A 57,671-nucleotide genomic window follows, 5' to 3' on the forward strand; every position below is an offset into this window, starting at 1 on the left:
CTCCTCCCGTCAACGTAGGTTGACAGCATGACCGAAGCCACCGACCTGGCCGCCGCCGCCGGCAGTGCTGACCCCCGGGTCGGCCTGCGCGCCGTGGTCGCCCTCCGCCGCCTGCTCGAGGGCCTGGAGCACGTGCAGGTCGCCAACGCCCGCCGTAAGGGGTGGAGCTGGCAGGAGATCGCCGACGCGCTCGAGGTGACCCGCCAGGGAGTGCACAAGAAGCACGCCCGCCTGATGCCGATGAACGACCCACGGGAGGACTGAACGATGTTCGAACGATTCACCCACGCCGCACGCGAGGCCGTGGTCGGCGCCCAGCACGAGGCGCGCGAGCTGGGGCAGGCCCCGATCGGCACCCAGCACGTGCTGCTGTCGCTGCTGGCCGACCGCGACTCGGCCCTGGCCCGGGCGCTGGCCGCGGACGGCGTCGACCACGCGTTCGTCCGGGCCGAGATCGTGCGCCGGGTGCCCGCCGACGCCGCACCGGACAACGCCGCCGTCGCCGACCGCGACGCCGAGGACCGCGAGGCGCTCAAGGCCATCGGCATCGATCTCGACAAGGTACGCAAGGCGATCGAGGAGAGCTTCGGCCCCGGCGCGCTGCACCTGCCCCGGTCGACGACACCGAAGCGGCGGGGGCTGTTCGGGCGGTTCTACGCGTCCGGGCACATCCCGTTCACCCCGCGGAACAAGAAGGTGCTCGAACTCAGCCTGCGCGAGGCGATCCGGTTGAAGCACGACCACATCGCTCCCGAGCACATCGCGCTCGGCATGATCCGCGAGGGCGAGGGGCTGGCCGTGCAGATCCTGACCGAGCGCGGCGTCGACCTGGTGCGGCTGCGCGAGACACTCACCCGGTCACTCAGCTTCCAGATCCCGGGGGCCTGAAGGTTGCCGGGCGCCCGGGACGGGTACTGGGGCGCCCATGAATTACCGGGTGGAGTACAACGGCGCCGACCTCGAGGTGACGACGCTGGACGCCGCGCTGGACAACGCGAAGAACGCGATCGCCGCCGACCTGGGCCCGGTCAGCGGCTGGAGTGTCGAGCACGACGAGACCATCAACGACTGGTTCGTGCAGGGCGTCCGGCACGGCGAACCGGTTGGCCCCACCGCGGTGATCTCCGGCCCGGAGCCGATGGTGTCCTCGGTGGCGGCGCCGCAGCATCCCGCCCGGGACACCGACGGCTGGGTCCGCGCGGTGTCGTTCACCGGCCCGACCGCGGCCGAGGTGTTCGCGGCCGCCACCAGCTGGCTGAGCTCCCGCGCGTCGGTGATCCGGGTGACCGACGTGTCGCTGTCCCACGAACGGTTGAGGCTTTACTACACGGACGCCTCCTGAGGGCCGACCGAAGATCAAGATCTGGACGGCGTCCGGGTCGAGCAGGAAACGCCCGTCACGAGGACATGGACCTGCACTTCGCCGTGCGCGACCGGCGACGACCGGGCCGCTGAGGTCCGGCGGTGACCGTCACGCGGAGCGCACCTCGAAGATGTGGGTGGCGGTGAAGGCGAGCAGGTCGCGGGCGAGGGTCAGGTCGATGGGCGCCATGCGGCCGGGGAAGGACGGGCGCGGCGTGCCGGGGTGGAAGCGGGCCAGCAGGTCGTCGGTCGGGTACGGGGCCAGGGTCTCGGGAGCGGCCACGTAGACCACGTGGCGGCCGGGCTCGGCCGGGCTCAGCGCCGCCACCATGGCCCGGCCGGCGTCCCGGGCGTCCAGATAGGACCAGACGTCGTTGGCGCCGGCCTCCGGCTCGGTGCGGAAACGCTCGGCGGCCGCGGTGAGGCGGCCGGTATCGCCGACGAACGGCAGGCGCATCGCCACCACGGTCATGCCGTAGCGGCGGTGCGCCATCGCGGCCGTCTCCTCGTCGACGCGTTTCGACAGGGCGTACGCGTCGTGGATCTGCAACGGCAGCGCCGGGTCGACCGGGAGGTAGGGCATGGACAGCCGGTGCGGCGCGAACGGCAGCCCGCAGATCGCGTAGCTGCTGGCCAGGGCCACCCGCCGCACCCCGGCCCGGCCGGCCTGGTCGAGCACGGTGAACGTGGCCTGCGTGTTCAGCGCGAAGACGACCTCGGGCGGGTCGGCCAGCGGGGACGGGATCGCGGCCAGGTGGATCACGGCGTCCACGTCATCGAGCGCGCCGGCCACCACGGCGGGGTCGCGCGCGTCCCCGATGACCACTCGCGCCCCAACAGGGGCGGCGAAAGGCACGTTCGACAAGCCGGTCACGGGTACGCCCCGAGCGAGCAGATGATCGACGGTGGCGCGCCCGATCATCCCGCCGGCCCCGGTGACCAGGGTCCGGGGCATCAGCGGGCCACCCCGGACGGAAGGCGGGCGGTACGGATGGGGTCCACGACGACGCACGCTAACGGAGGCGTACCCCACAGGTCTGGTTTTTCAAATTTGAAAGAGTTATCGTCGACGGTGTGACCGCCCCGTTGAGCCCCGACCAGCAGACGTCGTGGCGCGCCTTCGTCGAGTCGTCGTGGGCGCTGCACACCCGGCTCGAGGACGACCTGCGCGCGGCCACCGGCCTCAGCATGGCCGACTACCACGTGCTCGTGGTGCTCTCCGAGGCGCCCGGGCGACGGCTGCGGATGGGCGAGCTGGCCGGCCGGCTGGTGTTCTCGCCCAGCCGGGTCACCTACCAGATCACCACCATGGTCAAGCGCGGCCTGGTCCGCAAGCAGCCCTGCGCCGACGACGGCCGCGGCAGCGAGGCCGTGCTCACCGACGCCGGCCTGGCCCAGCTCGAGGCGGCCGCGCCACTGCACCTCAAGACCGTTCGTGACAGCTTCATCGACCTCCTCGACGACGAGGAACTCGCCGTCGTCGGCCGCGTGTTCGCCCGGATCAGGAAGGCTTGACCCATGCCCGCCATCACCGTCGACGACGTCCTCGTCCTGCCCCGCCTCCCCCAGCTCGACGCCTCCGTGCGGCAGCGGCCGGTCCGCCGGCTCACCACCGCGCCGAGCGGCTACGAGGGCGAGGGCTTCCCGGTGCGGCGGGCCTTCGCCGGCGTACCCGTCGACGAACTCGACCCGTTCATCCACCTCGACCAGATGGGTGAGGTCGACTACGCGCCGGGCGAGCCCAAGGGCACACCGTGGCACCCGCACCGCGGGTTCGAAACCGTCACCTACATGATCGACGGCGTCATGGACCACCAGGACTCCAACGGTGGCGGCGGCACGATCACCGACGGCGACACGCAGTGGATGACCGCCGGTGGTGGCATCCTGCACATCGAGGCGCCGCCGGAGCACCTGGTGATGAGCGGCGGCCTCTTCCACGGCATGCAGCTGTGGGTGAACCTGCCGCGGGTCGCCAAGATGATCTCACCCAAGTACCAGGACATCCGCGGCCGCGAGTCGGTGCTGCTGACCACCCCCGACGGCGGCGGCCTGATCCGGGTGATCGCCGGCGGGGTGGCCGGCCACGAGGGTCCCGGCTCCACGCACACGCCGATCACGCTGGCCCACGTGACGCTGCAGCCCGGCGCGCGGCTCGACCTGCCCTGGCCGGTCGACTACAACGCGCTGGTCTACGTGATGGCCGGCCACGGCACGGTCGGCGCCGAGGCCCGGCCGATCTCCGTCGGGCAGCTGGCCACCTACGGCGCCGGCGACGCGATCCGGGTCGGCGCCGCCTCGTCGTCGGAGGTCGACCTGTTCATCATGGGCGGGCGCCCGCTGCGTGAGCCGGTGGCCCACTACGGGCCGTTCGTGATGAACACGCGCGAGGAACTCAAGCAGGCGTTCGAGGACTTCCAGAAGGGACGCCTGGGCGTCATCCCGCACACTGACTGAGCGCGCCCGGCCAACCGTTCAGACCCGTGGGTTGGCCAGCGACACCGACCGCCTGTCGTACGTCGACCGCATGCGCCTGCCTCCGCATCACGTCGACCATGCTCGCCTGGGCGTCGAAGGCCCCTCGCAGACGCCCGGGCGCCGTCACCGTCCCCGTTCCCGCGCCGGCATCCGGGCCCCCGCGGTCACGCCGACCGCGTCGAGAATCGCCGGCCCGAGATGCCCGCACAGGGCGGCGTTCCCGGCCCGGAACGCCTCCGCGGGCCCGCTGCTCCCGTTCGTACTCGTCGAACGCGGTCACCACACCCAGCCCCCTTCCACCTGCCCCTCAATCCAGAGCCGGGGAATCTGGTTGCCGGGCCGAGGGCCGGCGCATAGCTTTCCCGGGTGACCGCCGAGGTGCCGTTCCGTCCGCTCGTCGTCGACCAGACTGACGTCCGCTACGTCCACGGTCCCGACTCCCGCCGCCGGGCGGGCGTGCCGGTGGGCCGGACGGTCGAGTTCAGCTGGAACGACAGCGCTGCTTATCCGGGTACGTCGCGCCGGTTCTGGGTGCATGTGCCGGCCCGGCACGACCCGTCGCACCCCGCGTCGCTGATCGTCTTCCTCGACGGCCAGTGGTACCTCGATCCCTCCGGCGAGGTCCGCGGTTCGACAGTGCTCGACAACCTGATCCACAGCGGCGACATCCCGGCCACCATCGGCGTTTTCGTCGACCCCGGCCTCCTCGCCGACACGCGGAACCCGAAGAACCGCAACATCGAGTACGACGCCTTCGACGACCGCCTGGCCACCTTCCTGCTGACCGAGATCATCCCGCGGGTCACCCAGCGCTACGCGATCACTGACGACCCCACGCGGTGGGCCATCTGCGGCGGGAGCAGCGGCGGGAACGGCGCCTTCACCGCCGCGTGGCTCCGCCCCGACCGGTTCGGGCGGGCGATCTGTTTCCTGTCCAGCTTCGTGCAGATGCCCGCCGGAAACCCCTACCCGGAGCTGATCCCCAGCGTCCCCCGCAAGCCGCTACGCATCTTCATGCAGGCCGGCCACCGCGACCTGGGCTGGAACGAGCCCGACCGCAACTGGCTCGCCGCCAACCTGCGCGTCGCCGCCGCCCTGGCCGAAGCCGGCTACGACTTCCGCCTCGTCCTCGGCGACGGCGGCCACAGCCCCAACCACACCGGTGTCCTGCTCCCCGACGCACTTCGCTGGTCGTTCGCGCCGCCCCGGACATCGGTGTGACTCGAGTTCGTTGAGGTCAGTGTGGTCCCACGACGGCGGTCGGCAACCCACAAGTCCCGCGTGAGGTCGCGGCGATGGGCGTCGACCCGGACATCACCCAGCGGCGAGCCGGTGATCTGCTCGCCCGCCGGCCTACTTCTGCCTGCCGTCTCGACGGGCCGCGATGTCGGCTTCGAGTCGCCGGGCGGCACGTCGTCGCCCGAGTTCGCGGAGTGTCTTGGCCAGGTTCTCGGCCGACCGGATGGTGTCGGGATGATTGCGGCCGAGGACGCGCTCGAAGTCGGCCAGGGCCAGGGCGTGCAGCCTCCGGGACTCGGTCAGACGGCCCAGGGCCTGAAGGTCCAGGGCGACGTTCATGGCGGAGCTCAGGGTGTCCGGATGATCCGGGCCCAGGGTTCGCTGGTAGCCCGAGTAGGTTTGCCGGTGCAGTTCATGAGCGGCCTCTCGTTCGCCCAGGTCCCGCAGGGTGCTGGCCAGCTCACTGGCCGAGACCAGGACTCCTTCGTAGTCTTCGCCGAAGGTCTCCCGGCGGCGCCGGAGGATGTCCTCGTGCTGTTCGCGGGCGACCTCCAGGTGTCCGAGCCGGTGCATGTCCTGGGCCAGGTTGCAGGCCGAGGTGAGCGTGCGCCGGTCGTTCTCGCCGAAGAGTCGCCGGAAACGCTGATGGGCGCTTTCGTCGTAGCGTCGCGCCCGCACGTAGTCTCCCCGAATCCGGGACAGCTGGCCGAGATGATTGGTGCAGTGCAGCACCGCTTCGTCGTCCGGCCCAAAACTTGGCGTCCATGCGGCCAGCCATTGCAGGGCGAGCGATTCCGCGGTGCGGTTGTCTCCACGGGCCAGGAAGTACCAGATCATGTCGGTCGCGAGGATCCGCAGCTCGAGGTCGGGCGAGTTCTCGGGATCCTGGGCCAGGATGTGGGGTGCCAGCATCGCCCACTCGGTCCACTTACGAGGGTCGCGACCGTCGTCCGGGCGGGCGTCGTGGAGCAGATCGGCGATCATCCGCCGGGCCGCGATGTGATCGTCCGGGTGGCTGGCGTCGCGTTGGATGGCCTGCACCAGACGGTGCAGTTGCAGGGTGTCGCCGTCCATCTTGATGAGGCCGAACCTGGACAGTTTCCTGAAGAGGCGGTGCTGGCCGAGGGGCGTCCGCAGAGAGTCCCGCAGTTCCTGGGGCAGGCTCGGGTCCGGCGTGAAGAGCGTGACCGGGATCAGTTCCGGTCCGAGCCAGCAGCACAGGTGGAACAGTTGGACCGCGGCGAGGTCCTCGGTCAGCAGGCGGTCGCGGGATATGTGCAGGGTGGCGGCCAACGGCACCGGGTAGGACGGCGACGGCGATTCGGCCATCAGGATGTGCGCCCGTCCCGCCAGTTCGGCGAGATAGGTTTCGGCCGGCATTCCGGTCTCGGCGAGCATTCCGCCGGCTTGCGCGATGGCCAGGGGCAGGTCACCGAGTACGCCGGCCATCTGGTCGGCCGCCGAGTCGGACAGGGCCGGCACCTGCTTCTTGAGTAGTGCCGTCGACTCGGCTCGGTCGAAGACGTCGATGGGCACCGGCGCCGCGACCTGACTCCATGCCGGGTTGCGTGACGTGATGATCGTGTGACCGGGGCCGGCCGGAACCGCGGGCCACAACGCACCGGGGTCCTCCGCGTTGTCGAAGACCACCAGCCAGTGGCCGTGCCGTCGCAGGTAGGCGCGGGCTTCGCGTTCGGCGTCGCTGGCATCGCTGTCGTCACTGACCAGCCCGAGAGCGGCGGCCAGCGCGGCGAACTGCTCGCCGAGAAGCTCTGTCTGCTCTGCGGCGATCCACCACACCAGCTCGTAGTCCGCGGAATACCGGTGGGCGTACTCGGCCGCGAGTTGCGTCTTGCCGACTCCGCCCCATCCGTGCAGGGCCATGACCACCGCGGCACCGTCGGAGGCCAGGCGTTTCCTCAGATCGGTCAGGATCGTCTCGCGACCGACGAAGGAGATGTTACGGCCGGGGGCGTTCCACAGTGGTGGCAGCGATCCCGGCTCCCGCTCGGACTTGGGCGGGGCCGGCGGCTCGGGCGCACGAAGGGGCCCGGCGGTTCTTCGGGCCGACAGTACGGCTATGAGCACGGCCAGCAGTCCGGCTACCCAGCTGGCCCGCTCCAGCCAGTCCCAGACCAGCGAGTCGAAACCATCGAGACGGTCGGCCAGGCCACATCGGGCCAGCAAGATCACCCCGGCCGCCGCCAGCGCCGCGACCGCGGCGATGACCGCGACTCGACCACGTCGCCGGGACCACCTCAACTTCACAACGTGATTCTGTCAGCACTCCGCGTGACAAAGGAAGATGATGTCAGGCCACGGACTCGCGGTGCGCTTCACATTGTGGAATTACGTGAATTGACGGACGGTGTGTGTGGCAATTCGTCTACGGCAAGGAGCGCGAGGGCTTCCATGACCAAGGACGGCTTTCCGGCCCCGCTGCTATGGGCGTTGCGCGGACGCCCAATGTCTCGCCACAGCCGACGCCAGTCGTCGCTGAACCGCAGCCTTGCGCGGCTGCTCTACCTGGCTGTCACCGAACGACGCATGAGGGAAGAGTTCCATCAAGGCAGCGACAGCATGGCATCTGTTGCCACCGAGCGGGAACGACTACAGCCGAGCGACTACAGCGTGGGCCCAGACAGCGTCTACCCCCTGAACGGCGCCCCGAACTGGATCACGGAGTCTGCCACCTGCGCGGCTGAGGAAGGCCTCGACGGCGAGATCGTGCTGAAGGACGAGCTGGCCGGCAAGCAATTACATCTTCCTCACGACTCGGCCGATCGGGGTTGCGCCGGAGAATCCACACGGAGACATTCGCGCCGATCCGCGGTCAGGGCCGGGTTCGGTTCAATCGAGCAGCAGCACCGATTTCGCGCCCGTACCCAGTAAAGGCCAATGCAAAAGAGCTACCCGCTGGGCCCGGAATGCCATCGCGCTCAGCCCGGGATCGACGGTCGAGTATTGCATTCGCCTGGCGCTGTCGGGGTACTCGCCAGAGTGGCTCTGGCAAGATTTTCGTGGCCAGAGATCACTTGAACGAGGAATTGAGGCGAGTACGGCTTTTAGGCGATCCTTTCGATATGTGGTGTTGAAGTTTCCGAGCTCCTGCCTCACCCGGCGACCGTAGTGGTCACCTCGGTCGATACGGCTGGGCCTGTCGTGGTCTTGCAGGCCCGTACACGATTCGAGGAGTCGTCAGCCTGTACCGGATGCCGCGAACTGAGCAACCGGGTCCACAGTCGATACACGCGCCGCCTGGCCGACACCGCGATCGGCGGTCGCCCGGTTCGCATCGAACTGCAGGTCCGGCGCCTGTACTGCGAAAACCCGGTGTGCCCGAAGGCAACCTTCGCCGAACAGGTCGACGGGCTGACCGTCCGGTATCAACGCCGCACCCCGCTGCTACAGCGCCTGGTCGAGATCGCCGGTGTCCTACTCGCCGGACGCGGCGGTGCCCGGCTGCTACGCCTGCTGAACGCCGGCCTGTCACGCACCAGCGTCCTGGCACAACTGATGAAGATGCCACCCAAGCCCACCGCACCCCGGGTCCTGGGCGTCGACGACTTCGCTCTCTACGGCCGTATCTACGGCACGCTGCTGGTTGACGAGGAAACCCGGCTCCCGATCACTTTGCGGGAAGGCCGCGACGCCGAAACGCTTCGGGACTGGCTGCTCGAGCACCCGGGCGTGCAGATCGCCTGCCGGGACGGCTCACCGATCTACCGTCAAGGTCTCACCAACGGCGCCCCGGACGCCATCCAGGTCAGCGACAGATCCCACCTCTGGCAGGGCCTATCACGGCGAATACAGCAGATCGCCGCCGCGCACCGCGACTGTCTGACCGCCGCGGCCCACGATCCCGATCCTGGGCCGCCCGCTGACACCGAGCCTCAGGACATCGACAGTCCCGCCAACAGCCCCGCGGCCGATCACGCTCAGCGTTTGTTCGAGGCCGTCCACGCGCTGACCGACACCGGCCGCTCCTACAACTCCGTCGCCCGCGAACTGGGCCTCAACTGGCGCACCGTCCGCAGATACGCGACCGCCACCAGATGGCAGGACTGCGTACGCCGACGACCGAGGATCCCGTCCCCGCTCGACCGTCACCTGGAATATCTGCGGCAACGCTGGGGCGAGGGCGAGCACAACGCGAAGGTGCTGCACGAGGAGATCAAAGCCAAGGGCTACCTCGGCCACTACCAGCGGGTGAAGCTGGCCGTCGCGCCACTGCGCCGCGGCCTGCCGATCAACCAGCCCACCAGCGTCGCCTATCACCCCGCGAAGTCGCCCGCTGGATCACCACCGGCCCGCCGAACCGGACCCTCGACACGGTCGAACGCTTGCAGCGGCTACTCATGCACTGCCCCGAACTCGACCTAGCCCACACCCTGGTCCGCGCCTTCGCCGCCATGTTCGACACCGCCGATTCCGAACCCCTAGCGGCCCCCCCTACGCCGGCAAGCCGGTGGATGAAACAAACGATCTGAGCCTCAGGCGGGCACCATAACGTTGTGCCAGCGCAGCGAGTCATTGTTACCGCTGATCGCTGAGCGTAGCCACCCCTCCCGCTTGGTCGGCGGCGGTGTCCACCGACCGCACGCTATCTGCGGCTACCAATGAGTGAACGGGTGCCTAACTTTGCTCCTTTCCCTCTGTGCTCGAACGAGACGCCGGCTGATCAGAGGCGAGCAAATCGGGTGGACAAGTTCTTGAGGCACCGGACACCATGATCGGCGTGGGTTCGACAGACAACGGCCCCGGCACGGTCCGGACAAAGCACATGCCCCCTACAGACCAGTAACGGCAAGCGCCTCCTGGGCTAACCCGGTGAAGTCTTCAACTTGGCATGTGCGTGCACCGTGACTCGATCGGCCGGAGAAGCGAGGTACTCACCCGCCGTGACCTGATGCACCGAGCCGAGTCTCTGCGCCGCCGTCACCCCGCGATCACGACATGAGGGCTTGAGCGGACTTGTTCATCCCTCGCCACACCGCAGGTCGCTCAGAGATCTCAGAGGGCTATAAGTCTGAACACGCCCTCTCGACCGCAGATAACGCACCTGTCAATAGGAGTACTTTCAATGCTGGGCCAATACCGCCAACTGTTCTCGGCGAAAGGCAGTGCGGCATTCACCCTCGCCGGAATTGTCGCCCGGTACCCCATGGGTATGTACGGGGTAAGCATTCTGCTTCTCATTGTTCATACCAACGGGTCCTATTCCACAGCCGGCCGGGTGGCGGCGGTCGGCCTCATCGCTATGGCCGTCTGCACACCTCTCGTGGGACGGCTCGTGGACCGTTACGGGCAGGCACGGGTCGCCGTGCCGGCCACGGTGATATCGGTCGCCGCGTGCACCGGCACCGTGCTCTGCGCTCAGTACGAAGCACCGGCATGGGCGATCTACGTCACCTACGCCTTCTCGGCCACCTGCCCGTTCGTGTCGACCATGGCGCGGGCCCGGTGGCTTCGCATCTACCGCGATCAACCGGACATGATGCACACCGCGAACTCGTTCGAGCGCATCGTGGACGAGGTCGTCTTCGTCTCCGGGCCCGCTGCGGCCGGACTGCTGTGCGGGGCGATTGGCCCGGCCGCAGGGATGTACGCCGCGAACGCCCTGCTCCTGATCGGAACCCTGCTGTTCGCCGCGCAGCGCACGACCGAACCAGTCCCGGTCGCGATCAAGGAGGGCCAGAAGCGCGGCCGGCTGATGGTGCCCCACATCGCTTCCACCATGGCCTTTTTCCCCATCGTGGGCCTCGGTGTAGGCGCCATGGAACTGGCCACGGTTACCTACGTCTCCATGCACAGTTCCCGGTCGTACTCCGGCATCTTCCTGGCCCTGATTGCGTTCGGCTCCTGCCTATCCGGCCTGTTCTACGGCACGCTCAAGCTCAAGGGCGACATCCGCCGTCGCACCCTCACGGTCACGGCCATCCAGTGCGCCTGCCTGTTGCCCGCCCCCCTGCTCATCGGCGGCAACCTGGTGCTGTTCGGAATGTGGACGATCCTCGTCGGCGCGGCCAGCGCGCCGACCGTGATCACGACTCTGGGTCTGTTGCAGGAGCTGACCCCGGAGGAACGCATGAACGAAGGCATGTCCGTCGTGGACGGCAGCCTCATGGGCGGTCAGGCCATCGGGTTGTCCGCCGCTGGCGCGCTCGCCACCTACCGGGGCGGAACAGTCGGCTTCTTGATCGTGTCCGCCGCGGGGCTACTGACGCTGGTCATCGCGGCAGTCGGCGCACGTTGGTGGCCGGCCGGCAAGACCGCGCCGGTCCTGGTGCCCATTGAAAAGTCGGCCGCCGACTGATGGACCGGAACTCCACAACCCATGCTACGAAAATCTTGCCAGAGCCACTCTTAACCGTACGCCGACAGGCGGCCTCAAAGCCGATGAAATACTTCAAGCTGCTCGTGGCGGTGGACAGCTCGAACGTCGCGACGCTGAGATTTCGGAAGCCTGACGAGATCCGGCTCCGGCCTCATGGAGCTCGGCCTGTACAAACACGCCGCGACGTGCGAGCAGCGCTGGTTTCAGGTGATCATCATGCTGCACATGATCGAGGAGACCGCTCGCCATGCCGGGCACGCCGACATCATCCGCGAGACCCTCGACGGCTCGCGCGGACTCCGACGTCGCGTAGCGCCTGGAGGGTGACCACTTACGCAGAGTGAAGGGTGCGCGGCTCTGTTCTGGCCGCCCCGCGGCCTTGGAGCCGCGCGCCCGGCCCGGCGGGAGCTGCGGTCAGCACCACTCACCCAGCTACGACATCATGCTCTTGATCGTGAAGTCGAAGATCGGGCCAGCGGGATGGCGTGGGCTGCGACATCATGCTGGGACACGACGAGGGGGCGGCATGGACGTGGCGTTGCGGGAGATCACCGACGCGGATGAGGATGCGTTCTTCGCGCACAAGCGGGATCCCGAGGCGGTGTGGATGGCGGCGTTCACCGCGGCCGATCCGGATGATCGGGAGGCGTTCGACGCGCATCGGCGGCGGGTGCGGGCGCGCCCCGATGTGGTCGAGCGGGCGATCACGCTGGACGGCGAGCTGGTCGGGAGCATTGCCACGTTCGAGATCGAAGGCGACACCGAGATCACCTACTGGGTCGATCGGGCCTACTGGGGGCGGGGGATCGCGGGGCGCGCCGTGCGGCTGATGCTGGACGAGGTGACGACGCGGCCGATCGTCGCGCGGGCCGCCGCCGACAATGTGGCGTCGCTGCGGGTGCTGGCCAAGGCCGGATTCGAGGATGTAGGGGCGGGCCGGGGCTACGCCAACGCGCGCCGCGCCGAGATCGACGAACGAGTGCTCCGGCTGGAGTGACAGGATGGGCGGCATGGGGTTGTTCACGGTTGACGAGGCGCGGCACGAGCTCGCCCGGTTGAGGCCAGTGCTCGACGAGATCGTCACGGTGCGTGCCGACATGGTGGAACTGGCCTCGGGGACGCCGACGCCGCTGGGCGGGCTGCCGGAGCGGAAGGCGGCCGAGGCGCGGCTCAACGAGCTGATGACCGAGGTCCAGCAGACCGGCGCCGAGCTCAAGGGCGTCGCCCCGCTGCTGGTCGACTTCCCCGCCGACCGCGACGGCGTGCCGATCCTGCTGTGCTGGCTGGAGGGCGACACCGAGCTGGGCTGGTACCACCGCGCCGACCTGGGCTTCGCCGGCCGCCGCCGACTTTAGGGGAGGCGTCCGGAGACTTAGTTTGGGGAACCCGGTCGGCTGAGGGTTCAGCGGAACCGGTCGATGGTGACGGGAATCAGCCCCTGCTGCCGCATCTGCGTCGTCAGGCCGCGCAGCAGCACACCGATCGCCTCGGCGCGCTCGCCGGCCAGGTCGCAGGTCACGTCCAGACCCCAGGCGGCACCGGCGGCGACCCGGCGCAGATCCCACCGGAAGGCGTCACCGGACACCTGCCGGCGTACCGCGCCCAAGACCCGAACGTCGGGATCGGCAAGGTCACCGGTGATCGGCATCTGCCACGCATCGCTGAGCGCATCGAGGCCGTCCTGGGTCAACTCGTCGACAAACAAGATCCGGTAGACCCGCGTCTCACGGAATCCCGGAGTGGCCTCGGGCCGGCCCAGACGCAGCAGGGGCGCAGGCGGGTCGGGAAGGGCACCGAAGCCCGCCCGCAGCGCGGCCTCATCCGGCAGTTCGACACCACACAGGTCGCGATAGAACTCCGCTGCCCCCGCCCGGCCGGTCGGGACCACCCGGGCCCGCAAACCGGCATCGAGGCGCAGTCGCCGACTGGTGTCCGCGCCGTCGCGCCAGCGTCCCTCGCGCCGGCTCCAGAAGGCGCTCAACAGCCCCGCGGAGGAGTAGTCCACCGCCAGCAGAAACTCCTCCACCAGCAACCCGTCCGGTTCGCCACCACGGTCGCCGACCAGGTAGTAGTGCAGCGAGGGTGAGGCATCGACCGCTTGCCAAGCGAGAGGTGTCGTCGTCACGGGCCGATTTTCCGGCACCGCGGCGCGTCACGCTGGGCAGGCTCGCCGCCCGGGGACATGAAGCGGCACAGGCGTGGGCGCGGTGCGGCCGTCGGTGATGTGGTGGGCCGCGGCGGCAGCGTCGAGGCCAGCCTGTCGGTCATCGAGCCGCCAGCGGGACCCTTCGAATGGGGGCTCGCTGTCACAGGGCGACCACGGTGCCTTGCCCGGAGGAGCCTGAGCATTCGCACCCGTTCGAGCGCCTGGCTGATCCGTCCTCCCGAGCGCGGCACGCCACCCGACCCGCGATCTCAGCCCGTAACCGACGAGGAATCACTCGGACGTCGTAGGCGATCCAGGGCCAGCCATCGCGGCCTCGGCCAGCCTTGCGGCGGAGACGGAAGCCCATAGCAGGTCTTCGCTGGGGGCATCCCGCTCCGCGAGGCTGCGACGCAGCGTCTCGAGCAGCGAATGGAAGGTCAACGCCCGATGGTCTTCGCACAGCCGGTCGGCCGTGGTCTCGTCGACGCCCCACGTGGATAGGGCATCGTGGAGCCGGCCGTGAGCCGCGTGCTGCGCGCCCCGCTCGAAGGATGGCTTCACTCTGGCGAAGTCCTCGACGAGCGTGGACGGCGACCGGCACTGCAGGGTGTCCAGCACCTCGATCGTGCGTAGGTATTCAGCCGGCTGCGAGGTCTGTACGGCCGGGTCGACGGCGAATCGGTGCGCGTCGAACGTGTGAAGTCTGACGCCGCATCGGTGGCGGTTAGAAGGTTGCCCAGAAACATCCGGGCCAGGTTCTGCTCCTGTTCGCCGCTGTGGCCGAGGATCAGGGCCGCTCTGGTTCTCGCGGGTGGATGGCTGTGCCCGAGGCGGACGAACTGCGCTCGTTCGGTGCGATGCACGGCGAGTATGGCGGCAGGCTGCCCAGGAGTGTGAGCGCCCCGATGGACGCCGCTGCGGGGGTCTGGGCGAGCTCATGCTCCGGCGACCGGGTGACGGCCCGATAGGCGAGCCGGTCTGCGTCGAGTTCCTGCCGTTGATCGTCTGAGTAAACCGGCGGCGTCCACCAGGCGGTCCGAGGTGGTGGTGCCCAGCAATCCTTGGATGCGCTGGTGATGACGATCCGTCTCACCCTGGCCGGCCAACCGCCCCAGTACGCGCTGAAGGACGAGACCTGCGAGCACCTGACGTGGCTGGAGTCGTACCTGACCACCGACACCTACGCATAGAAGGCGTGGCGGGCGCCACCGAGCGTGCGCTGTTGGCCGACCTGGTCCGGCGATCTGCGGCCTTCGAGACCACTACGTAGCTCAACAGGCTGGCGCCGAGCGACGCTTCATGGCCTTGCCGAGTCCGTTCGCGTCGTCGAAAGTCCTGTCCGTCGCGTCAACTGAGCGTGACAGCGGCGCGCACTTGGCGCGGCAGATGAGGATGCCGGAGATGCCGCAGGCGGCCCGGGGCCATTTGTGCCGCGCTGCTCGATACCGCCGTCTGCGACTTACTACAGTGCCGACATGCTTGTATGGGTCGCATCGTTCCCTCGCTCCGGCAACACCTTTCTGCGCATCATCCTTCACCGCCTATACGGCATCCGTGCCTCGACTGTCTATGACGTTGACGGTGTCGCCGAACGCCTTGGTGAAGAGCTGATCGGGTACACCGACCGACCGGGAAGCGTCGCGGACGTGCGGGCGTCCGACGCGATCCACTTCATCAAGACTCACCGGCAGCGAGACGCCGACATCGACGAGCACGACCCGGCGATCTGCCTAGTCCGCGACGGCCGAGACGCTTTGGTTTCGTGGGCGAGGCAGGCGAGCGAAGACGACCCGAGCACTTACGAGGCCGAACTGCGCGCGAAAATTCTTCGAGTCGGCGCCGTCAGTGCCGGCAGCTGGGGAAGCAACGTACTCAGCTGGCTGCGACCGCCGGCACAGCACCGCGTCATGCTGCGATACGAAGACCTGATTCGGGATCCGCGTGCCGCCGTTGAACACGCCGTTACCAGGGTCGCTCCCGCCCTAGCTATGCTGCCGAGCGCGACCATCCCGTCTCTCGATGAGTTGCGACGACACGACCACCGGTTTTTCCGCCGAGGTCGTGTCGGAAGCCACCAAGACGAACTGCCCGCCGACTTGCACCAGTTGTTCTGGTCCCGGCCCGACAACCAAGCCGCGATGAAATTGCTCGGTTACGACCGGCCCAACACCGGCGGTGCGTGAGACCGGCGGCAAGGACAAGCGGAACGCGGCGAATGACGACGACGGCCGACCGCCTGAAGACTACGGTCGTCAGCGATGACACCCGATGAACCACCACTGGTGAGCAGCCAATGGCCACACCTCGCGGCTGAGCTTATTACCGCACTCCGCGAGGAAGGCGAAGACGACTTGGCGAACCAGGTCACCGCCCTACACGTGCTGCAGCGATGCGGCTGCGACGACGACTTCTGCCAGAGCTTCTACACCGCTCCAGAGCCGGCTGGAGCGTATGGTCCCGGCCATCGGAACGTCGGCTTGAGCCCATCAAAGCCGGGCTATCTGATCCTCGACGTGGTCAAGGGTCAGATCATGTACGTCGAGGTTCTCTACCGCCCGTCACTCAGCTGACCAGACGCACACCGCCACCGCCCAGCGCCGCTACCGCGCACTATCGGCGGCACGCGAGTGCGGCTCGCAGCGCAAAATCGTCCCGTCGCGTTCGCGCGGATCACGGCAGATGAGGGCGCCCTTCTTCACACGAACGCGGCCCCTGTGGCGGCCGAGTCTGTGTGGAGGTGAGAATCGTCGCTCTTTCTGGGTGATCGTTCAGTGTGATGGTTCGGGTGGCGTGCGGAACAATTTTTGGTATGCGGCAGCTTCAATTGTTCACGTCGGCGGGATTGGCCGCCATGCGTGATCGGGCTGCGTCGCGTCGCTATTCTGTCGGGGGCGAGGAATTTCGCCGGGAGCATGCTCGTCATCGGGTCTGGGGCTTGTCACAGAGGCATGCCACGAAGCTGCGCCGGTTGCGGTCTGGAGCAGACACAGATCAGTCGCCGCGGGTGCCGGACCCAGCACCGCCGGCTCGACACCGGGCGGCGGCGGGGTCGCCGGACCTGACCGCACACGTCGCGGCGCCGATGGGAGTGGGGGCGTCGGAGCAAAAGGCCGCGTGCGAGGATGCGCCGACGGCGGCAACCGCCGCCGTGACCGAACCGTCAGCCACTGCCAGCGTCCCCGTGATTGACCCGGCGGCCGCGCCCCACGTCGCCGTGATTGACCCGGCGGCCGCGCCCCACCTCGCCCTGACCCACCCGGCGGCCACGCCCCACCTCGCGATGACCGACCCGGCGGCCGCGCCTAGCGTTGCTGGGGCTGGACCCGCAGTGCCGGACGTCGCCGTGCCGACTCCAGCGACGTCACCTGCGACGATCGCAAAATCCGGCGGCGACGCAAATGTCTTACCCGCCCGCACAGGACGAACCCCCACCGGCCTGTCTCGGAGAAGAGCTGTTTCGTGTATCCGGAACCGCGTCAAACGTCGAACTGGACCCGTCCGAAATTACAGAAACGATCTGACAACCGGAATCCGCCGGCCGGCGTCGGGCGGCGTGTATTGCTGTCATCGGCCGGCAATTGCTGAAACCGGAAAAGAGCGAAGTCCGCCTCATCACGGCTCGCAGCGAGAGCGATACACATCGGCAGATCCGCGCATCGGACGAGTGCCGGGCGCCGCGGGTCACGCTGCGGGGCATTCGCCACGACCACGAGCTCCTTGCGGGTACTTCCAGTTTGCGCGCGGGATGTCGGCAACGATCGGCTTGGTGGCGGCGAGCCAGTTGCGGTGAGGCTCGTTTCGGTGCCATGGCCGCCGGCGCCGGCCCGACGTCGCGGTTCTTCAGATTCCGCGCGTCCACTGTGGTCCCCGCCGAACTCGGCCGTTTGCGCGGGCGAGCAGGGTCGGGGCCGGCGGCGTAGGCGTAGGACGCTGGGCGGACAGATTCACGGCGTGGCGGAGCGGAGGTAGGCGAGGACGGCCAGGACGCGGCGGTTGGTGTCCTCGGCGGGCGGAAGGTCGAGCTTGGTCAGGATGTTGCCGACGTGCTTGCCGACGGCGGCCTCGGTTACGAAGAGGCGGGCGCCTATGGCCGAGTTGGAGTGGCCCTCGGCGATCAAGGCCAGCACCTCGCGTTCACGGGCGGACAGGCGGCTCAGCGGGTCGCGGGGGCGGTTCAGGAGGCGGCGCACCACCTCGGGGTCGATGACGGTGCCGCCGGCCGCCACCGTACGCAACGCCGTGATGAAGTCCTCGACGTCGACCACGCGGTCCTTGAGCAGGTAGCCGACGCCCAGGCCGGCGCCGGTGTCGAGCAGGGCCGACGCGTATTCCTCCTGCACGTACTGGCTGAGCACCACCACCGGCAGCGTCGGCCGGGAGGTGCGCAGCCGCACCGCCGCGCGCAGGCCGTCGTCGGTGTGGTCGGGCGGCATGCGGATGTCGGTGACGACCAGGTCGGGCACCTCGGCGGAGGCGGCCGCGACCAGCGAGGCGGCGTCACCGACGGCGGCGACGATCTGGAAGTCGAAGCGGGTCAGTAGGCCGGCGAGGCCCTCGCGCAGCAGCACGCCGTCCTCGGCGAGGACCACTCTCATCGGCACGGCAACTCCACCCGCACCAGCGTGCCACTACCGGCCGGCGAGGCCAGCAGCAGCCTCCCGCCGGCCGCCGCGACCCGGTCGGCCAGCCCGGTCAGGCCACTGCCGGCGGCCGGGTCGGCGCCGCCGGCGCCGTCATCGCGTACCTCCAGAACGAGATTTTCTCCGTCCCAGATGACGCGCACCTCGGCGTGGCGGGCGGCCGCGTGCTTGGTGACGTTGCCCAGCGCCTCGGAGGCGACGAACCAGGCCGTGGTCTCCACGTGCTCGGGTGGGCGGGTGACCACGTCGGGGCCGATCACCATGACCGGCAGGGGGGTACGGTCGGCCAGCTCGCGGATGGCCGGCATCAGGCCGAGATCGCCGAGCACCTGCGGGCGAATCCCGTGCACGAGGTCACGGAGCATCACCATCAGGTCCTTGGCCTGCTCGTGGGCCCGGTTCAGCGGCTCGGCGGCGGGCGATCCGGCCGGCAGGTCGAGCCGGGCCATGCCCAGTTGCAGGGTGAGGCTGGTCAGTTGGTGCTGGGCGCCGTCGTGCAGGTCGCGTTGGATGCGCCGGCGTTCCGCCTCGAATGCGTCGACCAGCCGGGCCCGGGAGCGGGCCACCTCGCGCAGGGCGCCGGCCGCGCGGTCCGAGCCGAGCAGGGCCCGGGCGGCGGCGGCCTGCGCGGCGGTCACCCCGCTGAACAGGTAGACCAGCGGCGGGATCAGGGCCAGGGCGGTGAGCGCGGCAATGGCCGACTCGCCGGGCGTGTCGATGGTGATGTTGGCCAGTTGCACCGCGGAGGATCCGAAGCCGGCCAGCAGGGGTGCGCTGAGCAGCGCGAGTTCGATGCCGGCGAGCAGGAACAGGAATCCGTAGACGACCGGTACGACCAGCGTGAACAGCAGCCCGTAGAGCACTTCGAGCCAGGTCGCGGCTTCGGCGTACCGGGTCCGGATCCAAGCGATCGGGTCGCCGCCGCGCACCGGGCGGTGGGCGGTGCGGACCTCGCGCGTGTCGACCAGCGCCAGCCGCCGCCGTTCGATCGCGGCCAGCGGCACCGCCACCAGCGGCCCGGTCATCGCGATGATCACCAGCGAGACGGCCATCAGGAGGTAGTTCCGGGCGTCCGGCACCCGGCCGTCGCGCAGCGCGTTGAGGGTGGCCAGCCAAGGGATGGCCAGGATCCAGGCGAACAACGCGACCGGGGTGGCCACGATCACGGTCGTGACCACGTAGAGCAGGGACCGCCAGGGCCAGGCGGAGAGCAGGAAGCGCCGGGTTCGCAGGGCCGGCCAGATGCTGGACATGCCCATGACGGTAGGCAACCGGCGCCGCCGCCACGAGCCGTCCAGCGCTAGCGGTGAGGGTAGGCCCAGCCCTACCAGTTGCCGTTGCGGCGGTCTCGCCACGGACGCCCGTCGGGGTCGTAGACGAGCTGGTAGAAGGGCGTGGCCCAGGCCTTGGTGAACCAGGAGAGTTTGCCGGTCTCGTGCGGGACCAGGCGTCCCGGTGGGCGTTCGCCGCGGCGGCCGCCCCGATGCCAGTCGCGCAGCCGGTTGGCGGAGTCGTTCACCCGGCGTACCGTCTCCTCCGGATCCAACAGATCCGAAATGTCGGACGCGTCGAGATGCTCGCGGAGCAACCGCAGCCGGAGGTCGCGCGCGAAACGCCGGGCGCCGTCCCCCATTCCGGCCGGGTCGGCGGGCGAGCGGCCGTCGACGGTCTCGTCCAGGATCGCGCACGACAACTCGCTGTCGTGGGTCCAGGACCGGCGGTTGAAGTTGTCCGATCCGACGGAGACCCAGACGTCGTCGATCACGCACACCTTGGCGTGCACGTACACCGGCGTGCCCTGATGGTTCTCGACGTCGAAGACGTGCACGCGCTCGGGGGCGGCCTTCTTGCACAGCGAGATGGCGTGCTCGCGGCCGACCTGGTTGGGCGGCAGTGCGAACCGGCCGTCGACGTCGGGGTGGCGCGGCACCACGGCGATCAGGTGCAGTTCGCTGTGCTGGCGCATGGACTCGGCGAACAGTTCGGCCACCTCGCGCGACCACAGGTACTGGTCCTCGAGGTAGATCAGCCGCCGGGCCCGTTTGATGGCCTTGGTGTAGCCGCGCGCGATCGTCTGCTCGCCCAGCGGCGCGAACGAGTAGGCCGGCCGCATCGCCGGATAGGTCCGGTTGACCTGGATCGCCAGCGGCCCCTGCTCGGGCGGGTCGGGCGGCTGCTCGGGCAGGCGGTCGGGGCTGAGGTCGGCGCCGTCCAGCTTGTCCTTGATGGTAGAGATCGGGCCGTGCTGGTCGAGTGGCGCCGGGTCGGTCCAGCGTTCCCGGAAGGTCAGGTCGAGCGCCCCGACGACCGGCCCGCGCAGCAGCAACTGCACGTCGTGCCAGGGCGGGTGGTCGCCGTAGGCCTCGGCCATGGCCACCGCCTGTGGGTCCCCGGCGTGATCTTCGTCGTCGCGCCGGCTGTGGCACAGGTCGATGCCGCCGGCGAAGGCCAGGTCGTCGCCGTCCTTGCGGCGGATGACGACCAGCTTCTGGTGGTGCGAGCCGCCCCGCCGGACCCGCTGGTCGAGCAGCACCTCGCCGCCAGCCTCGGCCACGTCGTCGGCCAGCGACCGGTTCTCCTCCTCGGAGTACTGGAACTTGTCGAGGTGGGAGCGCCACAGCAACCCCTTGACGATGACCCCACGCTTGGCCGCCGCCGCGAACAGCTCGGCGATGGTCGGCCCGTCGTCCCGCAACCGCTCGTCGGGGTCGCCCCGCCAGTCGGTGAAGAACAGCATGTCGCCGGCGCCGAGCGTTTCCACTTCCGCCACCAAACGGTCGAAATACGTCTTACCGTGTATCAGTGGCTCGGCGGTGTTTCCCGCGGTCCAGGTGGGTATGGAGCTGTCAGGGTTGCCGCGCTCCTCGCTGGTGAGGAACCAATCAGTAAGCGGCACGCCCAGACCCTAAGCCGACCTCGGCCGTTCCGCACGTCGGCCCTCCCCCTCCTGGAGAAGATCACCATGAGCTCCGAGCCGATCGCCACCACCCAGCCCGCCGCCGCATCCTCCGAGAGCGGCCTCCTGATCGCGATGGCCGTCCTGGTCCTGGCCGGCGTGGCCGGGATGCTCCTGATGATCAGCTGACGCCGGTCGCCCGCAAGATCTCGTCGGCCGCCCAGCGAGCCCGCTCCACGTGCGTGATTGGTCGCGCTCCCCAAACCGCCAGTCGTGGCCCACGGCGGTGTCGGGCGCGCGAATACCGCCCAGGCCTACCTACTGGCTCCGGCTGGCGAGTGGTTTCAGCCGATCAGGCCGGCCCGATGGGCCAGCAGCGCCGCCTGGACGCGGTTCTCGCAGGCCAGCTTCTGCAGGATCCGGCTCACATGCGTCTTCACCGTGCTCTCGGAGATGACCAGCCGCTCGCAGATCGCGGTGTTCGACAACCCCTGGGCCAGCAGTTTGAGCACCTCGACCTCACGCTCGCTCAGCTGCGACAGCTGGGCCAGCACGTCGTCGCCCGGCGGGACCGGACGCAACCGCCGCAACTGGGTCACCGCCTGGCGGGTCACCGGAGGGGACAGGAACATCTCGCCCGCCGCCACCGCCCGCAACGCCGGCTCCAACTCGTCGGCGGCCGAGCTCTTCAGCACGAAACCGGCCGCGCCGGCCGCCAGTGCCTCGTCGATGTACTGGTCGTCGCCGAACGTGGTCAGCATCAGCACCGACACCGACGAACTGCGGGCGATCTCGCGGAGCGCGGCCAGACCGTCCATGCCGGGCATCTTGATGTCCAGCAGCAGCACGTCGGGGCGATGGCGGATGGCCAGATCGCGGGCCTCCACACCGTTGTGCGCCTCGGCGACGATCTCGACGCCGGGGATGGCGGCGAGGATCAGCTTGATGCCACCCCGGGTCAGGTCGTCGTCGTCCGCGATCATCACCCGCTGCCGGTCAGCCGACATCGGCCAGCTCCTCCTTCGAGATCAGGGTCCCGTCGCCGAAACAGAACCGGTAACCCTCGACGTCGGCCGGCTTCAGGGTCGGCGCGGCACGGTAGGCCACGCAGTCGCCGCCGGGCGGTGGCGCGGGAAGGGTCTTGCCGGGGTCGAGCGCCGTGTCCGGGTCGGGCAGCTCCTTCCGTACGCGATCAGCCGTCTCCCCCACCCGGACCCGGTCGAAGGTCGCGCCGGAGACGGTCTGCTGCCGCATCGCGATCCACAACCCGCCGGAGCAGAGCGCGACCACCAGCAGCGCGCTCAAGGTCACGGTGGCGGTCCAGATCCGGCGCCGCCGATCGGCCCGCCGCAGGTCCTCACCGAACTCGTCGTCGACCCCGGCGTCCTCGGATGGTGTCCGCTGGTCGTCGGCGGGGGTCGGCTCGACCCGGGTCAGCGGCAGCGTCGCGGCCAGCCGGAACCCGCCGCCCGGCCGCGGCCCGTGATAGAGCACGCCACCGGCGAGCCGGACCCGCTCGGCCAGGCCGTACAACCCCTGACCGCCGGTGGTGCCGTCCTGCCCGCGCCCGGGCTCGTTCTCCACCTCGACCACCAGCGCGCCCTCCTCGAACCGCACGGCGGCCCGGATCTCACCACCCTGGGCGTGCCGCAACGCGTTGGTGATGCCCTCCTGCAGCGTCCGGTACGCCGCGTGCTCGATCATCGCCGGCACCTCGACCGCGTCCCCGGACCGTTCCAGCTTGATCTGCGCCCCGGCCGCCTGCGCCTCGGCGACCAGCTGGTCCATGTCGTGGTCGCCGTCGTTCTCGGCGTCCGGTTCGGCCCGCAGCACGGCCAGGATCTGCCGCAGTTCGTCCATCGCCGACACCGAGGTGGCGTGCAGCAGTTTGACCGTGTCGGCCGTCGGCGCCGAGCGCAGCGCCCCCGCGTAGAGCGAGATCAGCGTGAGCCGGTGACCGAGCGAGTCGTGCATCTCCCGGGCGATCCGGTTGGCCTCCCGGGTCCGGGCCCGCTCGGCGATGATCCGCTGCTGCTCGCCCAGGAACACCGTCCGCTCGTGCATCAGCGTGAGGATCCGGCGGCGCTGGGCCGACAGCTGCGCCAGCGTCGCCGGGAACACGGTCACGACCAGGAAGATGCCGACCGCGAAGAGCAGGGTCAGCGGACCGGCGGGACGTTCCCGCAACGCCGTACCGCCGACCTGGGCGAGCAGGGCGGCCCCGAGCGCCGCGGTCAGCCGCCACGGGCCACGGATCCGATAGCCGGCCGCATAGGCCAGCCCGACCGCGAGCGGGAAATCGGAGCGGTCCGGGATGACGGTGAGCACGGCCGCCACGATCAGGACGGGTGCCGGGAACCGCCGCCGCAACGCGACCAGGGCCAGGTCGGCGACCACGAGGACAGCCACCAGCCAGGCGGGCATGCCGGCCACGGCGGACAACGCGGCGCAGGCCGCCGACAGCGCGGCGGCCAGCCCGATCTCGTACGCGAGGAATCCCGGCCTCATGAACTCGCGACCCGGATCTGTTTCTTCTCGGTCAGCTTGCCGCCGGCGAAACAGAACCGGAACAGCGGCCGGTCCCCGCCCTTGGTCAGCGGCTTGACGGCGTAGTAGATGCAGTTCGACCCGGCCGGCTTGCCCTGCTTGGTCGGGTCCGAGCCATACAGCTCGCCCTCGTCGGAATCCGAGTCGTCGAACGGCACCGGCAACGCGTCGCGCACCGCGGTCTCCTCCCCGCCGATCCGCTGCGCGTCGAACTCCTGCTGCGTTATCGACGACTTGTTGATCTCGTTGCCGACCTGGAACGCACGGACGGCGAACCAGCCACCCACGCCGCACAGGACGACGGCGACCACAGCGATGATCACAAATACTTTACGCATGCCTTCACGGTCGCGCAGCGGACGCGGCGATGCGACGGACCTACGACCGATCCTGATACCGGCGCCGATCATACGAAAGTGCCACGGGCACGCTACGGTCTCGGCGTGGGTCGCACAGTGAAACTGGTTCTCCTCGACACCCTCGGTGTCCCGCTCGGCGCGCTGCCGTCGTTCGACGTGTCGGTGCCGTGGTGGCCGGAGGTCGAAGAGGTGGTGGCCGGCGCCCGTTCCCGCTACGGCGTCGAGGTGCAGGTGCTGCGGCTGCTCACGGTCTCCGGTGCGACGGCGGCGACCGGCGGCGGCACTGTCACCTATCTGGCCCAGCTGGCCGGGTCACCGCAGATCGCCGTCGAGCCCGCCGACCCCGACCTGTCGCCCGAGCCGCTACGGGCCCCGTACGCGGAACCGGGCGGCCCCTCCGCCTCCACCCGCTGGGCCGTCTCCGCCCTGGCCGCCCTGGGCACCCCCAACGCCGTGGCCACGCAGCGCAAGACGTGGAACCTGTCCGCGGTCTGGCGGCTGGACGTGGCCGGCGCCCCGGTCGCCTGGCTCAAGCAGGTGCCGGAGTTCTTCGCCCACGAGCCGGCCGTGCTCGGGCTGGTCGCCGGCGTCGCCCCGGGCCTGGTCCCGCCGCTGCTCGCCGCCGGTTCGCAGGGGCGCATGCTGCTCGCCCACGTGCCCGGCGAGGACGGCTTCGGCGCGGATGCACGGGTACGCGCGGAGATCGCCGCCGAATGGCACCCGGTCCAGGAGCACTTCGCCGGCCGGGTGAACGACCTGCTCGCCGTGGGCATGCCCGACGCCCGGCTGGCCGTGGAACCGTTCGCCCGGGTCGCCGCCGCCCACCTGGACCGCATCGACGGCCTGCGCGAGCTGATCGACGACCTGCCCCGGCGGCTGGACCAGATCGCCGCCTGCCGCATGCCCGACACGATCGTGCACGGCGACCTGCACCCCGGCAACGCCCGGATCGGCGGCGGCGCCGCACCGGTGATCATGGACTGGGGCGACGCCACCGCCGGGCATCCCGCCGACGACGTCCTGCGGCTGACCGAGGGCCTGCCGCCGGCCGAGAAGGCGTCGCTGACCTCGGCCTGGGCCATGCGCTGGCGGGCGGCCCGGCCGGACAGCGACCCGCAACGCGCCGCCGACCTGATGGAGCCGATCTTCCACCTGCGCCGGGCGGTGATCTACGCGGACTTCCTGGCCCGCATCGAACCGGCCGAGCACCCCTATCACGCGGACGACGTAACGGCCGGACTCGCCGCGGCGGTCGCCACCGTACGGTGAGCGGATGAGATACCCGCCGCCCAGCGCCGTACGGTGAGCAGATGAGATACCCGCCGCCCGGCGCCGCACGGTGAACGCGAGCGACAGGCGGGCGCGGCTCGTCGACGACATGCGCGCGGCCGGCGCGCCGATGTCCGCCGAGCTGGCCGCCGCGTTCGCCGCCGTGCCGCGCGAGGCGTTCGTACCCGGCGGTTTCCAACGTCACGGCGGCGGCTGGGCCGGGCCCGGCGACCGCGACTTCCTCGACCTCGTGCACCGCGACGACGTGCTGGTCACCAAGGTCGACGGCCGGATGCCGGTCAGCTCGTCGAGCCAGCCGTCCCTGATGGCGATCATGCTGGCCGCGCTGGACGTGCGCCCCGGCCACCGGGTCCTCGAGATCGGCGCCGGCACCGGCTACAACGCCGCGTTGCTGTCGGCGCTGGGCGCGACCGTGGTCAGCGTGGACGTGCAGGCCGATGTCGCGGCGCGGGCGTCGGCCGCGTTGTCGGCCGCCGGCGTCGAGCGGGTTCAGGTGCAGACCGGTGACGGGTACGCCGGAGCGCCCGGTCACCGCTTCGACCGGGTGATCGTCACGGTCGGCGTGGCCGGGCTGTCCCCGCGGTGGCTCAACCAGCTCGACCCCGGCGGCGTGGCCGTGGTGCCGGTCGAGCACGCCGGCACCCACCCGGTGCTGACCGTCCGCGGTCCGGCCGCCGGCCCGGTCACCGCCGAGGTGATCTGCCCGTCCGGCTTCATGAGCGCGGCCGGCCCGCTGACTGCGACACATCAGTTCGCGCATCCGGCGCCGGCCGCCCCCGGCGAGCTGGCCCCGCTGACGGTGACGGCGCCGGCCCGATTCGACCCGCCGCTGGGCGCCCTGGCCTACCGCGACCTGTGGTACGCGGCCGGCGTCTGGCACCGCCGCGCCACCCACGCCGCCGTCCCCGGCGCCGAGCACTCCTGCCTGGTCCTGCTGGCCGAGGACCGGGCCCAGGGCGCCGCCATCCCGCCCGACGGCAGCGTGCTGTCCACCGGCGAACCGGCCCTGGCCCAGGACGCCGCCGACATTCTGCGCCGCTGGGACGCCGAGGGCCGCCCGCCGATGCGAGCGTGGCGGGTCACCCTGGCCCTGGCCGGGCGCTCCGACGCCCCCATCTGGGTCCCCGCCAACTGGAGCCTCTAGCCCAGTGGTAGCCCCGGGCGGCATCCGAGCCCCCACCACCGCCCAGCCCTACCACCCCCAAACCCAGTGGTAGCCCCGGGCGGCATCCGAGCCCCCACCACCGCCCAGCCCTACCACCCCCAAACCCAGTGGTGGCCCCGAGCGTCATCCGGGCTACCACCCCCAGAACCAGTCCACCCACCGACCTAGCAACCTGACCAACCACCACACCACACCTGTCCACCAAAACGGGTCAAGCCCATGGGGACGGCGACCACTCACGCGGGTGGAGCGAAGCGACCTCGGCGGGAGCGACGGTCCGCACCACCCACCCAGCTACGACATCCAGTTCTGGAAACAGCCCAGCGGCGGGAATTCGGTTGGGCCGGTGGACAGCGGCGGTCATCATCGTGCGGGTGGGTGTACGTCTGGCCGGCGGTGTGGTGCCACCGGCCGGCTGCGAGCTCTGGCTCGCCGGGCCGGCCGGTGATCCCGTCGCGCTCCACGCGGGCGCGACCGGTCGCACCCCGCCCGGCGCCCCGGTCGCGCTCGGCGTGGCCGGGGCGCCGCCGAACCAGGTCCGCGCGGCCGTCACCGCCCTGACCAACCTGGTTCGCGCGGGCGGCCGGCTGGCGGCCGGCGCCGACGTCGATCTGGGCCACGGGTTCCGGTCAGCGCTGCTGGAGGGCGGCCGCGGCGACCGTCGGGACGCCATGCTGGCCGCGCTGACCACCGCCGCGTCGGCGCTGGGGGCCCGCGAGGCGATCGTGACCGCGCTGTTCGGCCCGCGGGCGACCCGCCGGGTCGGTGCGGCGGCGGCCGCGGCGGTGGCCGAGGGGCGCCACGCGGCGGTCAAGCTGGCCGCGGCCGCGAGCGACGTGCTCGGCCCGGAACAGCTCGAACAGCTGCTGTCCCTGGACACCCCGGAAAACATCGATCCGTTCGGTACGGGTCTCGCGTCCGACGCCGCCGCCCACCTGGCCCGGCTGACCGCCCACCTGCCCGGCCCGCGCCGCCTGGCCCTGCTGACCGATCTGTGGCACCTCGTCTGCGCCGACCGTGTGCGCACCGGCCGGACCGAACGGCTGCGCGCGTCGCAGGACGGCACCGGCCCGGACGATCTGCGCGAGCTCTACCACCGGTTGGACGACGAGTCGGCGCTGCTGTGGGCGGCTCCGCATTTCGACGGCCCACCACGGGCGGCGCAGCTGATCCGGCACTCGTTCGCCCCGTACGGCTGGTCGTCGCACGCCCGCCGTCTGTTCCAGGACGCCCTCGCGGTGACCCTGATGGGCCGGATCGCCGAGACCGCGCAGGCCGACGGTCTGCCGGCCGCGCTGGCCGCCAACGAGGCCGCGATCCGGCTGGTCGCCAAGCTGCCGTCGGAGCAGGCGCTGCGGCTGGCCCGGCGGGGTGGCGGCACACCGGCCCGCCCAGCTGTCTGGGTGCGCGAGCTGCTCACCTCGCGGCGGCCGGCCCACGTCGAACAGCGGCTGGCCCGCACTCGGGACTGGGGCACGATCGTGCTCGAGGAGCTGACCGAGTTCGGCCAGTCGATCCGGTCGCTGGGCGAGTTCGCCGCCGAGGAGATCCGCACGTGGGGCGCCGAGCCGATGACCGAGTGGCGGGCGGTGTTCGGCTATCTGTCCCCGGAACGCCGGGCGAACTGGGGCCAGCCGGGGCCGGGCCGCACCCCGCTGGCCGACCGCGGCCCCGGCGACGAGCAGGTCGACGACTACCTGTGGCTGGCCGAGCTGGGTGACCAGGTGGCCCGGCTGCACGGGCGGGCCCGGGCCGAGGTCGACTTCGACGAGTCGATGCCCGAGGTCGACGTGTTCGGGGCCGAGGACCAGCCGATGTACCCGCCGTGCTCGTCGATCTCGGCCGCCCTGACCGGCGCCGCGCATCTGGCCGAGCTGGGCGGGGTCGTCCCGGCCAAGCCGCGCGGCTGGACCGGGCTGGTCGAGGCGCTCTACGGCTCGGCCGACGTCTCGCAGGCGCTGACCGGCCGCTACCCGGTGCCTGAGGTGCTGCTCGGCCGGGACGGCACGCCGGTGCCGGGCACGGGGCTGCGGGTCGAGGTCGCCACCACGCCGCGGCATCTGGCCGCGTGGAGCGAGTTCATGGGCAACTGCCTCAACGGCAGCTACTACACCCGGGAGGCCGAGCGGGGTTCGTGCGTGCTGCTGGCGTTGCGCGGGCCCGACCGTCGCATCGTGCTCAACGTCGAACTCCAGCAGCGCACCAAGGGCTGGCGGATCGGCGAGTTCAAGGCGCGCTTCAACGTCGACCCCGATCCGGAGCTGGACAGGGCGGTCCGGGCGTGGGTGGCCACGTTGCCCTCGGCACGGCCGCCGGCGCCGGAGGATCCCGACCTGCCGCCGCCGGGCCCGCGTCCGATGCGGACGGTGCGCCGGGCGACGCCGGCCGAGCGGGTGGTCAAGGAGGTGGGGCCGGTGCTGCGGCGGCGGCTGGCCGGGGTCGAGGCGCCGGTTCTCGTACGCCTGGCGCACGCCCTGCCCGATCCGCCCCGGACCCGCGGCACCGAGGCCGTCACCGCTCTGCGCCGCGCGTCGGCGGCCGAGCTCGACGCGGCGTGCCGGCGGGAGCTGGACGACGGGGTGACGGCGCGGGAGCTGTGGCACGGGACGGCCGGGCGGCCGCTGCGGGCGGCGCTGCGGCGGATGGACGGGCGGCTGGCCGCGCTGGCCCGGGACGAGCCGTTGCCCGGGGCGTTGCGGCCGCTGGCCCGGCTGCCCGAGGTGCGGGTGGCCCGTACTGTCGACGTCGCCTCGCTGCGGGTCCGGGCGTCGCTGGGCCGGCTGGTCGCGGCGTCGGATCCGGCGCTCGCCCGTGGTGTCGGGGCCGACCCGGACGTGCCGACGCTGTGCGCGCTCGCCCTGGCCGCGACGGCCTTGAACGTGGGGGTCACGGTGCCGGCCCGGGTGGGCGGTGAGCCGTGGCGGGCGGCGGCGCTCGCGGTGGCCGAGCTGACCGACCGGCCGGTGCCGCGCGGCCGGTTGCTCGTACCACCGCAGTGGATGCCGCACGGCTGGCCCGCCCTGTGGGCCCGCGCGAGTTCGGCTCAGCGCAAGGTTTCGTAGCGGGCCCGGAGGGCGGTCGCCCCGGCTTCGTCCGGGCGGCCGTGCAGTCGCAGCCGGGCCATGCCGCCGTCCGGGAAGATGTCGAGGCGCACATGGGTGGCCGCCCGCTCCGCCGACACCCGGAACCGGTGCGGGGTGTCCGGCGCCAGCGGCATCGGTTCGAGCAGGTCGAACCAGTCGGTCGGGTCGTCGGCCGAGCCGCTGCGCGTGTCCACCCCGCGCAGTGACGCCCGCCCGGGCGCGTTGCCCTTGAAGTGGCTGGTGTCCAGGTCGGCCAGGGCCAGCACGGCCGGCGCGGCCAGCTGCACGATCACCCAGTCGTTGCCGTCGTCGCGGCGCCGCGAGGTCTCCCAGCCGTCGCCCATGGAGGCGGCCAGGCCGGGCATCAGCATGTTGCCGGGGTGGCCGTAGAACATGTTGCTGCATCCGGTGACCCGCCCGCCGTGCTGGGCCGCGGCCACGTCGAAGACGTCGGGCAGCAGGTCCGGATCAGGGACCACTTCGCCGTGTACGCGCAGCCGGGCCACGCCACCGTCCGGATAGATGGTCAGCCGCACGTGGGTGAAGCGCCGCGCGTTGTCCACGGTGAACAGGTTCTGGGTGTCGCCACTGAGCGCGGTCCGGTAGACCAGCGGGGTCCAGGTGGCCTTCTTCAGTTGCGTGGCGTCGGGGTGTCCGGGCAGCGAGCACCCGTCGACCGACGCGTGCGGCGGGTAGTTGCCGGTGAAGAACGACGTGTCGATGTCGATGGCCCGGATGATTCCCGGCGTGCCGAGCCGGATGATCACCCAGTCGTGCCCCGGTTCGCGGCGCCGCCGGGTCTCCCAGCCGTCGTACACCTGCCCGCGGTGGTCGAACGTCCGCGGCGCGTGCGTGGGCCGTCCCGGGGAGAGCAGGTGGTCGGCGGCGGCGAAGAACTCGTCGTTGACCGCGACCACGCCGCCGCCGAACGCCCGCGACGCCAGGTCGATGTGCTGGTTGTCATCCATCAGGTGTGCTCCCGGGTGAGGAACTGGCCGTGTGGAGTGTCGCCGGTGACGGGGCGCCCGCGCAGCCAGGTCGCCCGCACCACACCCGTAAGGGTCTGTCCGGCGTACGGGGTGATCGGGTTCCGGTGGTGCAGCGCGGCCGGGTCGACGACGAAGGACTCGTCCGGCGCGAAGGCGACCAGGTCGGCGTCGGCGCCGACGGCCAGCCGCCCCTTGCCGGCCAGCCCGGCCAGGTCGGCCGGGCGGCGGGCCATCCACGAGATCACGTCGGCCAGCGTGTGCCCTCGCGCGCGGGCCGCCGTCCAGATCACCGGGAGTCCCAGCTGCACCGACGCGATGCCACCCCAGGCCGCCGCGAAGTCACCGGTGTCCTGACGTTTCAGGTCGGGCGTGCACGGCGAGTGGTCGCTCACCACGCACGAGATGACGCCTTCGGCCAGGGCCGCCCACAGTTCGTCGGCGTTGGCCGCTTCCCGGATGGGCGGGCAGCACTTGAACTCGGTGGCGCCGGCCGGGATCCGCTCGGCCGCCAGGGTCAGGTAGTGCGGGCAGGTTTCGGCGGTGACGCGTACGCCGTCGGCGCGGGCCTGACGGATCAGCGGCACCGCGCTCGCGGCCGACAGGTGCAGGATGTGGACGCGCGAGCCGGTCTTCCGCGCCGCTTCGATCGCGGTTCGCACGGCGGCGTGTTCGGATTCGGGCGGGCGCGAGGCCAGAAAATCGGTGTACGCGGCCGACGACGCCGCCTCGTGCAGGTGGTGCGGGTCCTCGGCATGGACGACGAAGCGGGCGTCCACAGCGGACAGCGCGATCACCAGCTCGGCCGAGGTCAGCGGCGGGAACTCGGGCACGCCGGAGTCGGCCAGGAACGCCTTGAACCCGAACACGCCCGCCTCGTTCAGGGCGGGCAGCTCACCGGCGTTACCCGGGATCGCGCCACCCCAGAAGCCGACGTCGACGTGGCACTGCCCCGCCGCTGCGGCCAGCTTGACCCGCAGGGCGTCGACGTCCACGGTCGGCGGCAGGCTGTTGAGCGGCATGTCGACGATCGTGGTCACGCCGCCGGCCGCCGCGGCCCGGGTGGCGGTGGCAAACCCTTCCCATGGGGTACGCCCCGGCTCGTTGACGTGCACATGCGTGTCGACCAGGCCGGGCAGCAGCGCGTCGTCCCCCAGGTCTCGCTCGGCGGCCGCCTCGAGCACCGCGTCGTAGCCCGCCACCTCGACGATCACGCCGTCCCGCACCCCCACGGCGGCGGCCCGCTCCCCCTCGGCGGTAACCACCCGGCGCGACCGGACGACGAGATCCAACATGACTCAGAGCCTAACGGCCGATTACCCGACGCAGGCTATGACGCGGACCTCAGCCGGTCGCGGCGGCGGCGCGTTCCACGATCGCCGGATCGGCCAGGGTGGCGGGGTGCCGCAGCATGTAGGAGACGTTGTTGAAGGCCGTGGCCACCGCCGGGTCGACCAGGGTGGCGCCGACGATCTGCCGGAGGACCTGCCGCTGACGGCTGACCTCCTCCGGGACGGCGGCGCCGGTCACCGCGTCGAGGCGCTCGGCGTCCCCGCCGGCCGAGATCGCCCAGGCCGCGTCCACCACCAGCCGCTGCCGCTCGAAGAAGCCGGTGGCCGGGGCGGCCAGGTCGGGACCATCGGTCAGGTGGGCGGACAGACACGACGCGTGCAGGGCCGCCGAACTCATGCCTTGCCCGTACACCGGGTTGAACGACGCGACGGCGTCGCCCACGCTGACCAGCCCGGCCGGGAAGCGCCGTACCCCCGTGAAGTCCCGCCGCCGGCTCTCGGCCTGATGGTAGGTGACGATCTCCCGGGTGACCGCTCCGGCCGCGGCCCGACCGAAGACACCCGGCAGCCCCGCCGTGATCTCCCGGAACTGGTCGAGCGTGCGACCCGGCCGGGCGTCGTCGTAGCCCATCAGCATGACGATCCACTGATCGTCCTCGACCGCGTTGGCGGCCGCGACGGACACGCCGCCCACTCCCTGCCCCGGCGCGAAGAGGCCCAGCGCGCAGGCGACCTCCAGCTCGGACGCGGGCTCGTCGCGGTGGAAGAGGGCGGTCGCGTAGTTGATCGGCGCGGCCAGCCGCTCGAGCTCGGGCTCGTCGTAGCCGTGCTCGCTGAGCCAGGCCGGCACCCGGCTCGCGCGGCCGGTCGCGTCCACGGTGAAGTCGGTCGCCAGGACCCGCTCCCCGTTCCCGTTCTCGTTTCCGTCGTAATAAGCGACCCCGCTGACCGCGCCGTCCGCGAACCGCAGGCCGGTCACCCGGCCACGGACGACGGACACGTTGGGCCGAGCGATGACGTGCTCCCGCAGTACGGTTTCGATCAGCGGGCGCCCGGCCACGAACAGCCGGAAGTCGGTGTCGGCGCGCACCTGCCGGTGGCCGTCGAAGGCGGTGGACGTGGTGTCCGGCCCGGACAGGAGGGCGCCCCGCTCCAGCGCGTCCGCCGTGAACCCCGGCAGCCACCGCTCGATCCACTGGTGTCCCGCCGGCAGCAGCGTGTGCACCTGCTGGTCCTGGGGTGTGCCCGGCCGGGGCCGCGGTTTCGCCGGCAGTTCGTCGCGCTCCACGATGACGACCTCGCCGGCGTGGTCGGCGAGCACTCGGGCCGCCAGCAGCCCCGCGATGCTGCCGCCGAGCACCGTGGCGGTGTCGAACAGGATGGTGGGCCGGGCCGGTGGTCGCGCGTCGACAAGCCGGTCGAATGCTGAGGTGAGGGATTCGGACACGCCGCCACGCTAGGGCGCGGTGTCGGACCGGCACCGGTACGCCGGTGCCACGTCAGCGGTATCCGCGCGCCATTCCGGGTGTCCTGATCCGGGAGGGCAGTCCGGCATGTCCGGACACACCAAGCGGCCTTCCGGGGGCCGGCCGCTGATTAATGTGGTCGGTCGGTCGGTCGGTCGGTCGGGCGGTCGGGCGGCGACCGGACGGACGGCGAAGCGACCGGCGACCGGGCGGCAGAGGAGCGGTCGGGCGGCGGAGCGACCGGCGACCGTGGAGCCACCGGGCGACGGATGCTGCGGCCGGGCGACCGGGGAACGGCCGGGCAACCGGGCGGCGGTGAGGAGTGGGGATGCCACGAGATGGCGGTCGGGGGCGGTTCGCTGTCGACATCGACGTGGGGTATGCGGACGACCGCCGCGACGACGTGCTGCGGGCCGAGTGGCAGCGGCAGGCCGGTGATCTCGTACCCCCTCCGCCGTTGACGTTGCCGCGGCGCAGCGAGGGCTCGTACCGGGTGCGGATCCGCCGCCTGGACATCCTCGATCTGGCCGTCGAGGACCAGTACAGCGACGCGGTGGCGGGCCGGACCGGCGGCTCGCACGATCACCTGCCCGACCGGATGGTCAGCCACTTCACGTTCCAGGGCGAGTGGCGTTTCCGGTCGGCGCGGCGCTCCGCGGTGGTCGGGCCGGGGCGGGCCTACATCCGTCGCAACGACGAGCCGTGGGATTTCGAGGTGAGCCGGGGCACCCGCGCGCTCATGCTGTCGGTGCCGATCGAGGAGGCGGGTGCGCGGGCGCACCGGACCGCCATTCCGGCTGACCGCGACTCACCCGCCGCCCGCCTGCTCCTGGCCCACCTGCGAACGTGCCTGGACCTGGCCGACGCCCCGAGCACCGCAACCCGCGCCGGCGTCCTGGGCGCCCCGGCCCGCAACCTCGACCTGGGCGGCCCCGCCCTGGGCGCCCCGGCCCGCAACCTCGACCTGAGCGGCCCCGCCCTGGGCGCCACAGCCCGCAACCTCGACCTGGGCGGCCCCGCCCGCAACCCCGCCCTGGGCACTGCGGCCCGCAACGCCGCTCTCGAGCTGTTCCGCGGCTTGCTGGACCAGCAGGTGGTGGACGACGAACACCAGTCCCCGGCGCTGGTCGCCGCCGCGCGGGAGTGTATCGACCAGCGGCTGCTCACCGACCCCGACATCGACCCGGCCGCGATCGCCTCAGCGCTGCACGTGTCCGTCCGAACCCTGCACCGGGCCTTCGCGCGCGAGAGCACGTCGGTGATGGGCTACGTGCGGCAGCGACGCCTCGAACGCGCCGGCGCGGAACTGCTCTCCACCACCTGGACCGTCTCCGAGCTCGCCGCCCGCTGGCACTTCACCGACGAGAGCCACCTGATCAGGGCCTACCGCCGCCACTTCGGCGAAACCCCCACCGCCCGGCGCCGCGCCCAGTCCCGCCCTGCCGTCGAGTAACCTCCCGAATCCCGCCGCGGTGTCAGCCGCCCGCCGACCGAGACGCGGCCTGGGCGAGAGCCACAAGCTCATCGCGACTAAAGCCGGCGTCGCCCCGCCCCGAGCCCGCACCGCCCGCCGGGTCGACGTCGGTCAGGGCGCCGCAGTCGAGGCCGCGCAGCAGGAACGCCGCCAGGGCGCGGGCCGTGGCGGGCTCGTCGGCGATGCCGCCGGACTGGCGGTCGACGTAGCAGCGCAGCCGGGTGATCGCCGCCTCGCGGCCGTCGGCGTAGAAACCGTAGACCGCCGCGTACCGGGTCGGCAGCTGCGCCGGGTGCAGGTCCCAGCCCTGGTAGAAGCCGCGTTCCAGGGACCGCCGGACGAGCCGGTGGTGCACCTCCCAGGCCGCGCGGATCTCGGGCGGCGACCCGACCGGAAGCACGTTGGTCGAGCCGTCGCTCAGGTGCACGCCGGTCTGGGCGGCGGCCGCCTGCATGACCGCCTTCGCATGGTCGGCGGCCGGATGGTCCATCGACTGGTACGCCGCCGCGACGCCGGCCGCCGCGCTGTAGTCGTACGTGCCGAAGTGCAATCCCGTGCAACGCCCCTCGGCCGCCGTGATCAGCCGCGCGACGGTGGCCGCCCCGTCGGCCCCGAGCACCGCCGCCGGCAGCTCGACCTGGATCTCGAAGTGCAGCGAGGTCCCGTACACCCGGTCGAGCCGTGCACAGAGCGCGACCATCGCCGAAACCTGCGCCGGACCGCTGACCTTGGGCAACGTGATCGTGAAGGGCTCGCCGTAGGCGGTCAGGAAGAGGTCGAGGGTACGCAACGCGCGGCGCCGTGTGGCCGCCTCCAGCGACTTGATCCGGAGGCCCGCGAACGGCACCCGGATGCCCTCGTTGAGCGCGGCCGCCGCCGCCTTGACCGCCGCGTCCTCCTCGGCGTCGTCGCGGACCCCGTACCCGTCCTCCAGGTCGATCCGCAGATCCTCGATGGGCTCCGCCCGCAGCTTGGCCTCGACCTGCTCGAAGTGCCCGAACGGCCAGTCCTGCCCGTGCAGCGCGGCCAACGCGTCGGCCCGCCACACGTCGATCAGGTCGGGCGTGACCTGATCGGCCGGCACGTAGACGGTGTGTACGGGCTGCCGACCGGCCCGCTCCCCCGGGTAACGCGCCCGCAGGAACGCGTCGTGGTCGACGAGCAGCGCGTCGATCGCGGAGTAGTCGCCGTCGGTGAGGCGCATCAGTCGATGCTGTCGTACGCCGCGGTGGTGAGGAAGTCGGCGAAGTCGTCGGCCAGCGCGACCCGTTCGAACAGCTTGCGGGCGTCGTCGAAGCGGTTACCCGGGCCCGGCGCGATCTTGGCCAGTTCCTCGTCCTCGATGCGCTGGACCAGCTCGGCGGTGATCGGGGTGCCGTCGGGCAGCGTGACAGCGTTGTGGATCCACTGCCAGATCTGCGATCGGGAGATCTCGGCGGTGGCGGCGTCCTCCATCAGGTTGTTGATCGCCACGGCGCCGTTGCCGCGCAGCCACGACTCCAGGTATTGCAGGCCGACCGACACGTTGTTACGCAGCCCGTCCTCGGTTACCGAGCCGGGGGTGGCGGCCACGTCGAGCAGCTGGGCGGCGGTCACCGACACGTCGTCGCGGCGGCGTTCGACCTGGTTGGGCCGGTCACCGAGGACGCTGTCGAAGATCTCGGCGCAGAGGGGTACGAGGTCAGGGTGCGCCACCCAGGACCCGTCGAACCCGTCGCCCGCCTCGCGTTCCTTGTCCTCGCGCACCTTGCCCAGCGCCACCTCGTTCACCGCCGGGTCGCGCCGGGACGGGATGAACGCGGCCATGCCCCCCATCGCGAACGCGCCCCGCTTGTGGCAGGTCGAGACCAGCAGCTCCGTGTACGCCCGCATGAACGGCGCGGTCATCGTCACCGAGGCGCGGTCGGGCAGCACCATCGACGGGTTGTCCCGGAAGTACTTGATGATGCTGAACAGGTAGTCCCAGCGGCCGGCGTTCAGCCCCGAGATGTGCGGCCGCAACGCGTGCAGGATCTCGTCCATCTCGAACGCGGCCGGGATCGTCTCGATCAGCACTGTCGCCCGGATCGTGCCGACCGGGATGCCGAGCGCCTCCTGCGCGTGCGTGAACACGTCGTTCCACAGCGCCGCCTCGCGATGCGACTCCATCTTGGGCAGGTAGAAATACGGGCCGGCGCCGCGCTCGACCAGCTCGGCCGCGTTGTGGAAGAAGTAGAGCCCGAAGTCGACCAGCGCGCCCACCGCCGGTGCGCCGTCCACGGTCAGGTGGCGCTCGTCGAGATGCCAGCCGCGGGGCCGCATGACGATCGTGGGGTACGGGCCGTCGCCCAGCTCGTACGTCTTCTTGTCGGTCTCGAGCGTCACCGTGCGCCGGATGGCGTCATACAGGTTTTGCTGCCCGTCGACCACATTGGCCCAGTGCGGGGTATTCGCGTCCTCCAGATCGGCCAGCCACACCTTGGCCCCGGAGTTGAGCGCGTTGACAGTCATTTTGCGCTCGGTCGGGCCGGTGATCTCGACCCGCCGGTCGGTGAGCGCGGGCGGCGCGGCCGGCACAGTCCAGTCGCCGGCCCGGATCTCCGCCGTCTCGGGCAGGAAGTCGAGCTGGGCCCCGGCGGCGATCGCGGCGCGGCGCTCGGCCCGGACGGCGAGCAACTCGTCGCGGCGCGGCCGGAACCGGCGGTTCAGGTCCTCGACGAACGCCACGGCCTCGGCGGACAGGATCTCGGTCACGATCGGCGCCTCCCTGCTGACTTCCGGCTTTCCCTCACCACCGTAGTGGCAGAACCGAGCGCCGGCAGAGGCCTGTGGAAAACCCCGCAGCGGCCTCCGCGGAACCGAAGTTCCTGGGGATACGGAGGCCGCTGCCCTCCCGGGGAACGGAGGTCTTTGCGCAACCGCCCCGCTCACCTGTTCAGACGGGCGGCCGCGCGCTCCGCGCTCAACTACGCCGGCGGAATCCCTACAGCAAGGTCTCCCCGCGCGTTAATGGCGGAGTTGGCGGATCAAGCCGGCGGCAGCGCCGAACTCGAACCAGTGGTCTTCACCAGGGAGTTTGCTTCTTGCAGCCAGTTTTATCCAGCCACGGAGAAAGACTTAGGAATAACACTTTCCCGCACCGCAGGTGGCCGCGATAAAGCCATTCGATAACAAGTAAGTGGTTTAAGTCTTCCTTAACTTGCGAGCGGCACGACGGGCCTCGCGGGCCAGGGCCGAAGCGTCGGCGTGCACCAGATTGCCACGCTCGACCACCGGGCGGCCACCCACCAGCGCCAGCTCGACCTCGGCCGGCGGCCCGAAGACTAGCGCCGCCACCTTGTCCTCGATCCCGTCGTGCCCGAGGTCGTCCAGCCGCCACAGCACCAGGTCGGCCAGCTTGCCGCGCTCCAGCGAACCGATCTGGCCGGACCGCCCCAGGCAGCGCGCCCCGCCCATGGTCCCCAGGCGCAGCGCCTCGCGGGCGGTCAGCGCGGCCGGGCCGCCCCGCAGCCGGGCCGTGTAGAGGGCCTGCCGCAGCTCGGCGCCTAGGTGCGAGACCTCCTGCGAGGCGGCGCCGTCCACGCCCAGCCCGACCGGCACCCGGTGGTCGAGCAGGTCGCGGACCCGGGCCATGCCCGCACCGAGCCGGGCGTTCGACGACGGGCAGTGGGCCACCCCGGTGCCGGTCGCGCCGAGCCGCTCGATCGCCCGGTCGTCGAGGTGTACGCCGTGGGCCAGCCAGACGTCGTCGCCCAGCCAGCCGAGGCGTTCGGCGTACTCGACCGGGGTGCAGCCGAACCGCTCCCGGCAGAACGCTTCCTCGTCGTCGGTCTCGGCCAGGTGGGTGTGCAAACGTACGCCCTTGCGCCGGGCCAGCGTGGCCGCCTCGCTCATCAGCCGCTCGGTGACCGAGAACGGCGAGCACGGCGCCACCGCGATCCGCAGCATCGACTCGTCCGACGGGTCGTGCCAGGTGTCGATGGCCTCCTCGGTGGCGGCGAGCGCCTCGTCGGTGTCCTCGACCACGTTGTCCGGCGGCAGCCCGCCGTCCTTCTCGCTCAGGTCCATCGAGCCGCGGGTCGGGTGGAACCGCAGCCCGATCAGCCGGGCCGCCTCGATCTCGGCGGCCAGCACATCGCCGCCGCCCCGGGGGAAGACGTAGTGGTGGTCCATGCTGGTGGTGCAGCCGGACAGCGCCAGCCAGCCCAGTCCCGCACCGGCTGCGGCCCCTACCACCTCGGCGTCGAGCCGCCCCCAGATCGGGTAGAGCGTCTTCAGCCAGCCGAACAGCGTGTCGTCGAGCGCGAGGCCGCGGGTGGCCCACTGGTAGAGGTGGTGGTGCGTGTTGACCAGACCCGGGGTGACCAGGCACCCGGCCCCGTCCACGTGGCGCTGTTTGCCCTGGTAGCGGCCCGCGTGACCGGCTCCGACGGCGACGATGCGGCCGTCGTCGCCGACCACCACGTGACCGTCGGAGTATTCGGTGTCGTCGGCGTCGACAGTGGCCACGGCGACGTTCTCGATGACGATCACTAGTGCCACCACTCATCGAGCGCCGGTTGCGCTTCGTCGCGGGTCACGGTTCCTTCGATCAGCCCGTACGGCCGGTCACCGGCGATGAACACCTCGCCCGGGTTGTCCAGCTCGAAGGGACTCAGGTCGACCAGATAGTGATGCTTGTTCGGCAAAGCCAGCCGGATCTCGGCGATCTGCTCGTGCTGTTCGAGTACCGCTTTTGCCATAGCAAACAGGGTCTGCTGGAGCGAGTAGCTGTAGCAGCTAACGAAAGCATCGACGAGCACGTCCGTCACCGCTGCGACAGCACCGCCGGAGGCGACAGCAAGTCCGGATGGGACAGCAAGTCCGGATGGAACAGCAAAGCCGGAAGACGCAGCACCGCCGGAAGGGGCAGCAGCCTCGGAAGACGCAGCACCGCCGGAAGGGGCAGCAGCCTCGGAAGACGCAGCACCGCCGGAAGGCACAGCACCGCCGGCGTAGCGCCAGCGGGCGTTTACTTCGGTCGCGAGGATGCGGTCGGTGGTCTCGGGCAGCGTCGTGTAGCGGTCCTTGGTGAAGCCGTGGAACTCCGAGTCGGTCGTGTTCATCAGGACCAGCCCCTCGACGCCGGCCACCAGCTGGACCTCGTCGCCGCGCACGGTCACCACGGTCAGTTCGGTGTGGTCGCCACGCCGCTGGAAGGAGTGCGGGCCGCGACCTTCCCACCCGTACCCCTGGATGGTGATTTTGGCGCTCTCGATCTGTGGCTGCGTGTCGATGAAATGGCGGGCCAGCCGCAGCCCGAACTCGGACGGCGAACCGACGCCATGGCGGCGGGCGAAGGCGTACACCGTGTTCTTCATCGTGTCCGTCGGTAGCACGCCGCTGTTATCACCGGAAAGATGCGTGCCCGCAAGATCGCCGGACAGGGCGACGCTGACGTTCCAGTCGGTGAGGGAATGCGTGGCAGCGCCCCGATCGACGTGGACCAGGCGCACCTCCGCCTTGCCGTACCGGTTCGGTCCGAGCCTGATCGCCACGCGTCAACTCCCTCGATAGGTGGTGTAGCCGTAGCGGCTGAGCAGCAACGGCACGTGGTAGTGACGCTCCGGGTCGTGCACGTGGAAGGCCACAGTGATCTCCGGGAAGAACGACTCACCCTTCAGGTACGGCTCCACATAGAACAACAGCCGGTAACCGCCGGCCTGCCAGTCGTGCAGCGGCACCCGGAACCGCAGCCGACCGTCACCGTCAGTGTCGCCCTCGTCGATCGTCCGCCACCCGTCGTGGTCGCGGCGCTCCAGCCGTACGTAGACGCCGCGCGCCGGTTCGCCGGCCACGGTGTCCAGGATGTGTGTGGAGATCCGCGCGTGGACCTCCGGTTCGGTCCCGTCATCCGAGGGCATCCAGCAGCCTCCCCAAGCGCAGCATCACAATTTTCCGCAACTCGTCCCGCACGATCCCGCGCTCGGTGGCGTCGTCGTTGCCCAGCCGCTCCCGCGCGGCGGCGACGATCTCGGCCTCGGTGCGCCCGCTCGCGAAGATCAGGAAGACGTGGCCGAACCTGTCCTCGTACCTCCGGTTGGCCTCGACCAGCTCCGGACTCCGGCCGGCGCCACTCTGCTCGCGCCGCGACCAGGCCGCCTCCCGGCCGTCACCCTTCGGCGGCTCGCCGATCCGCGGGTGTGCGGCCATCGCCTGCGCTATGTCGTCCCAGCTCAGGCCGTCGAAGGCGGCCGCGGCCGCGGTTTCCAGAGCGGTTCGGTCCGGGTACGGGCGACCGACCGCGATCGCCGCGACCCAGGCGGGCGACGCGCAGCATGCCGACAGATCCTGCTCGGTCACCTCTCGCACCCATGCCTCCCGCCACCGCTACGACCCCGGCTCCGATCAAAGCAAACTTTCCCCGCCATTTCATGAGCGCGCACCTTTCCGAGCGCGCGTCCTTCCTGCGCGCGCGCACTATCGCGTGCGACAGACTGGTCCGGTGCCACTCGACCTGCCCGACCTGCCGATCCGCTCCGCCCTGCCCGCGCTGACCGACGCCTTGTCCGCGCGCGGCGCGGCCGTCCTGGTGGCGCCGCCCGGCACCGGCAAGACCACAGTCGTGCCGCTCACGATCCCCGGAAAGATCATCGTCGCCGAACCGCGGCGGGTCGCGGCCCGGGCCGCCGCGCGACGGATGGCCTCGCTGCTCGGGAGCGCGGTCGGCGACGAGGTGGGTTATGCGGTGCGCGGCGACCGGCGGGTCTCGGCCGCGACCCGGATCGAGGTGGTCACCACCGGCGTTCTGGTGCGGCGGCTGCAGCGAGACCCCGAGTTGACGGGTACGGCCACCGTCATGCTCGACGAGTGCCACGAACGGCATCTCGACGCCGACCTGGCCCTGGCCTTCCTGGCCGAGGTACGCGAGACGCTCCGCCCGGACCTGCGGCTGATCGCCACGTCGGCGACCGCCGCCACCGCCCGTCTGTCCGACCTGCTGTCGGCGCCGGTCATCACCGCAACGACCCGAATGTTCCCCGTGGAAACCCGGTGGACGCCACCCGGATCGTCCCGCCTCCTCGACCACGTCGCCACGGTCGTGCGCGGCGTCACGGCGCCCGGTGACGTGCTGGTGTTCCTGCCGGGCGTACGCGAGATCAACACCGTCGCCGGCCTGCTCCGCGGCACCGTCGACGCGGACGTGGTCCCACTGCACGGCCGCCAGTCCGGCAGCGACCAGGACGCGGCGCTGCGCCCGGGCCCACGCCGGCGGATCGTGCTGGCCACGGCGGTGGCGGAGAGCAGCCTGACGGTTCCCGGCGTACGCGTGGTCGTCGACGCCGGCCTGGCCCGGGTCCCGCGCATGGACCATTCCCGCGGCCTCGGTGCCCTGGTCACCGTGCCGGTCAGCCAGGCCTCGGCCGAGCAGCGGGCGGGCCGGGCCGGCCGCGAGGCCCCGGGCGTGGTCTACCGCTGCTGGTCCGAGTCGCAGCACCACCGCCTGCCGGCCCAGCCCGAGCCGGAGATCGCGACCGCCGACCTGACCTCGTTCGCCCTCGACCTGGCCCTGTGGGGCCACCCGACCGGCGCCGGCCTGTCCCTGCCCGACCAGCCGCCCGCCGGCGCCCTGCGGTCCGCCGTCGAGACCTTGCGTGACCTGGGCGCCGTCGACGCCGACGGCCGCCCAACGGCGCGCGGCCAGTCCTTGGCCCGGGCCGGCATCCACCCTCGGCTGGCCCGTGCCCTGATCGACGGCGCGTCGCTGGTCGGCACCCGCCGCGCCGCCGAGGTGGTCGCCGTCCTGGACGAGGACCGCACCTCAGCCGACGATTTCCTGACGGCATGGCGCCAGTCCCGCCGCGACAACTCCCCCGCCTTCCGCTCCGAAGTCCGGCGCCTGACCACCGCCGTCACCCCCGCCGACGGCGGGCCGGGGCGGAGCATTCCCGACGATCTGGCGGCGGGACTGGTGGTGGGGCTGGCCTTCCCGGAGCGGGTAGCCCGGGTGCGGGAGGCCGGCGGCCGGACCTATCTGATGGCCGGGGGCACGGCGGCGGAGATCGGGGCGGGCAGCCCGCTCGCCGGTTCGGCGTGGCTGGCCGTCGCCGCCGCCGATCGGGATCCGGGAGCACGGAGCGCGCGGATCCGGTCGGCCGTACCCATCGACGAAGTCACCGCCCGCGAAGCCGCCGCCACCCTGCTCACCTCGGCCACCGAGATCGCCTGGGCCGACGGCGACGTGGTCGCCCGGTCGATCGACCGGCTGGGCGCGATCGTTCTGACCGAACGCCGCCTCGACCGCCCGGACCCGGCCGCACTCCGGGCCGCGCTCCTCGACGGCCTGCGCCGGCACGGCCTGACCCTGCTGACCTGGTCCCGCACCGCGACCGAACTGCGCGAACGGCTGGCCTTCGCCCACGCCGCCCTGGGCGACCCATGGCCGGCTGTCGACGACGAGTCCCTGCTGGCCGCGGCCGAGGACTGGCTGGGCCCGGACCTGACCACCGCCCGCCGCCGCGCCGACCTGGCCCGGATCGACGTGGCCCCCGCCCTGCGCCGCCTGCTGCCGTGGTCGGTGGCCGGCCGCCTGGACGACGTGGCCCCGGAACGCCTCCCGGTTCCGAGCGGTTCGCGCGTCCGGCTGTCCTATGCCGACCCGGCCGCCCCGGTGCTGGCGGTGAAGTTGCAGGAGACGTTCGGCTGGCGGGACGCGCCGCGCCTGGCCGACGGCCGCATTCCGGTGCTGCTCCACCTGCTTTCGCCGGCCGGGCGCCCGGTGGCCGTGACCGCCGATCTGGCGTCCTTCTGGAAGAACGGCTATCCCCAGGTACGCGCGGAGCTGCGCGGCCGCTACCCCCGCCACCCCTGGCCCGAGGACCCTACGACGGCCGAGCCGACGTCCCGCACCAACCGCCCTCGCCGCTGATGCTCCACATCGGACGGAAGTGGACTGGTTCATTAACTGTTTACCAGCAGTACGCATCCAGCCACCTTCTGCTCTTGTGAGCCGCCGATTACTGTCCACTTCGTACTGTTCGGGCAAGCGACGTCGCGCGACCGGTGGACCTTCACGCGACTCCCGGTCGGTTGAAGGGACCCCCCGTAATGTTCAGACGGATCCTGTCCCGCCGGCGAACGATCGCCGGGGCGGCGCTGGTGCTGGCCGTGCTGGTCACCCTGTCGACGTCGGTCGCCCAGAAGACCGCTGACGCGGCCGAGCCGCTGGCCGGCAGCCGGGTGTCCGGGGCCGATCTGCGTACGCTGAACGCGGCGGCCGGCTCGTGCCCGGCCCTCAGCCCGGCCCGGCTGGCCGGTCAGGTGATGGCCGCCTCCCAGTTCAGCTCGACACCGGTCGAGGCGATGCGGGCGGTGGGCGCCAAGGGCCCGGCCGCGCTCACCCCGCAGGTGTGGGACAAGTGGGCGCCGTGGGCGGGCGCCCGGCCGACCGATCGGGAGGCCAGCATCACCGCGCTGGCTCATGACATGTGCCAGCTGGTCGGTCAGATCCGGGTGGTGAAGATCGACGGCGACCAGTGGCAGCTGGCCTTGGCCGCGCACCGCGTCGGCATGGAGGCCGTGGTCAGCGCGGGCGACGTCCCGGCCGGGGCCAAGGAGTACGTGGGCACGGTCGAGCGCTACGCCAGCTGGTACGCGCTGCAGCCGGAGTTCGGCGGCAGCGGTCAGGCGGCGCCCGCCGACACCGCCGACCCGCAGGTGAACGACGCGCCGGTGGTCCCGGTGCCGGACCACCTGGTGCCCGGTGTGCTGGCGGCCGGGAAGGTGTGCCCCGAACTGCCACCGGCCAAGATCGCAGCCCAGGTCATGGCCACCTCCGGCTTCGACGAGCAGAAGCTGGGGCCGGCCGGTGAGCAGGGCATCGCTCAGTTCCTGCCGCAGACCTGGACCAAGTACGTGCCGCCGTCGGACAGCAGTTCCCCGTGGGACGCGAGGAGCGCGCTGCCGGCCCTCGGAACGACGATGTGCGCGCTGGTCAAGAGCACGAAGTCGTATCCGGAAGCGCTGGCCGCGTACGCCGGGGGCGGAAACGTCGGCCCGCTGGTCGGAGTGGTCGACCGCGACACGGCCGAGTACGCCAAGGACGCCCGCCTGCAGCTCCCACCGGTCGTGACTCCGCCGGCCCCGCCCACGAAGGGCCCCGATCTCACCGAGCTGACTCGCCACGGCACCGGCCACAGTCACGGCACCACGGCCGGCCACCCGGTCACCGGCAAGCACAAAGCGCCCACGAAGGCCAAGCATCCGGCCCCGAAAAAGAAGAAGACGACGACGAAGAAGGCCAAGCCCCCGGCCAAGACGACGAGCACGAACGGCAAGGGCAAGACCTTGGGGCCGTACTTCGTCTTCAACTACGGCACCGGCCTGTGCGTCGACCCGCCGGGCGTGGGCGCCGGCCCGAAGGGCGGCCGGATCGACCAGAACATGTGCATCAAGACCGCGGCCGACAATCAGGAGTTCACCTTCGTACCCCGAGGCAAGGACGGCAGCGGGCGGGAGCTGTACTGGATCCGTAACGTCTCGGCCGGCTTCTGCGTCGATCCGCCCGGTGCCGGCTCGGCGGCGCCCCTGGCCCAGCTCTCGTACTCCAGCTGCCTCGATCGCGACAACCAGTACTTCCGCCTGGAGCCGACGTTCAAGGCCGGCGGCTTCCAGTACTACTGGCTGGTCAACTCGGCGTCCGGACTGTGCGTCGACGTGCCGGGCGTCCGGGACCCGACCGTGACTCTGCGGCTGGAGCTCTGGCACTGCGTGCACAACGACGACCAGGACTGGACGATGGTGCGGAAATCCCAGTGGTGAAGGTCGGGGGCCGGGCCGCGGCGGTCGTCCTGTCGCTGACCGTGATCGCGGCGCCCGGGTTCGCGCCGCCGGCGGCTGTCGGGGCGCCACCGGCCCAGGCCTACGTTCTCTACTACACCGTGACCGGGAACGAGACACTGTGGACGATCGCCACCCGGTTCCTGGGCGACGCCGACCGGGCCGGCGAGATCCTCAGTCTCAATTCCAGCCGTACGCAACCGGATGGCGCGCGCCTGACCGATCCCGGCACGGTCCACGCCGGCTGGAACCTGATGCTGCCCTGGGACGCCATCGGCCCGGACCTGCATTACGGAGTGCTGCCGACCGAGCCGGCCGCGCCCAAAAAGCCCGTGGCGAAAGCAACACCGCCGGGCAGGGCTCCGGGAAAAACGCAGGGAGAAGCGCGGGCAACGCCTCCGGCGAAAGCCCCGGGGCAAACCGTCAGCCGAAAACCGGACACCGGAACCCGGCCCACGGTCCAGTCCTGCCGTCCGATCAGCCTGCCCGACCTGACCTGGGGCCAGCGACAGCTCAATCCGAGTCAGATCTGGCAGTGGGCCGACGGCGCCGGCGTTCGCATCGCGGTGGTCGACTCGGGCGTCGACGCGACCCGGATCGGTCTGGCCGGCCGGGTGGCCGCGGGAGCCGACATCGTCGGCGGCTCCGGTCGCGGCGACGCCGACTGTCTGGGCACCGGCACCGCCATCGCGTTGTTCGCGGCGGCCGACGACGGCGCCGGCGGTCAGAAGTACGGCATCGCCCCGAAGGCCACCGTCGTGCCGATCCGGCTCGTCGACCGGGACGCGGGCGTGCCGGCCGAACGCGCCGCCACCGCCATCCAGGTCGCCGTGTCGTCCGGTGCCAACGTGATCACCCTCGGCTCCTACGTCGACGTGTCCGACCCGGGCGTGCGCGAGTCGGTCGACAACGCGATCGCGCGCAACGTGGTCGTGGTGATGCCGGCGGCCAGAACGGCCGCCGGTCCCGCGGACGGCCTGCTCCGGGTGGGTGGGGTGGAACAGGACAAGCGCACGGCCGCCGACCGTCCGGGCGGTGCGGTCGATCTGGTCGGTCCGGGCTCCGCACCGTACGCGGCCGCGTACGTCGCCGGAACCGTCGCGCTGGTCCGCTCGAACCACCCCGATCTGGGTGCGGCCGAGGCGGCTCGGCAGGTGCTGCGGACGGCCACGTCGTGGCAGCAGCCCGACCGGTACGGCGCCGGCCTGGTCAGCCCGTCCGATGCGGTCAGCCGCCCGCTTCCGGCCGGCGTGCGGCGTTCCCTCGACCTGACCGCGAGCGGCCGAGGCGGGGACGACCGCGGCGACCGAGTGCTCGGCACGATCGTCCTGGTCGTACTCATCGTGTCGGTGGTCCTGCTGATCCTCGTCCTCGCGGTGCGGCGACTGCGGTCGATCCGCGCGGCCCGGCGGGAACGCGAGCGCGCGACCGACAGCCAGGACGACCCGTTCACCGGGAAGGACGGCACGGAACTTGTCGGCAGCGCCGAGAAACGCTAGCCGGTGAGCGACAGCGTGTTCTCCCCGCGGGGCATCGGTCAGTTCCTCTCCGCCCACCGGCAGGCCGTGCTGATCGTCCTGGCCGTGCTGGAACTGCTGATTCTGCTGGCCGTGTTCGCCCGCTGGTACGACCGGCGGTACGGACTGCGCCGCGCCGGGCGGCGGGCACGGCGGGCGATCGGCGACGCGGTACGGGACCTGGTCGCCCCGATCGCCGAGGCGATCCGGTTCCGGCGGGGAGTGCGAAGGATCGCCGCCCGGCTGACCGAGTCCGATCCGGCCGCCGGCGTAGGCGATGCTCTGTCCTCGGCCCGGGCCGAGCTGGCCGGGCGGGCCGACGCGTGGCCGTACCTGGTGCTGATCGGGCCCCGGGAGGTCACCGTCGGCATCGCCGGTCCCGACCCGCGGCCGGAGCCGGAGACGGAGGCCTGGGAGCAACGATCCGGCCGGCGCTGGAGCACGTCAAGGCCCGTGCCGCCACCTCCGCTTTCCGGCGGCCAGACCGCGGGCGACGGGTACGAGCCAGTGCCCCTGGCCGTCGGCCTGAGCGGCGATGACCTGGTGTTCCTCGACTTCGGCCGGGCCCCCGGCATCGTTTCGGTGCACGGCGCCGCGACTTCGGTCGACCGGCTGGTGTCGGCGCTGGCCGTCCAGCTGAGCGCCGGGCTGGTCGTGGTGGCGGAGAAGCTGCTCGTGCACGACGCGGTGCTCGGTCCGGTGGCAGGGCGACCGCTGCCCGAGCTGACCGCGGAACTCGAACAGCGACCGGCCGGCCGGCATCCCCGTACCGTCCTGATCTGCTCGCGTCCCGCCGAGGGCGACGTCGTCCGCCTCGCCGAGCTGGCCGGGCGGGATCCCGGGCTGCTCGTGCTGGTGGCCGGATACGTGCCCGGTTCCCGCTGGCGGCTGCGGGTCACCTCGGCCGGCCGGGTGATCTCGCCCGAGCTGGGGCTCGACGCCGACGGTGCACCACTGCGGGCGGGCCTGGAGCAGGTGCTGACCGGCCGGTCCGCCGCCGCGCCGGAGCCGCCGCGTGCCCGCCCGATCTGGGCCGACGAGGAGATCCCGGCGGTCGAGCCGGACCCGGCGCCGGTCGAGCCGCCACCTCCGACGCCGGCGGTCGCCCTCGACGACCTGATCGAGCCGGCCGCCGGCCCCGTGCCGGTGGCCCGGTCCGGCGCCGACACCACCTCACCCCGGCCCGGAGAGCGATGATGCGCACACTGTTCACGCTGGCCGGCCGCCCGGATCGCGATGTGGCCATGGACGTCGAGCCGGGCACCCCGGTCGGCGCGCTCGGCGACAAGATGGCGACCTTGGCCGACGAGACGCCCGACCCGGCCGACTGTTACCTGGACGGGCGGGCGCTCGATCCGGCCGCGACCCTGAACGAGGCCGGGATCCACGCGGGTGTCCGGGTCGGGCTGGGTTCGCCGGCTCGGCACGGTCCGATCCGGGAGCTCCCCGGCGACCCCGGCCGGCACTGGCTCGAGGTGCACACGGTCGGCGGCCCGGACGCCGGGCGGATCTGGCCGGTCGGTCTCGGCAGTCACGACATCGGTTCGGCACCCGGCTCGGCGATCGATCCGGGCGGCCCCGGCCTGCCCGCGCACGGCGCCCGGCTGACCGTCGACCACGAGGGCCGGGCCTGGGTGAGCGTGGGCGGCCGCGGCTCGGCGCGGCTGGCCGTGGCCACACCACCGCCGGAGCCGCCGGATCGCGACGACGAACCGGATCGCGACGACGAGCCGGAGATCCCACCCGACCCGGACGCGCCGCGGGAGTGGCCGCCCGATGTGGATCTGGCCGTCGGCGAAAGCCTGCTGCGCCTGGTCCGGCGGACCGAACCGGACGCCGCTGTCACCCCGGCGGTGGACGTGCCGATGCTGGACTTCAACCGGCCGCCGCGAATCGTTCCGCCGTTGCTGTTCTCGCGCAAGCGGCTGCCGGTCCCGCCGACCAAGCCCAGCCGCCGGCCCATCCCGATCCTGATCACCCTGTCCCCGATGGTGATGGGGCTGGCCTTCGTGGTCTTCTTCCACTCGCTGTTCTACCTGGTCATCATGGTCTTCAGCCCGATCCTGGCCCTGGTCAGCTGGTTCACCGACCGGCGGGGCGGGCGGAAGAAGTACCGCCGGGACCGGGCCGCCTATCGTCGCCGGCGCGGCGAGGCTCAGCGCCGGCTGGCCGCCGATGTGGACGGTGAGCGGCGGGCCCGGTGCGAGGCGTCGCCCGATCCCGCGACCGTTGGCATCACCGTGATCGGCCCGGGCCGGCGGCTGTGGGAGCGGCGCCGGCGCGACCCCGACCACCTGGTTCTCCGGATGGGTACGATCGACCAGCCGTCATTGATCGAGATCGAGGATCCGGCGCTGCCCGACGGCGAGCGGCACATCCGCTGGACGGTGGCCGACGTGCCGCTCACCCTGGATCTGGTCGACCGCGGGGTGCTCGGGCTGGCCGGTGAGCCGGAGACGACATACGCGGTCGCCCGCTGGTTGGTGGCCCAGGCGGCCGCCCTGCACAGCCCGCGCGATCTGCGTATCCACGTGCTCACCGAGGCGTCCGCGGAGGACCGCTGGAGCTGGATCCGCTGGCTGCCGCACACCCACCCACCGGACCGGGAGGCGGTCGCCGGCCGGCCGTACACTCTGATCGGCAACGACCCGGAGACGGTGGCCAACCGGGTCTCCGAGCTGGTCCAGATGATCACCGCGCGGACCAAGGCGCGCGGCTCGCAACTGGGCCAGGTGATGTTCCGCGAGCCGGACGTCCTGCTGGTCATGGACGGTGCCCGCCGGCTGCGCGACGTTCCCGGCATGGTGCAGGTGCTGACCGAGGGGCCGCCGGTCCGGGTGTACGTCGTCTGCCTGGACGCCGAGGAGCGCCTGCTGCCCGAGGAGTGCACCGCCGTGATCCGGGCCGACGCGGACGGGCTCACGGTGCGGCAGACCGGCATGCCGGAGGCGACCGCGGTACGCCCCGACTCGGTCACCCCGCGGTGGTGTGACCGGATCGCGCGGGCGATGGCGCCGCTGCGCGATGTCACCCCCGACGAGACGGCCGGGCTGCCCGACCGTACCGATCTGCTCACGCTCCTGGACGCGGCCCGGCCCGACCCGGGGGCGCTGGTCCGGGCCTGGACCGCGCGGCCCGCCTCGACCCAGTTCGTCGTCGGCGCCGGTTTCGACGGACCGATCGCCCTCGACCTGGTCCGCGACGGGCCGCACGCGCTGGTCGCGGGCACCACCGGCGCCGGCAAGTCGGAGCTGCTGCAGACCATGGTCGTGTCGCTGGCCGCGGTGAACCGGCCGGACGAGCTGACCTTCGTCCTCGTCGACTACAAGGGCGGCAGCGCGTTCCACAGCTGCGTCCGGCTCCCGCACACGCTGGGCATGGTCACCGACCTGGACAGCGCGCTGGTCACCCGGGCGCTCGACTCGCTCGCGGCGGAACTGCGCCGGCGGGAGGAGATCCTGGCCCGGGTGGCGGCCAAGGATCTGCCGAGGTACCGCGCGATGCGGGCCCGGGATCCCGAGCTTCCCGCCGTGCCGCGGCTGGTGCTGGTCATCGACGAGTTCGCCACGCTGGCCCGGGAGGTGCCCGACTTCATTCCCGGCCTGGTCAGCATCGCCCAGCGGGGGCGGTCCCTGGGCATCCACCTGGTGCTGGCCACCCAGCGCCCGGGCGGGGTGGTGACCGGCGACATCCGGGCCAACACCAACCTGCGGATCGCGTTGCGGGTGACCGACCCGATGGAGAGCACCGACGTCATCGACGTGCCCGACGCGGCGACGATCCCGGTGGTCGTGCCCGGCCGGGCGCTGGCCCGGCTCGCCCACCGGTCGACGGTGCCGTTCCAGACCGCGTACGTCGGGGCGGTGCACCGGGCCGGCGAGCCCCGGGACGAGGCCGATCGTCCGGTCGCGCCGATCCACGGGGTCATGCTGCCGTGGCCGCACCTGGGCCGCTCGCTGCCGCCACCGGTGGCCGAGGCGGTCGCCGTGGACGATCCGGACGAGCTGGCCGCGACCGATCTGGACGTCCTGGTCGACGCGATCACGGCGGCGGCCGCGGAGCTCGGGTGCGAGCCTCAGCCCAGCCCGTGGCTGCCCGCGCTGGCCCCGGTCGTGCTGCTCGACGACTTGGCCGAGGCGCCCGGGCGTACGCCGCCGGGCCGGTTGCGCCCGGTGCCGTACGCGCTGGCCGACCTCCCGGCGCGGCAGGCCCAGCAGGTCGTCGGCTGCGATCTGGCCACGCTGGGCCACCTCTACGTGCTGGGTACGTCGCGGTCCGGCCGGTCCCAGCTGCTGCGGACCCTGGCCGGTTCGCTGGCCCGGACGCACTCCTGCGCCGACGTGCACTTCTACGGGGTGGACGCGGCCGGTGGTTCGCTGGCGGTGCTGACCGAGCTGCCGCACTGCGGCGCGGTGGTGCCGCGGGCCGACCTGGAGCGGCTGGAACGACTGCTCTCCCGGCTCGCGGCCGAGCTCGCACTACGGCATCAGCTGCTGGCCCGGCACTCCTGCGCCGGCATCGACGAACTGCGCGCGTTGCTGCCGCCCGACCAGCGTCCGGCCCACCTGGTGTGCATGGTGGACGGCTGGGACTCGCTGGCCGCGGTGCTGACCGAGCACGACGGCGGCCGGCTCCACGACCAGGTGCTCGGTCTGCTGCGGGAGGGCCCGGCGGCCGGCCTGCACATGATCATGACTTCGGAGCGCAGCCTGATCAGCGGGCGCGCGGCCGGCCTGAACGACAACCGGATCCTGATGCGGATGACCGACCGCACCGACTATGCCGGGGCCGGCATCAACCCCAAGCGGGTGCCCGAGGTGGTCCCGCCGGGCCGGGCGTGGAACTCGCTCGACCATTCCGAGATCCAGGTGGCGTTGCTGGCGCCGGATCCGTCGGGGCCGGCCCAGGCCGAGGCGATGCGGAAGATCGGCGTACGGGCGGCCGCCCGGGACGCCGCGGTGCCGGCCGGGCGTCGTCCGTTCCCGGTGGCCGGGCTGCCGGCGGCGGCGACCTTCGCCGAGGCGTTCGCACTGGTGCCCGAGCCGGACCGGCGGCCGATGACCGGGCTGGCCGGGCTCGGTGGTGATGCCGCCGCGCCGGTGCTGGTCGATTTCACCGGGCAGCAGAACACGTTCCTGGTGGCCGGCCCGCCCGGGTCCGGCCGCAGCAACACCCTGGCCACCCTGGCGGTGTCGCTGCTGGCCACCGGCACCGCGCTGGTCGTGCTGACCCCGCGGGAGTCGCCGCTGCGTAAGCTCGCGGCCCACACCGAGGTCACGGTCTTCGAGGGCGTGGCGCCCGATCCGGCCCAGATCTCGGCGTCGGTCGAGCGGGCCGACCGGCCGGTCGTGGTGCTTGTCGACGATGTCGATCTGCTCGGCTTCACCAGCCCGGTCGACCAGGCGCTGCGCCCGATCGTGTCGACCGGCCGCGACCGGCGGGTCGGGCTGGCCTACGCCGGCACGGCCGAGACGTTGCTGCAGACGCTCAGCGGCTGGATCTCCGAGGCGCGGCGCTCGCGGCAGGGCATCCTGCTCGCACCACAGTCTGCCCTGGAGGGTGACCTGCTCGGCGTACGGGTGCCTCAGGCCCTGCTGCGGTCGGGCAGCCGTCCCGGCCGGGGTTTCCTGCCGGATCCCCGGTCGGGCACGCTGTCGGCGATCGTCATCCCGCACACCGAGTTGCGGTGAACGCCCCTCCGAGGAGGCGTTCACCGCGCTCTCAGCCGCCCGACGGTGCCGGCTTGGCCAGCCCGGTGTCCAGGTCGGTCAGGTTCTTGACGATCTGCTGGAAGCTCGCCGCGAAGCTGGAGATCTGACCGATCGCGTTGCTCAGCGAAGTGTTGAACTGGATGTACTGGTCGCTCATGACCGGGCTGGACTGCTGCAACCAGAGACCGCCCTGGCTGGTCAGCAGGCTGGTCACAGTGGTCTGGAGGATGCGTAGTTCGTTGACGATGTCGGTGCCCTCCGACGTCAGCTTGGCGGCGACATCGTCGACCATCTTGTAGTCGACATTTACCTCGGGCATGGGGAACCCTCCTCGTTCGGGCGGCCGGCGCTCACTTGCTGGAGCTGGACTGGGTGATCGCGTCGTCCATGGCGTTGAGCTGCGCGACGATGTTCTGGAACTGCTGGGCGAAGCTGGTGATGTTCTGCACGGCCGCGGTCACCGAGTTGTTGAACTCGACGTACTGGCTGCTCAGGGTCGGGCTCGACTTCTTCAGCCAGAGACCGCCGTCGCCGGTCAGCAGGTTGGTGACGGCCGTCTGCAGGGCGGTCAGCCGGGGCACGGTGGTGTTCACCGCGCCGGTCAGCGCGGTGGACGCCGCCTCGACCTTGCCGTAGTCGACGGTGATGTTGGCCATCTTCTCTCCTCTGTCGGGGCCGCGAGGCGTGTTCTGACCCGGCCGGATCATGAACACGCCTCAGATGGTGACGGTGGTGAAAACCGGGGTGTCGTCGTCGCTCGGCGGGTCTTCGTGTGACTGGAGCGTCCACTTGCCGGTGTCGGGGTTACCGGTGTAGACGTCCGTGCCCTTGGGCCCGACGACCGTCTTGGTCGCCTTGCCCGGCTCGCTGACGTCGATGTCGGTCGTGGTGGTGTGGCCGTCGCTGGTCACCGTGATGTCGTGCGAACCGCCGTTGGGCTTGAGGGTGACGGTGCTGGTGCTCGTACCCTTGTCGGTCGTGTCGGTGATGACGTACGAGCCGTCGGCCGTGTTGGTCTGCTTGCTGATCGTCTCGGACGAGCCGTCCGAGTGGGTGACAGTGGTGGAGTAGTCGACGTAGTCGGGCCGGCCGTCGCCGTTCGTGTCGTGGTACGTGTAGTTCGTGGTCTCGGTGTAGGCCAGGCCGTCGCCCGAGTTGACGGTGGTCGTCTCGGACAGGATGTTGCCGTTGGCGTCGGTCTTGGTGGCCGTGGTGTCGTTGGTGCCCACCGGCGCGGTTCCGGCGATCGACGTGGGCATGGCGCCCGGCTGATGCGGCGGCGGCGACTTGGCGTCCCACAGCGGGATGGTCGCGGTCTGCAGGTGACCGTCCTGGTCGTAGTACTGATAGCTGACCGACTTGTCCTTGATATCGAGGTAGTGGTTGTACGCGGCCGTGTCGGCCTGCCACTGCGCAATGCTCGCCTGCAGCCGGGCGGTGTTCACCTTGCCGGCGAAATCCGCGTCCACGTCGAAGAACGCCTTGGCGATCCCGTCGAAGTTGTCGGCCAGCTTGTCCAGCAGCTCCATCGCGTCGTTGAACGGCGCGTTGCAGGCGTAGAAGAACGCGCTCAGCGCGGCGTAGAAGCCGCTGTCGCCGACCTCGTCCGAGCTGACCACGGTGCCGTTGCGGGTCACCACCGCCCGGCGCGATCCGGCGTCCACATCGGTCTTGATCTTGGCTTTGAGGTCGCGCATGCTGACCGCCAGCTGGTGCAGCAAGGCGTAATCGAGCACGAGGTCAGCCACTCGGCACGCTCCTCACGGTCCGGTCCCTGTCTTTCCTGACGCAACGACGCCCGCAAACGGTTCACGTGAACCGTCCGGGTCCACCGATGCGTCAGACCGAATGGGTACAGGTTCGGCCTTGGGAGGCATCTCGGTGGCACGCCCCGGTGACTGGTCGGCGCTCAAGCTCTCCGGCGACCCCACGCCCGGCGACCCGGACATCCTGCTCAGCGTGGCCGACTACATGGACGCGATGGCGACCAACGCGCAGACCGCGGACACCGGGCTGGGCCAGGTACTCAAGACCAGCGGCGAGGGCGCGTTCGTCGGGAAGACCGCCGACTGGCTGCGCGAGCAGGTCACCAACGAGATGCAGGGTTTCATCGCCGGCGTCAAACAGGCCTTCTCGGCGACCGGCCCGGCGATCCGGACCTACGTCACCGCCCTGCGCGAGGCACAGTCCAAGGCGGACGCCGCGCTGAACCAGGCGGCCGGTGCGGACGAGAACCGCCTGGCCACGCTGAAAGCCGACGCGGAGGCGGCCGGCAGCGACCTGAAGACCGCGGCCGAGACGGCGAAGACGGCCATCCACGACGCCACGGCGTACATCAAATCGCCGACCACCCCCAAGTCGGCCTGCGACATCTTCTGGGAGATCTTCGGCTGGCTCACGCTGATCATCTCCATCGTCGCGATCTTCGTCGGGGGCCCGCTCGGCCTGATCGCCTTCGGCATGGGTGTGGCCCTCGCGATCAAGGCGGTGGTCGACTTCGCCGAGGGCAAGACCAACGTGCTCGGGCTGGTCCTCGGGCTGCTCGGTGTGCTCGGGCCGAGCACCAGACCGCTGATCGGGCTGACCGACCTGACCAAGCTGGTCAAGGCCAGCACGGCGGCCATCACCAAGGTCGCGAAGTCCGGCGCCACCACCCTGGCCAAGGGTCTGACCGACTTCTGGCACATGGCCCAGACCTTCAGCTTCACCGAGGTGCTGCGGGGCATCGGCGACATCAGCGTGGTCATGGCCAACGCGGTCAAGGTCGGCCTGCTGAACATCCCGAAGACGGTCAGTTCGCTGGACCTGCTGGCCGTCAGGGGATTCGCGACGTTGAAGGGCTTCGTCCTGCAGCAACTCCCGCGGGCGATGATCATCCACTTCCCGGCCGCGCTGTCGGCCGGCCTCGGCGCGATGAAGGGCTTCGCCGTCGACCTGGGCCACCTGCTGAAGGCGGGTGCCCTCGGTACGGGCCGGTTCATCGCGAGCGAGTTCGGCGGCTGGAAGGCGCTGCGGCTGTTCACCCCGCTCGCGGCGCACGAGATCGGCCAGTTCGGTGTGCTCGGCGCGTTCAAGATCGGCGTACTCGGTCGTGGTCTGGGCATCGAGAGATTCACCGCGCTGGGTACGGTCGGCACCGGCTTCCGGCTCGCCGAGGGGCTGACCGCGGTCAACATCGTCAAGCCGGGCAGCGTGCCGCACGCCGGGGGCGGCGGCTCGGTCAACTTCAGCTCGTCCGGCCTGCTCCTGCCCGACATGACCGAGCATCCGATGGCCGGCGTGCACGCGACCGAGACCGGCTTCTCGGCGCACGGCATCGAGGTCGCCGGCCTGAACAGTCCCGCCACCCACGACCTGGCCGGTTTCAGCCAGCTGGCCAACGGCACCGGCTTCGACCTGCCCGCGATGAACACGCTGCACCTCGAGACCCACGCGCTGCCCGCCGCCCTGGATCTGTCCGGGGCGCAACTCAACGCGCTCGGTCAGGGGAATCTCGGCCGGCTCGCCGCGCTCACCGGCTCGACCGACAACCTGAACATGCCGGCGATGGGGTCCCTCGGCGCGGCGACAATGCCCCAGATACAGCTCAGCGACCTCAGCGCCGGGCTGAACAAGTTCGCGCACGGCATCGACGGGCTGACTGCTTTCGGCCGCCCGGAGATGCGCAACCTGAACACCGGGGACGTGACAGCGGTGCGCGTCTCCGACACCGGCGTCGCGTTCAACCTGGGCGCGCCGGAGACCGCGTTCACCTCGCGCGCGATCGACCTGACCACCACGGGTCAACCGGGCGGCACCAACGCGATCACCACACCGAGCCGCGCGATCGACTCGACCACCACGGGTCAACCGGGCGGCACCAACGCGATCACCACACCGAGCCGCGCGATCGACTCGACCACCACGGGCCAGCCGGGCGGCACCAACGCGATCACCACACCGGCCGGCCCGGCGCCGCACCCGCCGCCGGTCAACCAGGCGATGGACCTGCTGGCCGAACCGGCACCGGGCGGCGGACGGCCGGCGCTGGGGAAGGACGCCGCCGCCATCCGCCCCGATGAGGCCGGTCTCGTCACCCAGGCCCAGGCCGGCCACCTGCGGGCGCTGGACCAGCTCCGCCGGGCGCAGGACGCGCTGGCCGAGGCCTCGGGCGACCCGCTCGCCGCCGCGCGCGCCGAGAAGGACGTCCGGATCGCCGAGTCACTCGTCCAGCGCACCGGCGACGGCGTACGGATCGAGCCCGACATGGCCGGAGAACTCGGCCCGGCCGGTCACCTCCCGGGCGGCACCGAGCTGGAGCTGCGAGCGGTCCCGGGGCCCGGCCGCGTCATCGAGGTCGACACCGACCGGTTCAGCGCTCTGCGGGAGCCGTTCCGGTTCGAGACGACGGCCGGCGGCGAGCACCCGTTCGCGGTCAGCCGCCCGCCCGCCGGGGGCGAGCGGATCGGGGTCCGCTACCGGCTCGACGTGACCGAGCACGACATGCACTTCACGCTGAGGCTGCACCTCGACGCCGACTCGGGGGTCAGCCCGGCCGAGCTGGCCGCGACCAAGGCCGCCACCCACGAGGGCATCCGGCGCTACGTCAACGAGCCCGGATACGTCCTGTCCGGCTACGACAGGCAGATGCGGATGACCGTCGAGTTCGTCGACGACCCGGCGCTGGCCCACAACAGCATCCCGCTCTCGCACGATCTGATGCAGACGAACCAGGGCGCCTGGAGGGTCGGTCAGAGCCCGGGCACGTACGCCCACGAGGCAGTGCACCACCTCGGCGTACGGGACGGCCTGCGGCGGCCGGACGCGCTGCTGCGGCCGGTCCGGCCGGCCGATCCGGTGCCGCACGACCTGATGGGTACGCACGGCCACGACGAGATGTTCGTGCT

The 57,671-nt window shown here is 71.4% G+C and carries 46 protein-coding genes and 2 pseudogenes (1 of these 48 only partly in view); 26 read left to right on the top strand and 22 right to left on the bottom strand.

Annotated features, from left to right (window positions below; genetic code table 11):
- The first annotated feature begins 27 nt into the window (after positions 1-27).
- Genes ACGFIO_RS38695 through ACGFIO_RS38705 form a run of 3 tightly spaced genes read left to right on the top strand, consistent with a single transcriptional unit; the run spans position 28 to position 1,342 of the window.
- Positions 28-264 carry a helix-turn-helix domain-containing protein gene (locus ACGFIO_RS38695; RefSeq protein WP_392834808.1) on the top strand — a complete coding sequence of 79 codons (237 nt, stop codon included), beginning with the start codon at positions 28-30 and terminating at the stop codon, positions 262-264.
- Positions 265-267: 3 nt separating this feature from the next.
- Complete coding sequence (locus ACGFIO_RS38700; protein WP_392834810.1) at positions 268-888, top strand: Clp protease N-terminal domain-containing protein; 621 nt, start codon at positions 268-270, stop codon at positions 886-888.
- Positions 889-925: 37 nt separating this feature from the next.
- Positions 926-1,342 (top strand): hypothetical protein, encoded by a 417-nt coding sequence (locus ACGFIO_RS38705; RefSeq protein ID WP_392834812.1) that lies wholly within the window; start codon positions 926-928, stop codon positions 1,340-1,342.
- 129 nt (positions 1,343-1,471) lie between these two features.
- Here the strand turns inward: ACGFIO_RS38705 and ACGFIO_RS38710 are convergent, their stop codons facing one another.
- Complete coding sequence (locus ACGFIO_RS38710) at positions 1,472-2,317, bottom strand: NAD-dependent epimerase/dehydratase family protein (protein ID WP_392834814.1); 846 nt, start codon at positions 2,315-2,317, stop codon at positions 1,472-1,474.
- Positions 2,318-2,436: 119 nt separating this feature from the next.
- Between ACGFIO_RS38710 and ACGFIO_RS38715 the strand changes: the two genes are divergently transcribed.
- The 3 genes from ACGFIO_RS38715 to ACGFIO_RS38725 all read left to right on the top strand — a co-directional run bounded on the left by ACGFIO_RS38715 (position 2,437) and on the right by ACGFIO_RS38725 (position 5,061).
- Positions 2,437-2,877, top strand: a complete 441-nt coding sequence (locus tag ACGFIO_RS38715; RefSeq protein ID WP_392834816.1) for a MarR family winged helix-turn-helix transcriptional regulator — start codon at positions 2,437-2,439, stop codon at positions 2,875-2,877.
- A 3-nt stretch (positions 2,878-2,880) separates the two neighbouring features.
- The gene (locus tag ACGFIO_RS38720; protein WP_392834817.1) at positions 2,881-3,819 is read left to right on the top strand and encodes a pirin family protein; all 939 of its coding nucleotides are present in this window, start codon (positions 2,881-2,883) and stop codon (positions 3,817-3,819) included.
- Between the two features lie 387 nt (positions 3,820-4,206).
- Positions 4,207-5,061, top strand: coding sequence for an alpha/beta hydrolase (locus ACGFIO_RS38725; RefSeq protein ID WP_392834820.1), 855 nt, complete (start codon positions 4,207-4,209; stop codon positions 5,059-5,061).
- A 132-nt stretch (positions 5,062-5,193) separates the two neighbouring features.
- Here ACGFIO_RS38725 and fxsT read toward each other — a convergent pair whose 3' ends face one another.
- Complete coding sequence (gene fxsT, locus ACGFIO_RS38730; RefSeq protein WP_392834822.1) at positions 5,194-7,347, bottom strand: FxSxx-COOH system tetratricopeptide repeat protein; 2,154 nt, start codon at positions 7,345-7,347, stop codon at positions 5,194-5,196.
- Between the two features lie 144 nt (positions 7,348-7,491).
- Here fxsT and ACGFIO_RS38735 point away from each other — a divergent pair, with 144 nt between their 5' ends.
- The 7 genes and pseudogenes from ACGFIO_RS38735 to ACGFIO_RS38765 all read left to right on the top strand — a co-directional run bounded on the left by ACGFIO_RS38735 (position 7,492) and on the right by ACGFIO_RS38765 (position 12,771).
- A complete protein-coding gene (locus ACGFIO_RS38735) occupies positions 7,492-7,971 on the top strand; it encodes a hypothetical protein (RefSeq protein ID WP_392834824.1) in 480 nt (159 codons plus the stop codon).
- Positions 7,972-8,241: 270 nt separating this feature from the next.
- Positions 8,242-8,397: pseudogene (locus ACGFIO_RS38740) on the top strand (transposase family protein); the annotation flags it as partial.
- A gap of 15 nt (positions 8,398-8,412) precedes the next feature.
- Positions 8,413-9,462, top strand: a complete 1,050-nt coding sequence (locus ACGFIO_RS38745) for a transposase (RefSeq protein WP_392834906.1) — start codon at positions 8,413-8,415, stop codon at positions 9,460-9,462.
- A gap of 700 nt (positions 9,463-10,162) precedes the next feature.
- Positions 10,163-11,395, top strand: a complete 1,233-nt coding sequence (locus tag ACGFIO_RS38750) for an MFS transporter (RefSeq protein WP_392834827.1) — start codon at positions 10,163-10,165, stop codon at positions 11,393-11,395.
- Positions 11,396-11,611: 216 nt separating this feature from the next.
- Positions 11,612-11,743 (top strand): annotated as a pseudogene (locus ACGFIO_RS38755) (DUF664 domain-containing protein); the annotation flags it as partial.
- Positions 11,744-11,942: 199 nt separating this feature from the next.
- Positions 11,943-12,413, top strand: a complete 471-nt coding sequence (locus ACGFIO_RS38760) for a GNAT family N-acetyltransferase (RefSeq protein ID WP_392834829.1) — start codon at positions 11,943-11,945, stop codon at positions 12,411-12,413.
- A 13-nt stretch (positions 12,414-12,426) separates the two neighbouring features.
- Complete coding sequence (locus tag ACGFIO_RS38765; protein ID WP_392834832.1) at positions 12,427-12,771, top strand: DUF2203 domain-containing protein; 345 nt, start codon at positions 12,427-12,429, stop codon at positions 12,769-12,771.
- 47 nt (positions 12,772-12,818) lie between these two features.
- On the opposite strand, the gene ACGFIO_RS38770 is transcribed toward ACGFIO_RS38765, so the two are convergent.
- Together ACGFIO_RS38770 and ACGFIO_RS38775 are read right to left on the bottom strand one after the other, a co-directional pair.
- Positions 12,819-13,559, bottom strand: coding sequence for a hypothetical protein (locus ACGFIO_RS38770; protein ID WP_392834833.1), 741 nt, complete (start codon positions 13,557-13,559; stop codon positions 12,819-12,821).
- A 294-nt stretch (positions 13,560-13,853) separates the two neighbouring features.
- Complete coding sequence (locus tag ACGFIO_RS38775; protein WP_392834835.1) at positions 13,854-14,180, bottom strand: hypothetical protein; 327 nt, start codon at positions 14,178-14,180, stop codon at positions 13,854-13,856.
- Between the two features lie 857 nt (positions 14,181-15,037).
- On the opposite strand from ACGFIO_RS38775, the gene ACGFIO_RS38780 reads away from it, so the two are divergent.
- Positions 15,038-15,745 carry a sulfotransferase domain-containing protein gene (locus ACGFIO_RS38780; protein ID WP_392834838.1) on the top strand — a complete coding sequence of 236 codons (708 nt, stop codon included), beginning with the start codon at positions 15,038-15,040 and terminating at the stop codon, positions 15,743-15,745.
- A gap of 75 nt (positions 15,746-15,820) precedes the next feature.
- On the top strand, positions 15,821-16,132 hold the full coding sequence (locus ACGFIO_RS38785; protein ID WP_392834839.1) for a hypothetical protein: 312 nt from the start codon (positions 15,821-15,823) through the stop codon (positions 16,130-16,132).
- 1,374 nt (positions 16,133-17,506) lie between these two features.
- Here the strand turns inward: ACGFIO_RS38785 and ACGFIO_RS38790 are convergent.
- The 3 genes from ACGFIO_RS38790 to ACGFIO_RS38800 all read right to left on the bottom strand — a co-directional run bounded on the left by ACGFIO_RS38790 (position 17,507) and on the right by ACGFIO_RS38800 (position 21,098).
- A complete protein-coding gene (locus tag ACGFIO_RS38790; RefSeq protein WP_392834909.1) occupies positions 17,507-18,157 on the bottom strand; it encodes a response regulator in 651 nt (216 codons plus the stop codon).
- Positions 18,154-19,455: a sensor domain-containing protein gene (locus tag ACGFIO_RS38795; protein ID WP_392834842.1), complete on the bottom strand. Its 1,302-nt coding sequence runs from the start codon at positions 19,453-19,455 to the stop codon at positions 18,154-18,156. Before ACGFIO_RS38795 ends, ACGFIO_RS38790 begins: the two co-directional genes overlap by 4 nt.
- Positions 19,456-19,526: 71 nt before the next feature.
- A complete protein-coding gene (locus tag ACGFIO_RS38800; RefSeq protein WP_392834843.1) occupies positions 19,527-21,098 on the bottom strand; it encodes a phospholipase D family protein in 1,572 nt (523 codons plus the stop codon).
- Between the two features lie 66 nt (positions 21,099-21,164).
- Between ACGFIO_RS38800 and ACGFIO_RS38805 the strand changes: the two genes are divergently transcribed.
- Positions 21,165-21,287: a hypothetical protein gene (locus ACGFIO_RS38805; RefSeq protein ID WP_392834844.1), complete on the top strand. Its 123-nt coding sequence runs from the start codon at positions 21,165-21,167 to the stop codon at positions 21,285-21,287.
- Between the two features lie 155 nt (positions 21,288-21,442).
- Here the strand turns inward: ACGFIO_RS38805 and ACGFIO_RS38810 are convergent, their stop codons facing one another.
- Genes ACGFIO_RS38810 through ACGFIO_RS38820 form a run of 3 tightly spaced genes read right to left on the bottom strand, consistent with a single transcriptional unit; the run spans position 21,443 to position 23,983 of the window.
- On the bottom strand, positions 21,443-22,105 hold the full coding sequence (locus tag ACGFIO_RS38810) for a response regulator (RefSeq protein WP_392834845.1): 663 nt from the start codon (positions 22,103-22,105) through the stop codon (positions 21,443-21,445).
- Positions 22,095-23,606 (bottom strand): sensor histidine kinase, encoded by a 1,512-nt coding sequence (locus ACGFIO_RS38815; RefSeq protein ID WP_392834846.1) that lies wholly within the window; start codon positions 23,604-23,606, stop codon positions 22,095-22,097. Before ACGFIO_RS38815 ends, ACGFIO_RS38810 begins: the two co-directional genes overlap by 11 nt.
- Positions 23,603-23,983 (bottom strand): hypothetical protein, encoded by a 381-nt coding sequence (locus ACGFIO_RS38820; RefSeq protein WP_392834847.1) that lies wholly within the window; start codon positions 23,981-23,983, stop codon positions 23,603-23,605. The genes ACGFIO_RS38815 and ACGFIO_RS38820 overlap by 4 nt, the downstream gene beginning before the upstream one ends.
- Before the next feature lie 105 nt (positions 23,984-24,088).
- Here ACGFIO_RS38820 and ACGFIO_RS38825 point away from each other — a divergent pair, with 105 nt between their 5' ends.
- The 3 genes from ACGFIO_RS38825 to ACGFIO_RS38835 all read left to right on the top strand — a co-directional run bounded on the left by ACGFIO_RS38825 (position 24,089) and on the right by ACGFIO_RS38835 (position 29,521).
- Positions 24,089-25,273, top strand: coding sequence for a phosphotransferase (locus ACGFIO_RS38825; RefSeq protein ID WP_392834849.1), 1,185 nt, complete (start codon positions 24,089-24,091; stop codon positions 25,271-25,273).
- A gap of 70 nt (positions 25,274-25,343) precedes the next feature.
- Positions 25,344-26,438, top strand: coding sequence for a protein-L-isoaspartate O-methyltransferase (locus tag ACGFIO_RS38830; protein ID WP_392834850.1), 1,095 nt, complete (start codon positions 25,344-25,346; stop codon positions 26,436-26,438).
- Positions 26,439-26,833: 395 nt separating this feature from the next.
- Positions 26,834-29,521 carry a hypothetical protein gene (locus tag ACGFIO_RS38835; RefSeq protein ID WP_392834853.1) on the top strand — a complete coding sequence of 896 codons (2,688 nt, stop codon included), beginning with the start codon at positions 26,834-26,836 and terminating at the stop codon, positions 29,519-29,521.
- On the opposite strand, the gene alc is transcribed toward ACGFIO_RS38835, so the two are convergent.
- The 3 genes from alc to ACGFIO_RS38850 are packed head-to-tail and all read right to left on the bottom strand — an operon-like array spanning position 29,503 to position 33,267.
- A complete protein-coding gene (gene alc / locus ACGFIO_RS38840) occupies positions 29,503-30,510 on the bottom strand; it encodes an allantoicase (protein WP_392834856.1) in 1,008 nt (335 codons plus the stop codon). The genes ACGFIO_RS38835 and alc overlap by 19 nt on opposite strands.
- The gene (gene allB, locus ACGFIO_RS38845; RefSeq protein WP_392834858.1) at positions 30,510-31,823 is read right to left on the bottom strand and encodes an allantoinase AllB; all 1,314 of its coding nucleotides are present in this window, start codon (positions 31,821-31,823) and stop codon (positions 30,510-30,512) included. Before allB ends, alc begins: the two co-directional genes overlap by 1 nt.
- Before the next feature lie 49 nt (positions 31,824-31,872).
- On the bottom strand, positions 31,873-33,267 hold the full coding sequence (locus ACGFIO_RS38850) for an FAD-dependent oxidoreductase (RefSeq protein WP_392834860.1): 1,395 nt from the start codon (positions 33,265-33,267) through the stop codon (positions 31,873-31,875).
- Positions 33,268-33,614: 347 nt separating this feature from the next.
- Here ACGFIO_RS38850 and ACGFIO_RS38855 point away from each other — a divergent pair, with 347 nt between their 5' ends.
- Positions 33,615-34,739 carry an AraC family transcriptional regulator gene (locus tag ACGFIO_RS38855; protein WP_392834861.1) on the top strand — a complete coding sequence of 375 codons (1,125 nt, stop codon included), beginning with the start codon at positions 33,615-33,617 and terminating at the stop codon, positions 34,737-34,739.
- A 22-nt stretch (positions 34,740-34,761) separates the two neighbouring features.
- On the opposite strand, the gene ACGFIO_RS38860 is transcribed toward ACGFIO_RS38855, so the two are convergent.
- The 6 genes from ACGFIO_RS38860 to uraD form a co-directional block, all read right to left on the bottom strand.
- Complete coding sequence (locus ACGFIO_RS38860; protein WP_392834864.1) at positions 34,762-35,964, bottom strand: DUF6986 family protein; 1,203 nt, start codon at positions 35,962-35,964, stop codon at positions 34,762-34,764.
- On the bottom strand, positions 35,964-37,493 hold the full coding sequence (gene aceB, locus ACGFIO_RS38865) for a malate synthase A (RefSeq protein WP_392834866.1): 1,530 nt from the start codon (positions 37,491-37,493) through the stop codon (positions 35,964-35,966). The genes ACGFIO_RS38860 and aceB overlap by 1 nt, the downstream gene beginning before the upstream one ends.
- A 429-nt stretch (positions 37,494-37,922) precedes the next feature.
- Positions 37,923-39,272, bottom strand: coding sequence for an 8-oxoguanine deaminase (locus tag ACGFIO_RS38870; RefSeq protein WP_392834868.1), 1,350 nt, complete (start codon positions 39,270-39,272; stop codon positions 37,923-37,925).
- A complete protein-coding gene (gene pucL / locus ACGFIO_RS38875) occupies positions 39,272-40,276 on the bottom strand; it encodes a factor-independent urate hydroxylase (protein WP_392834871.1) in 1,005 nt (334 codons plus the stop codon). Before pucL ends, ACGFIO_RS38870 begins: the two co-directional genes overlap by 1 nt.
- A 3-nt stretch (positions 40,277-40,279) precedes the next feature.
- Positions 40,280-40,642, bottom strand: a complete 363-nt coding sequence (gene uraH, locus ACGFIO_RS38880) for a hydroxyisourate hydrolase (protein WP_392834873.1) — start codon at positions 40,640-40,642, stop codon at positions 40,280-40,282.
- On the bottom strand, positions 40,629-41,090 hold the full coding sequence (gene uraD / locus ACGFIO_RS38885) for a 2-oxo-4-hydroxy-4-carboxy-5-ureidoimidazoline decarboxylase (protein WP_392834875.1): 462 nt from the start codon (positions 41,088-41,090) through the stop codon (positions 40,629-40,631). Before uraD ends, uraH begins: the two co-directional genes overlap by 14 nt.
- 133 nt (positions 41,091-41,223) lie before the next feature.
- Here uraD and hrpB point away from each other — a divergent pair, with 133 nt between their 5' ends.
- The 5 genes from hrpB (at position 41,224) to ACGFIO_RS38910 (ending at position 52,764) form a co-directional block, all read left to right on the top strand.
- On the top strand, positions 41,224-43,647 hold the full coding sequence (gene hrpB / locus ACGFIO_RS38890; protein ID WP_392834878.1) for an ATP-dependent helicase HrpB: 2,424 nt from the start codon (positions 41,224-41,226) through the stop codon (positions 43,645-43,647).
- A gap of 179 nt (positions 43,648-43,826) precedes the next feature.
- The gene (locus ACGFIO_RS38895) at positions 43,827-45,539 is read left to right on the top strand and encodes an RICIN domain-containing protein (RefSeq protein WP_392834880.1); all 1,713 of its coding nucleotides are present in this window, start codon (positions 43,827-43,829) and stop codon (positions 45,537-45,539) included.
- Entirely contained in the window at positions 45,533-47,056 is a 1,524-nt protein-coding gene (locus ACGFIO_RS38900; protein ID WP_392834882.1) for a S8 family serine peptidase, read from the top strand. The genes ACGFIO_RS38895 and ACGFIO_RS38900 overlap by 7 nt, the downstream gene beginning before the upstream one ends.
- A 3-nt stretch (positions 47,057-47,059) precedes the next feature.
- On the top strand, positions 47,060-48,271 hold the full coding sequence (locus ACGFIO_RS38905) for a hypothetical protein (RefSeq protein WP_392834884.1): 1,212 nt from the start codon (positions 47,060-47,062) through the stop codon (positions 48,269-48,271).
- The gene (locus tag ACGFIO_RS38910) at positions 48,268-52,764 is read left to right on the top strand and encodes an FtsK/SpoIIIE domain-containing protein (RefSeq protein WP_392834886.1); all 4,497 of its coding nucleotides are present in this window, start codon (positions 48,268-48,270) and stop codon (positions 52,762-52,764) included. The genes ACGFIO_RS38905 and ACGFIO_RS38910 overlap by 4 nt, the downstream gene beginning before the upstream one ends.
- A gap of 31 nt (positions 52,765-52,795) precedes the next feature.
- Here the strand turns inward: ACGFIO_RS38910 and ACGFIO_RS38915 are convergent, their stop codons facing one another.
- Genes ACGFIO_RS38915 through ACGFIO_RS38925 form a run of 3 tightly spaced genes read right to left on the bottom strand, consistent with a single transcriptional unit; the run spans position 52,796 to position 54,533 of the window.
- Positions 52,796-53,104, bottom strand: a complete 309-nt coding sequence (locus tag ACGFIO_RS38915; protein WP_392834889.1) for a hypothetical protein — start codon at positions 53,102-53,104, stop codon at positions 52,796-52,798.
- 31 nt (positions 53,105-53,135) lie between these two features.
- Positions 53,136-53,441: a hypothetical protein gene (locus ACGFIO_RS38920; protein WP_392834890.1), complete on the bottom strand. Its 306-nt coding sequence runs from the start codon at positions 53,439-53,441 to the stop codon at positions 53,136-53,138.
- 60 nt (positions 53,442-53,501) lie between these two features.
- On the bottom strand, positions 53,502-54,533 hold the full coding sequence (locus ACGFIO_RS38925; protein WP_392834893.1) for a hypothetical protein: 1,032 nt from the start codon (positions 54,531-54,533) through the stop codon (positions 53,502-53,504).
- Between the two features lie 133 nt (positions 54,534-54,666).
- Between ACGFIO_RS38925 and ACGFIO_RS38930 the strand changes: the two genes are divergently transcribed.
- On the top strand, positions 54,667-57,671 hold the start of the coding sequence (locus ACGFIO_RS38930; protein WP_392834895.1) for a hypothetical protein. The gene runs 9,220 nt beyond the window's last position; the window shows 3,005 of its 12,225 coding nt (coding positions 1-3,005); its start codon is at positions 54,667-54,669; the stop codon falls past the right edge of the window.

The organism is Actinoplanes sp. NPDC049265 (assembly GCF_043197135.1).
Classification (GTDB): Bacteria; Actinomycetota; Actinomycetes; order Mycobacteriales; family Micromonosporaceae; genus Actinoplanes.

Coding starts and splice junctions, on each gene's coding strand:
- ACGFIO_RS38815 (WP_392834846.1), bottom strand. CDS start 23,606: ATGAGGCCGGGATTCCTCGCGTACGAGATCGGGCTGGCCGCCGCGCTG.
- ACGFIO_RS38910 (WP_392834886.1), top strand. CDS start 48,268: ATGATGCGCACACTGTTCACGCTGGCCGGCCGCCCGGATCGCGATGTG.
- ACGFIO_RS38785 (WP_392834839.1), top strand. CDS start 15,821: ATGACACCCGATGAACCACCACTGGTGAGCAGCCAATGGCCACACCTC.
- ACGFIO_RS38920 (WP_392834890.1), bottom strand. CDS start 53,441: ATGGCCAACATCACCGTCGACTACGGCAAGGTCGAGGCGGCGTCCACC.
- ACGFIO_RS38805 (WP_392834844.1), top strand. CDS start 21,165: ATGAGCTCCGAGCCGATCGCCACCACCCAGCCCGCCGCCGCATCCTCC.
- ACGFIO_RS38790 (WP_392834909.1), bottom strand. CDS start 18,157: ATGAGAGTGGTCCTCGCCGAGGACGGCGTGCTGCTGCGCGAGGGCCTC.
- ACGFIO_RS38760 (WP_392834829.1), top strand. CDS start 11,943: ATGGACGTGGCGTTGCGGGAGATCACCGACGCGGATGAGGATGCGTTC.
- ACGFIO_RS38860 (WP_392834864.1), bottom strand. CDS start 35,964: ATGCGCCTCACCGACGGCGACTACTCCGCGATCGACGCGCTGCTCGTC.
- alc (WP_392834856.1), bottom strand. CDS start 30,510: ATGGATGACAACCAGCACATCGACCTGGCGTCGCGGGCGTTCGGCGGC.
- ACGFIO_RS38855 (WP_392834861.1), top strand. CDS start 33,615: ATGCCACGAGATGGCGGTCGGGGGCGGTTCGCTGTCGACATCGACGTG.
- ACGFIO_RS38710 (WP_392834814.1), bottom strand. CDS start 2,317: ATGCCCCGGACCCTGGTCACCGGGGCCGGCGGGATGATCGGGCGCGCC.
- ACGFIO_RS38810 (WP_392834845.1), bottom strand. CDS start 22,105: ATGTCGGCTGACCGGCAGCGGGTGATGATCGCGGACGACGACGACCTG.
- ACGFIO_RS38780 (WP_392834838.1), top strand. CDS start 15,038: ATGCTTGTATGGGTCGCATCGTTCCCTCGCTCCGGCAACACCTTTCTG.
- ACGFIO_RS38765 (WP_392834832.1), top strand. CDS start 12,427: ATGGGGTTGTTCACGGTTGACGAGGCGCGGCACGAGCTCGCCCGGTTG.
- ACGFIO_RS38720 (WP_392834817.1), top strand. CDS start 2,881: ATGCCCGCCATCACCGTCGACGACGTCCTCGTCCTGCCCCGCCTCCCC.
- ACGFIO_RS38700 (WP_392834810.1), top strand. CDS start 268: ATGTTCGAACGATTCACCCACGCCGCACGCGAGGCCGTGGTCGGCGCC.
- ACGFIO_RS38750 (WP_392834827.1), top strand. CDS start 10,163: ATGCTGGGCCAATACCGCCAACTGTTCTCGGCGAAAGGCAGTGCGGCA.
- ACGFIO_RS38895 (WP_392834880.1), top strand. CDS start 43,827: ATGTTCAGACGGATCCTGTCCCGCCGGCGAACGATCGCCGGGGCGGCG.
- ACGFIO_RS38820 (WP_392834847.1), bottom strand. CDS start 23,983: ATGCGTAAAGTATTTGTGATCATCGCTGTGGTCGCCGTCGTCCTGTGC.
- allB (WP_392834858.1), bottom strand. CDS start 31,823: ATGTTGGATCTCGTCGTCCGGTCGCGCCGGGTGGTTACCGCCGAGGGG.
- ACGFIO_RS38705 (WP_392834812.1), top strand. CDS start 926: ATGAATTACCGGGTGGAGTACAACGGCGCCGACCTCGAGGTGACGACG.
- ACGFIO_RS38735 (WP_392834824.1), top strand. CDS start 7,492: ATGACCAAGGACGGCTTTCCGGCCCCGCTGCTATGGGCGTTGCGCGGA.
- ACGFIO_RS38915 (WP_392834889.1), bottom strand. CDS start 53,104: ATGCCCGAGGTAAATGTCGACTACAAGATGGTCGACGATGTCGCCGCC.
- ACGFIO_RS38795 (WP_392834842.1), bottom strand. CDS start 19,455: ATGTCCAGCATCTGGCCGGCCCTGCGAACCCGGCGCTTCCTGCTCTCC.
- uraH (WP_392834873.1), bottom strand. CDS start 40,642: ATGCCCTCGGATGACGGGACCGAACCGGAGGTCCACGCGCGGATCTCC.
- ACGFIO_RS38695 (WP_392834808.1), top strand. CDS start 28: ATGACCGAAGCCACCGACCTGGCCGCCGCCGCCGGCAGTGCTGACCCC.